Origin of the sequence: Viridibacillus soli (assembly GCF_016612995.1) — a bacterium.
Classification (GTDB): Bacteria; Bacillota; Bacilli; order Bacillales_A; family Planococcaceae; genus Viridibacillus; species Viridibacillus soli.
The window spans coordinates 1-57671 of sequence record NZ_JAEOAH010000024.1 but is presented as its reverse complement, the minus strand read 5'-3'; the positions used below and the strand labels follow the sequence as shown (position 1 = coordinate 57671).

General features: G+C 37.1%; 57 protein-coding genes, 1 pseudogene and 1 riboswitch (1 of these 59 running past the window's edge). Of the genes and pseudogenes, 16 read left to right on the top strand and 42 right to left on the bottom strand.

What is annotated here, in order from left to right; genetic code table 11:
- From JFL43_RS15170 to JFL43_RS15150, 5 genes are all read right to left on the bottom strand, one after another.
- Positions 1–597, bottom strand: the beginning of a protein-coding gene (locus tag JFL43_RS15170) for an NAD(P)/FAD-dependent oxidoreductase (protein WP_100796171.1). The gene continues 621 nt to the left of window position 1, outside the view; only the first 597 of its 1218 coding nucleotides appear in the window; it begins with the start codon at positions 595–597; its stop codon lies off the left edge, out of view.
- 583 nt (positions 598–1180) lie between these two features.
- A complete protein-coding gene (locus JFL43_RS15165; protein ID WP_200749708.1) occupies positions 1181–1720 on the bottom strand; it encodes a DUF2441 domain-containing protein in 540 nt (179 codons plus the stop codon).
- An 82-nt stretch (positions 1721–1802) separates the two neighbouring features.
- Positions 1803–2207, bottom strand: coding sequence for a DUF3102 domain-containing protein (locus tag JFL43_RS15160; RefSeq protein WP_200749689.1), 405 nt, complete (start codon positions 2205–2207; stop codon positions 1803–1805).
- A 191-nt stretch (positions 2208–2398) separates the two neighbouring features.
- Complete coding sequence (locus tag JFL43_RS15155; RefSeq protein WP_200749688.1) at positions 2399–2611, bottom strand: hypothetical protein; 213 nt, start codon at positions 2609–2611, stop codon at positions 2399–2401.
- Positions 2612–2759: 148 nt separating this feature from the next.
- On the bottom strand, positions 2760–3122 hold the full coding sequence (locus JFL43_RS15150; protein WP_200749687.1) for a HesB/IscA family protein: 363 nt from the start codon (positions 3120–3122) through the stop codon (positions 2760–2762).
- A 144-nt stretch (positions 3123–3266) separates the two neighbouring features.
- Between JFL43_RS15150 and JFL43_RS15145 the strand changes: the two genes are divergently transcribed.
- Complete coding sequence (locus JFL43_RS15145) at positions 3267–3968, top strand: DUF2225 domain-containing protein (protein ID WP_100796153.1); 702 nt, start codon at positions 3267–3269, stop codon at positions 3966–3968.
- Positions 3969–4032: 64 nt separating this feature from the next.
- Here the strand turns inward: JFL43_RS15145 and JFL43_RS15140 are convergent, their stop codons facing one another.
- Positions 4033–4254: a NifU family protein gene (locus tag JFL43_RS15140; RefSeq protein WP_100796152.1), complete on the bottom strand. Its 222-nt coding sequence runs from the start codon at positions 4252–4254 to the stop codon at positions 4033–4035.
- 337 nt (positions 4255–4591) lie between these two features.
- Here JFL43_RS15140 and JFL43_RS15135 point away from each other — a divergent pair, with 337 nt between their 5' ends.
- The 3 genes from JFL43_RS15135 (at position 4592) to JFL43_RS15125 (ending at position 6371) form a co-directional block, all read left to right on the top strand.
- Positions 4592–5314: a polysaccharide deacetylase family protein gene (locus tag JFL43_RS15135; RefSeq protein ID WP_200749686.1), complete on the top strand. Its 723-nt coding sequence runs from the start codon at positions 4592–4594 to the stop codon at positions 5312–5314.
- A 108-nt stretch (positions 5315–5422) separates the two neighbouring features.
- Positions 5423–5677, top strand: coding sequence for a GlsB/YeaQ/YmgE family stress response membrane protein (locus JFL43_RS15130; protein ID WP_200749685.1), 255 nt, complete (start codon positions 5423–5425; stop codon positions 5675–5677).
- Between the two features lie 355 nt (positions 5678–6032).
- Entirely contained in the window at positions 6033–6371 is a 339-nt protein-coding gene (locus JFL43_RS15125; RefSeq protein ID WP_200749684.1) for a YuzD family protein, read from the top strand.
- A 46-nt stretch (positions 6372–6417) separates the two neighbouring features.
- On the opposite strand, the gene JFL43_RS15120 is transcribed toward JFL43_RS15125, so the two are convergent.
- Positions 6418–7485 (bottom strand): NAD(P)/FAD-dependent oxidoreductase, encoded by a 1068-nt coding sequence (locus JFL43_RS15120; RefSeq protein WP_200749683.1) that lies wholly within the window; start codon positions 7483–7485, stop codon positions 6418–6420.
- Between the two features lie 156 nt (positions 7486–7641).
- Between JFL43_RS15120 and JFL43_RS15115 the strand changes: the two genes are divergently transcribed.
- Positions 7642–7878, top strand: a complete 237-nt coding sequence (locus tag JFL43_RS15115; protein ID WP_100796084.1) for a YuzB family protein — start codon at positions 7642–7644, stop codon at positions 7876–7878.
- A gap of 54 nt (positions 7879–7932) precedes the next feature.
- Here the strand turns inward: JFL43_RS15115 and JFL43_RS15110 are convergent, their stop codons facing one another.
- The gene (locus tag JFL43_RS15110; RefSeq protein WP_200749682.1) at positions 7933–8694 is read right to left on the bottom strand and encodes a TIGR01457 family HAD-type hydrolase; all 762 of its coding nucleotides are present in this window, start codon (positions 8692–8694) and stop codon (positions 7933–7935) included.
- A complete protein-coding gene (locus JFL43_RS15105; RefSeq protein ID WP_200749681.1) occupies positions 8691–9143 on the bottom strand; it encodes a DUF86 domain-containing protein in 453 nt (150 codons plus the stop codon). Before JFL43_RS15105 ends, JFL43_RS15110 begins: the two co-directional genes overlap by 4 nt.
- An 89-nt stretch (positions 9144–9232) precedes the next feature.
- On the opposite strand from JFL43_RS15105, the gene JFL43_RS15100 reads away from it, so the two are divergent.
- Positions 9233–9499: a DUF3055 domain-containing protein gene (locus tag JFL43_RS15100; protein ID WP_100796081.1), complete on the top strand. Its 267-nt coding sequence runs from the start codon at positions 9233–9235 to the stop codon at positions 9497–9499.
- A 1123-nt stretch (positions 9500–10622) separates the two neighbouring features.
- Here the strand turns inward: JFL43_RS15100 and JFL43_RS15095 are convergent.
- The 7 genes from JFL43_RS15095 to JFL43_RS15065 form a co-directional block, all read right to left on the bottom strand.
- Positions 10623–11021 carry a YutD family protein gene (locus JFL43_RS15095; protein WP_100796080.1) on the bottom strand — a complete coding sequence of 133 codons (399 nt, stop codon included), beginning with the start codon at positions 11019–11021 and terminating at the stop codon, positions 10623–10625.
- Positions 11022–11035: 14 nt separating this feature from the next.
- Positions 11036–11971: a lipoyl synthase gene (lipA, locus tag JFL43_RS15090; protein WP_100796079.1), complete on the bottom strand. Its 936-nt coding sequence runs from the start codon at positions 11969–11971 to the stop codon at positions 11036–11038.
- Positions 11972–12147: 176 nt separating this feature from the next.
- Positions 12148–12918 (bottom strand): sporulation protein YunB, encoded by a 771-nt coding sequence (gene yunB / locus JFL43_RS15085; RefSeq protein WP_200749680.1) that lies wholly within the window; start codon positions 12916–12918, stop codon positions 12148–12150.
- A gap of 42 nt (positions 12919–12960) precedes the next feature.
- Positions 12961–14064 (bottom strand): HD-GYP domain-containing protein, encoded by a 1104-nt coding sequence (locus tag JFL43_RS15080; protein ID WP_200749679.1) that lies wholly within the window; start codon positions 14062–14064, stop codon positions 12961–12963.
- 67 nt (positions 14065–14131) lie between these two features.
- A complete protein-coding gene (locus tag JFL43_RS15075; protein ID WP_200749678.1) occupies positions 14132–15511 on the bottom strand; it encodes a bifunctional metallophosphatase/5'-nucleotidase in 1380 nt (459 codons plus the stop codon).
- 18 nt (positions 15512–15529) lie between these two features.
- Positions 15530–16351: a sulfite exporter TauE/SafE family protein gene (locus tag JFL43_RS15070; RefSeq protein ID WP_100796075.1), complete on the bottom strand. Its 822-nt coding sequence runs from the start codon at positions 16349–16351 to the stop codon at positions 15530–15532.
- A gap of 2 nt (positions 16352–16353) precedes the next feature.
- Positions 16354–17208 (bottom strand): DUF72 domain-containing protein, encoded by an 855-nt coding sequence (locus tag JFL43_RS15065; protein WP_200749677.1) that lies wholly within the window; start codon positions 17206–17208, stop codon positions 16354–16356.
- Between the two features lie 403 nt (positions 17209–17611).
- On the opposite strand from JFL43_RS15065, the gene JFL43_RS15060 reads away from it, so the two are divergent.
- Positions 17612–18277 (top strand): Ltp family lipoprotein, encoded by a 666-nt coding sequence (locus tag JFL43_RS15060; protein ID WP_325166687.1) that lies wholly within the window; start codon positions 17612–17614, stop codon positions 18275–18277.
- 630 nt (positions 18278–18907) lie between these two features.
- On the opposite strand, the gene sufB is transcribed toward JFL43_RS15060, so the two are convergent.
- The 7 genes from sufB to gltB all read right to left on the bottom strand — a co-directional run bounded on the left by sufB (position 18908) and on the right by gltB (position 30511).
- Positions 18908–20305, bottom strand: coding sequence for a Fe-S cluster assembly protein SufB (gene sufB / locus JFL43_RS15055; RefSeq protein WP_100796072.1), 1398 nt, complete (start codon positions 20303–20305; stop codon positions 18908–18910).
- A gap of 28 nt (positions 20306–20333) precedes the next feature.
- On the bottom strand, positions 20334–20777 hold the full coding sequence (sufU, locus tag JFL43_RS15050; protein ID WP_100796071.1) for a Fe-S cluster assembly sulfur transfer protein SufU: 444 nt from the start codon (positions 20775–20777) through the stop codon (positions 20334–20336).
- Complete coding sequence (locus JFL43_RS15045) at positions 20764–21996, bottom strand: cysteine desulfurase (RefSeq protein WP_200749676.1); 1233 nt, start codon at positions 21994–21996, stop codon at positions 20764–20766. Before JFL43_RS15045 ends, sufU begins: the two co-directional genes overlap by 14 nt.
- Positions 21996–23303, bottom strand: coding sequence for a Fe-S cluster assembly protein SufD (gene sufD / locus JFL43_RS15040; protein ID WP_200749675.1), 1308 nt, complete (start codon positions 23301–23303; stop codon positions 21996–21998). The genes JFL43_RS15045 and sufD overlap by 1 nt, the downstream gene beginning before the upstream one ends.
- Positions 23304–23320: 17 nt before the next feature.
- Positions 23321–24103 carry a Fe-S cluster assembly ATPase SufC gene (gene sufC, locus JFL43_RS15035; protein WP_100796068.1) on the bottom strand — a complete coding sequence of 261 codons (783 nt, stop codon included), beginning with the start codon at positions 24101–24103 and terminating at the stop codon, positions 23321–23323.
- Between the two features lie 385 nt (positions 24104–24488).
- Complete coding sequence (locus JFL43_RS15030) at positions 24489–25970, bottom strand: glutamate synthase subunit beta (RefSeq protein ID WP_200749674.1); 1482 nt, start codon at positions 25968–25970, stop codon at positions 24489–24491.
- Positions 25971–25987: 17 nt separating this feature from the next.
- Positions 25988–30511 (bottom strand): glutamate synthase large subunit, encoded by a 4524-nt coding sequence (gltB, locus tag JFL43_RS15025; RefSeq protein ID WP_200749673.1) that lies wholly within the window; start codon positions 30509–30511, stop codon positions 25988–25990.
- 122 nt (positions 30512–30633) lie between these two features.
- Between gltB and JFL43_RS15020 the strand changes: the two genes are divergently transcribed.
- On the top strand, positions 30634–31536 hold the full coding sequence (locus JFL43_RS15020) for a LysR family transcriptional regulator (RefSeq protein ID WP_200749672.1): 903 nt from the start codon (positions 30634–30636) through the stop codon (positions 31534–31536).
- A gap of 60 nt (positions 31537–31596) precedes the next feature.
- Here JFL43_RS15020 and JFL43_RS15015 read toward each other — a convergent pair whose 3' ends face one another.
- The 11 genes from JFL43_RS15015 to JFL43_RS14965 form a co-directional block, all read right to left on the bottom strand.
- Positions 31597–32763 (bottom strand): dicarboxylate/amino acid:cation symporter, encoded by a 1167-nt coding sequence (locus JFL43_RS15015; protein WP_200749671.1) that lies wholly within the window; start codon positions 32761–32763, stop codon positions 31597–31599.
- Positions 32764–33047: 284 nt separating this feature from the next.
- Positions 33048–33860: a MetQ/NlpA family ABC transporter substrate-binding protein gene (locus JFL43_RS15010; protein ID WP_200749670.1), complete on the bottom strand. Its 813-nt coding sequence runs from the start codon at positions 33858–33860 to the stop codon at positions 33048–33050.
- 62 nt (positions 33861–33922) lie between these two features.
- Positions 33923–34591 carry a methionine ABC transporter permease gene (locus JFL43_RS15005; RefSeq protein ID WP_200749669.1) on the bottom strand — a complete coding sequence of 223 codons (669 nt, stop codon included), beginning with the start codon at positions 34589–34591 and terminating at the stop codon, positions 33923–33925.
- The gene (locus JFL43_RS15000) at positions 34581–35609 is read right to left on the bottom strand and encodes a methionine ABC transporter ATP-binding protein (RefSeq protein WP_100796061.1); all 1029 of its coding nucleotides are present in this window, start codon (positions 35607–35609) and stop codon (positions 34581–34583) included. Before JFL43_RS15000 ends, JFL43_RS15005 begins: the two co-directional genes overlap by 11 nt.
- A gap of 314 nt (positions 35610–35923) precedes the next feature.
- Positions 35924–36030, bottom strand: a riboswitch (SAM riboswitch).
- A gap of 56 nt (positions 36031–36086) precedes the next feature.
- Positions 36087–36395 carry a thioredoxin family protein gene (locus JFL43_RS14995; protein ID WP_200749668.1) on the bottom strand — a complete coding sequence of 103 codons (309 nt, stop codon included), beginning with the start codon at positions 36393–36395 and terminating at the stop codon, positions 36087–36089.
- Positions 36396–36406: 11 nt separating this feature from the next.
- Positions 36407–36751: a toprim domain-containing protein gene (locus JFL43_RS14990; protein WP_200749667.1), complete on the bottom strand. Its 345-nt coding sequence runs from the start codon at positions 36749–36751 to the stop codon at positions 36407–36409.
- Between the two features lie 81 nt (positions 36752–36832).
- Entirely contained in the window at positions 36833–37213 is a 381-nt protein-coding gene (gcvH, locus tag JFL43_RS14985; protein WP_100796058.1) for a glycine cleavage system protein GcvH, read from the bottom strand.
- Positions 37214–37291: 78 nt separating this feature from the next.
- Complete coding sequence (locus JFL43_RS14980) at positions 37292–37648, bottom strand: arsenate reductase family protein (protein ID WP_200749666.1); 357 nt, start codon at positions 37646–37648, stop codon at positions 37292–37294.
- A 109-nt stretch (positions 37649–37757) separates the two neighbouring features.
- Positions 37758–39542: an acyl-CoA dehydrogenase family protein gene (locus JFL43_RS14975; RefSeq protein WP_200749665.1), complete on the bottom strand. Its 1785-nt coding sequence runs from the start codon at positions 39540–39542 to the stop codon at positions 37758–37760.
- Positions 39543–39571: 29 nt separating this feature from the next.
- A complete protein-coding gene (locus tag JFL43_RS14970; RefSeq protein WP_200749664.1) occupies positions 39572–40744 on the bottom strand; it encodes an acetyl-CoA C-acetyltransferase in 1173 nt (390 codons plus the stop codon).
- A gap of 31 nt (positions 40745–40775) precedes the next feature.
- Positions 40776–43160: a 3-hydroxyacyl-CoA dehydrogenase/enoyl-CoA hydratase family protein gene (locus JFL43_RS14965; RefSeq protein ID WP_200749663.1), complete on the bottom strand. Its 2385-nt coding sequence runs from the start codon at positions 43158–43160 to the stop codon at positions 40776–40778.
- A gap of 257 nt (positions 43161–43417) precedes the next feature.
- On the opposite strand from JFL43_RS14965, the gene JFL43_RS14960 reads away from it, so the two are divergent.
- Both JFL43_RS14960 and JFL43_RS14955 read left to right on the top strand, forming a co-directional pair.
- Positions 43418–43744 (top strand): thioredoxin family protein, encoded by a 327-nt coding sequence (locus JFL43_RS14960; RefSeq protein WP_200749662.1) that lies wholly within the window; start codon positions 43418–43420, stop codon positions 43742–43744.
- Between the two features lie 156 nt (positions 43745–43900).
- Positions 43901–44425 (top strand): C39 family peptidase, encoded by a 525-nt coding sequence (locus tag JFL43_RS14955; protein WP_200749661.1) that lies wholly within the window; start codon positions 43901–43903, stop codon positions 44423–44425.
- Here JFL43_RS14955 and JFL43_RS14950 read toward each other — a convergent pair.
- From JFL43_RS14950 to JFL43_RS14935, 4 genes are all read right to left on the bottom strand, one after another.
- Positions 44405–45292: a 5'-3' exonuclease gene (locus JFL43_RS14950; RefSeq protein WP_100796051.1), complete on the bottom strand. Its 888-nt coding sequence runs from the start codon at positions 45290–45292 to the stop codon at positions 44405–44407. The two genes, JFL43_RS14955 and JFL43_RS14950, sit on opposite strands and share 21 nt — an antisense overlap.
- Before the next feature lie 289 nt (positions 45293–45581).
- Positions 45582–47069 carry a histidine ammonia-lyase gene (gene hutH, locus JFL43_RS14945; RefSeq protein ID WP_200749660.1) on the bottom strand — a complete coding sequence of 496 codons (1488 nt, stop codon included), beginning with the start codon at positions 47067–47069 and terminating at the stop codon, positions 45582–45584.
- Positions 47070–47371: 302 nt separating this feature from the next.
- Positions 47372–47821: an OsmC family protein gene (locus JFL43_RS14940; RefSeq protein ID WP_200749659.1), complete on the bottom strand. Its 450-nt coding sequence runs from the start codon at positions 47819–47821 to the stop codon at positions 47372–47374.
- A gap of 14 nt (positions 47822–47835) precedes the next feature.
- Complete coding sequence (locus JFL43_RS14935) at positions 47836–48297, bottom strand: hypothetical protein (protein ID WP_200749658.1); 462 nt, start codon at positions 48295–48297, stop codon at positions 47836–47838.
- Positions 48298–48418: 121 nt separating this feature from the next.
- Between JFL43_RS14935 and JFL43_RS14930 the strand changes: the two genes are divergently transcribed.
- The gene (locus tag JFL43_RS14930; protein ID WP_234447810.1) at positions 48419–49402 is read left to right on the top strand and encodes an alpha/beta hydrolase; all 984 of its coding nucleotides are present in this window, start codon (positions 48419–48421) and stop codon (positions 49400–49402) included.
- Between the two features lie 146 nt (positions 49403–49548).
- Here the strand turns inward: JFL43_RS14930 and JFL43_RS14925 are convergent, their stop codons facing one another.
- Positions 49549–50457, bottom strand: a complete 909-nt coding sequence (locus JFL43_RS14925) for an EamA family transporter (RefSeq protein ID WP_200749656.1) — start codon at positions 50455–50457, stop codon at positions 49549–49551.
- Positions 50458–50529: 72 nt separating this feature from the next.
- Entirely contained in the window at positions 50530–50670 is a 141-nt protein-coding gene (locus JFL43_RS14920; protein WP_200749655.1) for a hypothetical protein, read from the bottom strand.
- Between the two features lie 435 nt (positions 50671–51105).
- On the opposite strand from JFL43_RS14920, the gene JFL43_RS14915 reads away from it, so the two are divergent.
- Entirely contained in the window at positions 51106–51636 is a 531-nt protein-coding gene (locus tag JFL43_RS14915; protein WP_200749654.1) for a hypothetical protein, read from the top strand.
- Between the two features lie 148 nt (positions 51637–51784).
- On the opposite strand, the gene JFL43_RS14910 is transcribed toward JFL43_RS14915, so the two are convergent.
- Entirely contained in the window at positions 51785–52000 is a 216-nt protein-coding gene (locus JFL43_RS14910; RefSeq protein WP_100796044.1) for a hypothetical protein, read from the bottom strand.
- Positions 52001–52468: 468 nt separating this feature from the next.
- On the opposite strand from JFL43_RS14910, the pseudogene JFL43_RS14905 reads away from it, so the two are divergent.
- From JFL43_RS14905 to JFL43_RS14890, 4 genes and pseudogenes are all read left to right on the top strand, one after another.
- Positions 52469–53117, top strand: a pseudogene (locus JFL43_RS14905) (DsbA family oxidoreductase).
- A gap of 111 nt (positions 53118–53228) precedes the next feature.
- On the top strand, positions 53229–53831 hold the full coding sequence (locus tag JFL43_RS14900; protein WP_200749653.1) for a nitroreductase family protein: 603 nt from the start codon (positions 53229–53231) through the stop codon (positions 53829–53831).
- A gap of 810 nt (positions 53832–54641) precedes the next feature.
- Complete coding sequence (locus tag JFL43_RS14895) at positions 54642–55184, top strand: sigma-70 family RNA polymerase sigma factor (protein WP_200749652.1); 543 nt, start codon at positions 54642–54644, stop codon at positions 55182–55184.
- Positions 55165–56580 carry an anti-sigma factor gene (locus JFL43_RS14890; RefSeq protein ID WP_200749651.1) on the top strand — a complete coding sequence of 472 codons (1416 nt, stop codon included), beginning with the start codon at positions 55165–55167 and terminating at the stop codon, positions 56578–56580. Before JFL43_RS14895 ends, JFL43_RS14890 begins: the two co-directional genes overlap by 20 nt.
- Positions 56581–57065: 485 nt before the next feature.
- Here JFL43_RS14890 and JFL43_RS14885 read toward each other — a convergent pair.
- On the bottom strand, positions 57066–57671 hold a 606-nt coding region (locus JFL43_RS14885; RefSeq protein WP_200749650.1), incomplete at its 5' end, for a transposase.

Here is a 57671-nt window from a genome sequence, read left to right as displayed (position 1 = left end):
TACACAGATTATGCGAATTTTTTCTTGTGGCACATCATATTCTTTGCTAAGTTCTGGGATACGGTTAGCAAGCTCACCAAGGAACTCGATACCTGTGAATCCAGCTCCACCAACAATAATTGTTAATAATGAATCGTCTTTTTCAGCTGGAGCTTGTGTAGCCCATTCAGCGAATTGAGTATTTATATGATCACGGATTTTACGAGCTTCGTTCACGTTCGCAATTCCTAATGCGTATTTATCTAAACCTTCGATTCCGAAAGTTTCACCTTCAAAGCCAAGACCTACTACTAAATAATCATAAGACATTTCACCAGCGTCTGTGATTACTTTTTTGTTGTTAACGTCTAAAGATTCGACACTAGCTTGTACGAAGTTAACTTTGCTGTTTAAAACGTCCTTAATTTCGTAGCGTACTCTTTCTGGAGATAAAGTACCCGCTGAAGCTTCATGTAACCAAGTTGACTCATAGTGGTATGAGTTTTTGTTTACAATAGTGATATCTGCAACGTTAACGCCAATTTTCTTTTGCAAGTTTACAGCTGTTGTTAAGCCGCCATAACCCGCGCCCAATATTAATATTTTCGGTCTATTCACTAGAATCGAAACCACCTTTAATTATTTTATTCTGCTGACAAATAAAAAAGAAGTATATCGTATACTTCATCTGCTCCATCAGTTTGTCTATTTTTCGACAAAATACCTACATACTATATTAGACCTTTTGTTAATTGATTTCAATAGAATAATATTGATAGAACAAGCGAATTAGGTTACTATTTTAAGGTCATTTTTTTACTTTAAATCCCTTTTTAATATCGTTTGATTATTTTCATCAACTTTATGTTCTTTCGAGACAAGCATAAATAGTAATTGTTAGCAACTAATTTGATGCTTAAGCTTACTTTATTTATACCCTGAAACAATAAAAGTATCCGAGAAATAATAAAAACCCTCTCTCATTGCTTAAGTGCCAATTGTTGAGAAGGTTTGATAAAATTCTATTGTTTTATTTTTAAAAACATTAGCAAGACTCAGGCGTACCTTCAGTTTTTGCAGCAGGACGCAACCAAATAGGTTAGCGTCTTTTTTATTTCAAGCGATTGTCTCGTCTACGTATCGCCTCTTCCTCTTCCGCTCCCAATTCATGATATCGGAAGTGTTTTTGTTGTATGTTTTATTAGTTGTTCTGTAATATTTCTATAACTTCAATTTTTCCGTTAATAAGTAACTCAGGAAGTTCATTATTCTTATTACCATTCCAATACGCTTTTGCTTGTTCAATTTTTTGAGAGAATGGGATTGCATCCGCTTGTGGTAATAATTCTCCATCTCCCTCGAAATAATTTCCTTTAACTTTAAGTTTTACAATTTGTAGGATTTTACGATTATATGATTCAAAAACTGCTTTCCATTTCAATACTTCTTCGTAAGTCTTTGCAGCATAGAGGCAAGATAATCTTGAAGGATATTCAGGAAACTCCTGTAGACGAACCATTTCAACTATAGTTTCACGTATTGCCCTAATTGTTTGGTCTACGTATTTGACTGTAACCTCTGTATCTTCAGCATTTAATTGCAAACCATCACAATTAAAGTTTTTCTGCAATATTTGAATAAAATCTTCCCCCTGCGTGTTTACTTGATTTTTTTCGAAAAAGAAATTGTAGAGCGTATTTGGTTGGTTTTCATCAAAATGAATGACTTGACCTAATTTCATTTTTTTACGAGTCACTAGATGATAGACATAAAGTTCTTTACTCAATAGTATACCCACCTTTTAATTGTAATATTATGTTAATTTAAATTATACTACGTTTTAGGTTTAACAAGGGGATTAATGATTTATTAGTCATTTCATCGACCGTTTTAGTAGCTCCACCTTTTAACGTATGCGGTTGTTCTCGTTGTTCTGACGGTAGTGTAGCGATTTCATATAGTGCTTGCATACCTAGTTGAGTGTACGTACACTCGTCAGATAACTCGTCTACAATACGTATGAATTTATCCGCCTGTGCCCTATCTATTCCGATTTCTTCTTGACACCATTTCAACCATTTCCCAGGAACTAAGTCTTTTTCTTTAGCGTGCTTCAAGCGTTTACCAATCTCGAATATAGCTTCGCCGGCGACACGTTGATACGCGTTTATTTCTGCGGTAATTACGTTGATTTCCGTTGATAATGCGAATTCTTGCGTCTTGACCAAAACCTCCTTTTTTTTCGTGCGATTCTCGTGGCTAATTGGCGTCGTTTGCGCTAGATGGACGATAATATTTTTTATCTTTTAATCACTTAATTACTTGACTTTGCCTTACGAACTTTGACACAAAACTGATTGCTTGGTACAGGCTCGGCGATAATTTGTCTGCTTAGTTCTCAAATAGGCGATATATTAATCTACTTGAAAACGCATTTAAGAAGCCAGTCCGTAAAATAGCGCCAAGTATTCGAATAATCATCTTGTGTTCGCTGGCGGATACCTTCGCCCACTTTCGCGATAATAAAGTAACTCCAAGCATCTGTTAATCCAATCGTGTGTATTCGTTCGGCAGAAGTAGCACGCTCACTTACCTTACTTCTTCGCTTTTTAATCGACCTATTTTCTTCCAAAACAAAAAACGCCCCCTTACGTATCGTTAAATACGTGAGGAAGCGTCTATAATTAGCGCTGATATTCAAATAATCGCGGATAGTCTACTAACAACTATCAGAAGTAAATACGTAAGCATAACGGTACACTGTCCGGACACTCAACGGATTAGCAAGACTCAGGCGTACCTTCAGTTTTTGCTGTTCTAAATGAAGTACCACAGCCACATGATGCTATAGCATTTGGGTTTTCGATGGTAAATCCTCCACCCATTAGTGATTGTTTATAATCGATTTTCGTTCCTTTAAGGATTGGTGCGTCTTCACGGGAAACGAGCATTTGTAAACCGTATTCTTCTTGTATAAAATCAGCTTCTGTTTTTTCGTTTTCAAAACCCATACCGTAAGTCAGTCCACTACAGCCGCCACCTTTTACAGAAACTCGTAAAAAAGCGCCTTCTTCTTCGTTATGCTGCATCATTTCTTTTACATGGATAGCAGCAGCTTTAGTAATTTCAATTACTTGCGTCATCCGTGTCACCTTCTTTCGTATTACTATCATAACAATATTTTATGTTGGAGTAAAACAACTCATACTCGAAAAATAGACACTCTTTCGGTTCTCTTATCTGATATAATTGGTCCGTATACTTTAATAGGAAATGGGGACTATATAATGGAAATTTCACCTTATTACGAGAAGCAAATTGACTGCATTCATTGTAAAAAGAAATTCAATACAACAAAAGTGCGCTCAAAATTTATTAAAATCAGTAATAATGAAAGTGATTTTCACCCGATTTATGAAAATGATGTGAATCCTCTATTTTATAATGCCTTCGTTTGTGAACACTGTGGGTTTTCTTTCACTGAAGACTTTTCGAAATACTTTGCACCAGGGACATACGAAGCTATCGATGCGCAAATTAGTGCGCAATGGCACAAGCATTCATTTGGCAAAGAAAGAACACTTGATGATGCTTTGCAAGTATATAAATTAGCACTGGTTTGTGGACAAATTAAAAAGGAAAAGCATATTACATTAGCCGGACTTGCTCTTCGGACGGCTTGGTTATACCGCACTATTAAAAATACGGAGCAGGAAGACCGTTTTATACAAATTGCACGCGATCAATATATAGATGCATACTCTAATGGTGATTATAACGGTACTTCAATGTCCGAAGTTCGCGTACTCTATTTAATTGCAGAGTTGTCTAGAAGATTAGGAGACCGAGAAGAAGCCATTCGTCAATTCTCTCGCGTAATTGAGAAGCAACGTACTTCAAATGAAATAAAGATTATCGAAATGGCAAAAGAACAATGGCAAATAATGCGTCATGAAAAAGAAATGGAAGAGCATTCGGAAGTACATTAACTTTTCATTTCAACAAAAAAAGAGCCTACAAGGGCTCTTTTTTAATGCTTTTGTAAGTAGTTGCTTAGAATACTTGCTCTACCTCAACAACGCCTGGTACTTCTTCTAATAATGCGCGTTCGATCCCTGCTTTTAAAGTGATTGTAGAACTCGGGCAGCTACCGCATGCACCTAGTAAACGTAATTTTACGATACCATCTTCTATATCAACTAATTCACAGTCTCCTCCATCACGAAGAAGGAACGGGCGTAATTTATCTAAAACTTCTTGTACTTGTTCTTGCATTTTCTATCGACTCCTTTCCTTATAATCATTATAATATCAGACGAACGCAAAGGAAAGTACTTATACGCTCATTTGTTGGTATAACAGTATTTTAGGTAATTATGTCGAATGGACACTTTGTAACGGCGTATAAATAAATGTAAATATCTTGGAGAATTTTAAAATAAATACGCGAACAGACGCACTTTTTTTGACCGATCATCCGAGCGGTCTTTTTATTTACCCTCACAAAGGATATATTTCCCTGTATATTGTTAAAAAGTATAATTAATCGCATTCGGTCAATATTAAAACAATGGTGTCCTTTAAAAAATTATAAAGCTTGGTAGGTGATGTTTTGAAGCTTAACCATTTATTAATTTTAACTGTATGTGTTTTAACCATCTTAGTATTTTACGCTGGTTTTAGTAATGCTTCTGACAAAGGAAGGCGATACTATGAAGAATCAGGGCAAATGCTTTGGGATATTAACACGGATGAGAAAATTATTGCTTTAACATTTGATGATGGTCCACATCCAAGGTACACAGAGCAAATTTTGGATTTATTGACTAAACACAAAGTTAAAGCGACTTTTTTTGTTATTGGAGAAAATGCAGAGAAACAGCCTGAACTAGTCCTACGGGAATATAACGAAGGACATGAATTAGCAAATCATACGTATACACATACGTATAACCAATCAGTTAATGTTCTGGAAAAAGAATTAAAAAAGACAAACGACCTTATACACAAGATTACAGGCTTTTATCCAGTGTTATTTCGACCTGTAGGTGGGCAATATGATGACAATATGATAAATGTTGCTGTGAAAAACGGCTATAAAGTAGTCATATGGTCTTGGCACCAAGATACGGAAGATTGGAAAAGTCCAGGTGTTAATAAGATTGTAAAAAAGGTATTGAATAATACGAAACCCGGTGATGTTATCTTGTTCCACGACGGAGGTGGTAATCGGACTCAAACTATAAAAGCGCTTGACAAAATATTACCTGAACTTCAAAAACAAGGCTATAAATTTGTAACCATATCGGAGCTTATGGATAGTAAAAATGAATAGAATCACCATTTATTGGACGTGTTGATCATTGTGATATCTATATTATAAATGTTTTATTTTCAGCTTTATGGGAATCATAAGTTTCAAAACTTGAAGGGAGGTTTACTTATGTTTAGCTTTATCTGGTTTCTTATTATCGGTGGGATCTTAGGATGGTTAGCAGGATTTATTTTAGGTAAGGATGTCCCAGGTGGAGTTATTGGTAATATAATTGCAGGTATTATTGGAGCTTGGATAGGAGGAAAACTATTAGGCCGATGGGGTCCAACGCTTAGTGATTTCTATATTATTCCATCCTTGATTGGTTCCATCTTGTTGATTTTTATCGTAAGTTTCATTATGAAAAAAATGCATACTAGATGATGAAGACCTGGGCTTTTTGCTCAGGTTTTTTGTGTGAGAAATAATTTGTTTTTCTGTAGATACGCTTCAATCGAGCGGTCTTTTTTATTTCCTTCACAAGTGAAAGCTGAAGCAAAGTGCCGATCGCTCTTGTTCTTTCTCATCATTATAATATCAGACGAACGTCAAGATGGGTAACTACATGAGAAGGTTTTGACAACCTTCTCATTTTATTAGCCCGCTAAATTAACGTTTTTTTATTTTCACAAAGGAGCTATTAAAATTGACAGTGACAATTGCACTCTTTATCTTTATATTTAAATGTATATACATATGGTAAAAAATTTATTACTGAAAACGAGAGGATGAATTGTTAATGACAAAATGTACAATTGCAATCGAAATATACGGAGCTAGCATCATGTGTGCAAGCTGTGTCAATGCACCTTCTTCAAAAGATACTTATGAATGGCTACAAGCTGCGATTAATCGGAAATATCCAGAACAGCCGTATCATATCACTTATATTGATATCGAACATCCTACGCAAAATGAACGCCATCAGCAATGGGCAGACCGAATAAATGAAGATGAATTTTTCTATCCATTAGTTTTAATAAATAACGAAGTCATTGGAGAAGGCTATATTCAATTAAAGCCCGTTTTCAAAGAGCTTGAGAAATTAGGATTTGAACCAATTGAAAAAGAAGCATAAAAAAGCTGTCTCGCCTCGCATTATTTGCGAAAGAGACAGCTTCTTTTTATCCGTTGTGGCGCTTGTACATCCATAGTAAGCCTGATTTCATCAAACGAGCGATACGACCTGTTACAGTCTTATCTGCTAAATAGACGAACCCTTGTTTCTTACCTAATGCGCCCATAAAGCCTTTCAGCTTAATTTCCGGCATTTTCTCTGGTAGTACTTCGCCTTTCCAACGTAATTTTAGTACGCGTACAATATGTTCTGCTTGTTCCTCAGCTAACTGAGCACTTGGTCCAAATTGTGAAGCAGCACAGTCACCAACTATATAGACATTCTCATCATTTGGTAAGTCCATATATTGAGTAACAACTACACGACCTGAGCGATCTGCTTCTAATTCTAAGTCACGAACAACTTTTACTGGTTGAATACCAGCTGTCCAGACAACTGCATCAACTGAAATATGTTCATCATGATTAAATAATTCGTTTTTCTCTACTTTGGTAATATTAGAATTTGCAATTACTTCGACGTCATTTTTGTCGAACCATTTTTTTACGTAATTACTTAAGCGTTCTGGGAAGTCTTTTAAAATACGCTCGCCACGGTCAAATAATTTAATTTTTAAATCTGCGCGACTTTCACGTAATTCACTTGCTAACTCAATTCCACTTAAGCCCGCACCAACGATTCCTACGACAGAACCCGATGGAAGCCCACAAAGTGTGTTATAAGTTTCACGTGATTTAGCCATTGTTTGGATGCTGTACGTATATTCATCCGCACCAGGTACGCCGTGATACTTATCTTCACAGCCTAGACCAATAACTAAATCATCATACTCAACACTTTTGCCGCCTTCTAGTAGTACAGCTTTGTTTGTTTTATCAATTTTCTCAATTTCTCCATATACAACAGATAAGCGTTCATGTTCAGGGAAACCTACACGAATATGCTTTTCAGGTGTTGTACCTGCAGCTAAAGCGTAAAATTCAGTTTTCAAGCTATGGAATGGTGCACGGTCTACTAGAGTAATTTGTACATCTTCTGGTAAATTATTTGGCAATAAACGCAAAAGAATACGCATATTACCGTAGCCACCGCCTAATAAGACTAATTTTCTCATAGTAATCTCCTTCTTATTACAGTATTACATTTCGTTGCATTTCAAATCTTTCCAATACCGAGTATAAACGATTGTGAGAAGTTTCACAATATAGACTCGAAAATTGACGAATGAAAAAAAAAATAGTAGCATTTCGAGTAGTGAGGTGAGGCGCACATGAATCCACTTGTTGAGTTTTGTGTTAGTAATTTAGCAAATGGCTCCCAAGATACATTTGAAGTGCTAGAAATGGATCCGAATATAGATGTTTTAGAATATGGCTGCTTGAGCTATTGTACGAAATGCTCTGATACATTATATGCACTTGTAAATGGCGAAATGGTCGAAGCTGAAACACCGGAAGAATTAACAAAAAAAATCTATAAATTTATTGAAGACAACCCTTTATTCTAAAGAAAAAAGTCGCAAACTATGTTTATAACTACATAATTTGCGACTTTTATTATATTATAACCAATCAAGTAAGCTATTAACCGTAAATGTTGGTTTTTGCGCCTTTTTTAGCACTAAATCAGTAGGGGTCACCCCTGTGTTAACATGCAACGTATCAATACCAAAATTGATACCTGCTAATATATCTGTATCATAATTATCACCGATCATGAGCATATCTTCTTTTTCAAGCCCATGCAATTGTTGTAAAATGGCTAACATATGAGGCTGTGGCTTCCCGATATATGTAGGTGCTACGCCTGTCACTGTATGAATTAACTCCGCAATCGAACCATTTCCCGGTGCAAAGCCCTTTTCATTCGGGAATTTTAAATCACCATTTGTTGCGATAAATTGCGCCCCATTTTGCACAACGTAGCAAGCATTTTCTATTTTAGAATAATTTATTTCTAAATCAATACCTTGCACTAGCACATCTGGTTGCTCCTTCGTTATCCTAATATTTTCAGCGAGCAAAGCCGCTTTTAAGCCCTCTTCACCTATCATTTGCACCGTTGCATTTGGATAGTGTTTACTAACATATTTAGCTGCTGCAATTGCTGAGGTTAAAATATGCGCTTCAGATGTCACGATGCCCATTTTCTGTAGCTTCTGCTGTGCTTGTCGTTGTGTCATTCTTGCGTTATTCGTTACAAAGAAGGGCTCTACACCGTTTTTTTGCAATTCATGTATAAATGTCACAGCTGAAGGTATCGGCTCACTCCCCTTGTACACAGTGCCATCTAAATCGAAACAATAGGCTTTATATGCCTTCATTCATTTTCCTCAGGTATAAATGCTGATACTGGTCCAAGTTCATTCACTAAATAATAATCTACTTTTGGAGCAAATGCTTTAAGAGCTTCTAAGTTATTGTTTAATACCGTAACGATTTCTTCATCATTCACTTCTAAAATATCACGAACAAGAGCACGTCGTAAGCTGATTAATTCTTTTAATGGCTGATCCATTTCAAGAGTAATTACTTTTTCGTCAACTAAAATATCGATGATATCTTCGTAGCTACCAGGATCACGCATAATAAAACCATCAATCATCGAGTTACCAACGTCAATAATCGATTCGATTAATGTATTCGCAATACGTTCCACAGCCAGTTTGCGGATATCATCTGACAACCAGTCATTCTGGCTTTCAAATGTTGCAATTAATGAATTCATATATTCAAGATTTTTTATAATTTTTTTACGGTCAACGAAATACACAGTACTTCCTCCATTCAAATTGTAAAAGTTGATAGTCTACTCCTTTATATAGTACCATATCTTTAGAATCGGAAGGAGTTGCGCGCACAATGGAAAGATTTTTCTTATACGACGATGTCGAGGATACAAAAACACGTTTTGTCAGCTTCACAGGCGAATCGCAACGCTATGATTTAGCTATTTTACAGAGCGCTCGCTTTTTCGGAAAAGTGCTCGTTTTAGATATGCAGCACGGCCGTTTCGCTATTGTCGGCTCAGATGACCTAGAAGAGCCAGGATACTTAGAGCAAATATATAACCGCCCAGAAGACGAAGCACAAGAACTAAGAGAGTACTTGCAAGAATTGATCTTTTAAATGCTGAAGCGGACCGTTTAATCCCGACAAGCACTGTAGCTCTCGAAACAAAAGCATCACTCCAGCTTTTGTCCGAGAGAGCGGAAGTGACCTCGAGGGATTGGCCGCTGAAGCTGGATCTGCTTAATGCTGAAGGCGCTCGTTCAATGGCGACAAGCGTTGGAGGTCTCGAATCAAAAGCATACTTTCAGCTTTTGTCCGAGAGAACGGAAACGACCTCGAGCCGTTAGCGCCTGAAGCTGGATACGCTTAATGCTGAAGGCGCTCGTTTAGCTGTGAAGCACGTTGGAGGACGGAAGCCAAAGTCGCCCTTTGACTTTGAGCGCCCGGCCGAAACGTCGCGAACAGCTAGCGCCTGGAGCTGGATACACTTAATGCTGAAGCGGGCCGTTTAATCCCGACAAGCACTGTAAAAAGGAACACAGTCTAAGAACGCCACATCCGGTGGCAACGACTGCGTGACCCGCATCGTGCGGGCTCGAAACAAAAGCATCTCTTCAGCTTTTGTCCGAGAATAGAGGAAGGCAACCTAAGTTCGCGACGTCCTGTCGCAACGGTTGCATGACCCACATCGTGTGGGCCCAAGTGACCTCGAGGGATTGGCCGCTGAAGCTGGAGATGCTTCATGCTGAAGGCGCTCGTGCAACGGCGACAAGCGTTGGAGTTCTCGAATCAAAAGCATACTTTCAGCTTTTGACCGAGAGAACGGAAACGACCTCGAGCCGTTAGCGCTTGAAGCTGGATATCCAACTTCGATAACTGAGAGCATAACTTTTATAACTCAAGCACTAGCTTTGATGACTCAGAGCTCAGCTTCTATGACTCAGACCAACTGTAATGACTCAAATCCTATCTTTAATGACTGAGTGCTCATCTATTATGACTCAATCTTCTACTTCTACGACTTAGCCTACTCTAATTTCAGAGAAGGCTTTTTATTGAAATATAAGAACGTCGTCTAGCGATTTTTAAGCATAGTCACCTGTCTAATTCGCAAAAATTGTCCTACACAATATTGTAAATTCCACTTGAACGAACATAGATCACTAAAATGGAGCTTTTATTCCACACCCTGATTAACTAAACCCTAGCTACGAACCTGACAAAAAAACATCAATCCCGACTATTGAAGCTCGGAATCGATGTTTTTTTGTGGTTCTTCAAATGTTTCGGTGACGATGATTTCTGTATCAATTTCAGCCTCTAGTACGACCAATTCTGACACTTCCTCTTTTACAGGGATCGGTGCCTTACCGGTCTTTTTCAATACGAAATATGCACATCCAAAATTACAAAACTCGTATAGATAATCTTGTAACGTACTAATTTTAGTATCGAAAGAAGCCTTTTGATTTTTGTCATCAAAAAAGCCCTTTAAACGTAGTTGACCGTATCCCCAGTCGCCTACTATATAGTCATATTTGGTTAAAATATCGCTGAAGCGTCCAAGAAATTCTTCTTCTTGGAAGCCTTCGCGATAATCTGTCAATACATCATAGGCCATGCGTTCAGCAATGATCATGTTACCACCATCCGTTAGTTATTCGTGACAGCGCCTTGTTCCTCGCCTAGCAGCTGTTTTTGTTTCGCTGCAGCATTTACTTGTTCATCGGCATGATAACTACTACGCACAAGTGGACCTGCTTCACAATGTGAGAAGCCTTTGCTCATCGCAATTTTGCGCAGTTTACCAAATTCTAATGGTGAATAATATTTCTTCACCGGTAAATGTTTTTTCGACGGCTGTAAATATTGACCAATTGTCATAATATCTACATTGTTTGCGCGTAAATCGTCCATTACTTCGATTATTTCTTCTTCTGTCTCACCAAGGCCAAGCATCAATGACGATTTAGTAGGAATATCAGGTTGCATTTCTTTTGCACGACGCAAAAATTCCAAAGAGCGATCGTATTTTGCTCGAGCGCGAACTCTTGGTGTTAGACGGCGTACTGTTTCGATATTATGGTTTAAAATATCGGGTTTTGTATCCATTAAAATACGTAAGTTTTCTTCCAATCCACCCATATCTGAAGGTAAAACTTCGATTGATGTGAATGGACTTTTACGACGGATAGCGCGGACAGTTTCCGCAAAAACTTCTGCTCCTCCGTCTTTTAAGTCATCTCGGGCTACTGCCGTTACAACGACATGCTTCAAGTTCATGATTTCAACTGAATCTGCTACGCGTTCTGGCTCTGCTGTATCCAATTCCGTTGGAAGACCTGTTTTAACCGCACAGAAACGACATGCACGTGTACAAACTGCTCCTAAAATCATAAATGTAGCGGTACGTCTTTCTCCCCAGCACTCATGAATATTCGGACATCTAGCTTCCTCACAAACTGTATGTAAATTCTTTTCACGCATTAATTTTTTGAGGCCTTTGTAGTCATCATTTGTATTCAGTTTTATTTTTAGCCACTCCGGTTTTCTTAAATGTTCCCCTTTTGTAGGTTTACATGATGTCATCGAAGATACAGCTCCCATCATTAAGCTTATTTATATATTGTTTTTCTTTTGTCAATGTAACATAATAAGTAGCTTCAAACAACCTTCGAATACTGATGTTGTCAAAATATTTCGCAATACCTATCTTTATAATCCACTATTAACTAAAAAAAATTAAAAAGGGATATAGTATCCCTTTAATCCAACTTAACCGGCACCTCGATTGATGGTTGTGTCCCACCATCCTTCGTATAAATATTAGGTACTTTTCCGTTAATCAAACCAATAGCAACTGGGATACGCTGCTCTACAGTTGTTGATTTAGTAGCGAGTGGCACAATGATTTGGACATTTACTGTTATATGGATACGCACTTCAACATACGCATTATTAATACCAAATTCTTGAATATATGATTCAACATCTGTATGTACACTACCGATGACATGAAAACGAATTGGAATTTTCGGTCCTAAATTACCTAGCAATGGAATATTTGTTGCCTGCCCAATTGGAACAAAAAAGACAACCCCTCCATCTTGTTGCATTGCATCGGCATCATATTCAATATTTTCTAATTGAGGCAGATGACTTAAATTACCTTCTTCTGATTCTTCAAGATGTGTTTGTACAAGTTTATGCGTTTCTGCCATAACACGGTTGATAATTTCCGTATTAAATTTTGTTGTTACGCCCCCTGAGTTATTAGACGGTACGTCTTCCATTATATCATTGACGTCTAGCACATTGGCGGTTCTTGAATTAATTGCTTGACTAATAACATGAGATGCAATTTTATTTGTTTGTACTTCTGCATATCGCAAGTATGTTGGCATCAATTTTACATTCACCGTATAAAATAGGAGCGCAATCATGCATACCACGCTAACGATAAAAATCGGTAATGCTCGAGAGCGTTTTCGCCCTTTTTGCACTAATAATCTACGTCTTCGTTTCGGTAAACGCAAAAAAATTCCCCCTAACCATATGCTATGATTAAGGGGTATTCTTTATTCACTATGTATAAGATATTCCACTTCAACCTGCTGTATTTTAACTGCTGGTTCGTCTTCCAAACAGCTTTCATACGTCGCTGACAATAGCTCACCGTTCTCCTCGAAAATTCGAATCCAAGGTCTTTCAGGAGCCATACGATTTTGTTTTGAAACGATTGCACGTCGACCATCAGATAATAGAACAACCGTCCCATTTGGATAGACCGCTATACATTTTTGGAATGCTTTCACAACTTTTTCATCGTATAACGTGCCTATCCCCTGGTTAATAATTTCCATTCCTTGAGAAGGTAGCATTTTCTTACGATACACACGATTTGATGTCACTGCATCAAACACATCGGCAACAGCAATGATTTTAGCATATGGATGAATTTCAAAATCGATCAATCCACGTGGATAGCCACTACCATCAAGCCTTTCGTGGTGTTGGAATGCACAATGTGCTGAAAGTAAAGAAATAGTATGAAGATTTCTTAATAAATCAAAGCCGTATTTTGCATGAAATTTCATCGTATTATATTCTTCATTTGTTAAGCGGCTAGGTTTACTTAGAATCTCTTGTGGAATAAGCATCTTACCAACGTCATGCAACATTGCACCAATTCCAATTTGACGTACTTCATCAGATGTATACTTTAGTTCTCTCGCAATAGCAATGGAGTAAATCGCTACTTGCAATGAATGCTGATAAATATATTCATCATAAATGAATGCATCACTCAATACTGTAATAATTTCTTCGCTATTTACAATACTTTCAAGTAATTGATCAATAATGGAAACGAAATGTTTGGACTGTTGGTCTAAACAATAAGTTGAATCTACGTTTTTCCGATCCTTTAGCATGGTGAAGGAACCTGTAATTTTCTCTACAGCTTGTCTTCTTGCATGCAACGGTACAGCTTCAACTATTTCAATACCTTGTGAAATCTTATCGTTAATATATACATATTGAACATTTAATTGTGAAAGTCGGTTGATTATTTGACTTGACGCTACAACCCCTTCATGCAATAAAGGTCTTCCAGCCTCATTCCAAATTGTCCTGCCAATCACCATTCCTGGTTGCAATACTTTAGTTGAAATCAGCCTCATACTATTTCCCCATTCATAAGCATAATCTATTCGCTATATTCTAAATTAATACAGATTTATAATTAGGTTACTTTGAATTTTCCCCTTTGAAAAATTCAAGTCCATACTGAATTAGAATATCACGTAAAAATTGAGGTAACAAGTATGTTTTTGGTGTATTTTTGAAATTGGGAAAGAAATAACCAAAAGTGTACATATCTAAAGTCACGAGTTTGTAACTCTTCTTTAAGTCTGCAACCTTACCTTCTATTACTAACTGCCCCCTATCATCCATCTCAAATCGGTAGTTTAGCATCTTCCCAAACACAACGCCTCTAAAACCTAACCCTTTAAGTTCACGTCTTGGCCAGTCTCCATTTTGTGCATCGAAATAAACTTCTCTCAACTGTTCACCTGTTAGCTCTATTACACACGCATTGATTGGATGGGGAAGCATACTATGAATATCATTTGCTGTCACTCGCCCTTTCGGAAGTCCAGTTAAAAAGATACCCGCATTAAACAGAGCGCAATCTGCTTTTGCAAACTGTAGCAATGCTTTTGCAAAAAGTCTTGATATATTAGAATGATGATACCACTCTTTATTGTAATATCTGTCCGAATAGAATACAGGTATATCCAATAGTTCATGTCCTTGTCGTTCAAGTGAGGCTACTAGCTCAACTTCTCCTTCTACAGGTGCAAGTTCTATAGATCTGTGAAGCATCGTTTTTTTCGTCACAACTTTTAATGCATCCGTATCAAATTGTATTTCGGTATGACCAACAAAGAAACCAAATTTCCCACCACCAGTTAACAGTACATCATTAACTATTTTACCTTCATGCAAAATATGATGCGTATGTGAACCAAATATCACGTCAATTTCAGGACAGAGCTCTGCTAATAACGTGTCCTCTGACAAACCGAGATGAGACATACAAACAAGTACATCTACTTTGTCACGCAACTCAACTACCTGTTTTTGCAAAGTTTTTATCGGCTCCATTACTTCCCAATCAAGCTGTTTATAAAATAGCGTAAAAGGAGCAGTGGCTGCAATAACCCCTACCTTTGTTCCAGCTTTTGTTGTATATATATGATAGAGTTCAGCCCACGTAGGCATACTACCATCATTATTACGCAAATTTGCTAATATGACGTCAAAGTTCGCCTCATTGTATAATGTATTCAAATCCTCGTTTGATAAAGTGATGCCTTCGTTATTACCGATTGTTACGGCATCGTACTTGGCATCATTTAATAGTTTCACATTCCCTTTGCCAAGCGTGGCTTCAGAATAAACATTCGAGCGATCCATATAATCCCCTATATCAAAAACAAAGCAACTATCACCCGCTTCTATATGCCATTCTTTTCTGGTCACAAGAAATTTGTGTATACGAGGCCAATGCTCAAAATGGCTATGGACATCATTTGTATGATAAAAATGGATTGTTTCAAACACAATATCACCTCTTTACATTCAGAATAGTCCATCAATAATCGAACGAATTCCTAGTAGTAATAATATAATTCGTAAAACAAGTACTAGTGTATCTGAGTTAATACGCTTATTTAGGGCTGCTCCAATTTTCGCCCCAATATAAGCCCCTGGAATTACCGGAATCGTATATATCCAAGGTACATTTCCTAAATAAATATGACTTGCTGAATTGACGATGGATGATAAAAACACCATGAACATCGATGTTGCAACAGCTACATGTGGAGGGAATAAAAACAACAAAATCATAGCAGGTACAATCATTGATCCTCCACCAATACCGAATAAGCCTGATGAAAAACCAATACCAAATGTTAATATAAGAGCAAACCAAATCGGATAGCCATATACAAATGATTTTCCATCTTGATCCGTGAAAGTTCGCTTCGTCCCATGTTCTACAAACCATTTTACAGGCTTCAATTTATCCCGCACGATCAAAATTGTCGCTAAAATAATTAGCAAAATACCAAAATATAAATTAAATGATGGTAGATCTAAACCTCTATTCACCCATGCGCCTAAAATGGTCCCAGGTATACTCCCAGCAAAGAAAATCGCTCCACTTTTATAGTCGACTGTTTTCGTTTTCATATAAGACAATGTAGATGCTAGCCCTGTGAAAATCATCATGACTACCGACAACCCAACTACCTTCTGTGGTGTCAAATCTGGTATAAATCCGAGTGACAATCCAACAAATAAAGTAGCAGGTACTAATATTACGCCACCACCTAGACCTACTAAGGCACCAACTGCACCTGAAAACAAGCCAATTATAGCGATTAAAATATACTCCATCACTATTCCCCTTCAAAGAAATCTAATTGTTTTGGGGATAATCCCTCATATTGTACACCGAGCATTTTCTGCAACTGTTTTGCATTTTTCGCTGCATCATGCGCAGAGTTATTATTAAACAGCACAAAAACATCCTTCGCCTGCTGTTGTAACGCTACAATATGTTGATGTAATCCCTTTAATTCTTCTTCATTATAATTATACAAAAAACGAGTTTTGCGCCACTCTTCATTATTGCCGGGATTACGCCAGCCATGGACATTGCGACCATGAATACGAACAAGTACACAATCGCTTGTCGCTCTCGGCACGAGTGGCACCGAACCTTCACCAGCTTGCGGCTCGTCACAAACAGTATGGATCAAATTCTCTTGCCGTAAGAAATTTAACGTACTATCCATAAACTTCTCGCTATACCAAGTACGATTTCGAAACTCAATTGCTACAGGAAAATCCTTTAATTGTTGCTTCACATAGCGAATATACGTAACATTTTTCGTTTGGCAATCAAACCATGGAGGGAATTGCACTAAAATCATCGCCAGTTTACCCGCCTGTTGAAAAGATGCCATTGCCTTTTTAAATGTCTCAAACATTTCCTCACGTGTCTCAAAAGGGTTATCCTGCCTCAAATGACCCGTCATTCCTTGATATGCTTTTACAACAAATTGAAAATGCTCAGGCACTTCATCAATCCACTTCTGAACATTGGTTTCAGATGGAATAGAGTAAAATGAAGTATCCACTTCAACAACCGGAAAATGCCCACTATAATCAAATAACTTATCCCGCGCTGTAGACAATGGACTATAAAGAGCCGGATGATCTCCCCATCCAGTTAAACCAATATGTATCATCAAGCATCCCCCACTATCCAAGCATATAGTTCATGATATCATAACCTTCTACTGTCTTAGAACAGATTGAACCAAACCTTTACATTCATTAAACAAAATAAAAAATAGACCTTGAAATTGCTTATTATTGCAAAGTATTTCATGACCTATTCTTATATATATTTTCCCTCTTTCCCCAAATCCGAAATGAGCAATACATTTACTAATCTTAATTTCTCCTCTGCTTTTTTCAGTAAGTTCATCAATAAAAAAGCTTCAGCACCAATTCGAGCCACAATTATAAAACAAGCTTTGACGATATATTGGAGTGGGACTAACAGATAACTAATTATGGTTGTCTGTTTTTCACTATGTACATTCTCCTACCAATTACCTAAAATAGAAACAAAAGGAGTTGTTACATATGGATAATTTATTTATGATTTTATTGTTAGTTAGCATGTTGGCTTTACCTGTTTTTGTTATTATGTCTGTTATTTCGTTCGTAAAGAAGGATGGATTGAAAGGTAAAAAAATGCTGAAATTTAGCGGTATTTCTTTTGCTGCTATAATTGTTACGGCTATAGGTGTTGGAGCTACTGCTGAACCTACAGAAACATCAAACAAGGATAAAGAAAAAGTGGAAACTGTAGCCAAAGTTGAAGAGAAGGTAGAAGAAACCCCCGAAGAAAAGGCTGCACGTGAAGCTAAAGCGGCTGAGGAAAAAGCATTAGCAGAACAGAAAGCAAAAGAGAAAGCGAAGGCGAAAGCTAAAGAGGAAAGTGTCCCTAGAGAATATAAGTCGGCGTTAAAAAAAGCAGAATCCTACGCTAAAACTATGCATATGTCAAAGGAAGGTATTTACGACCAATTAACATCGGAATATGGAGAGAATTTCCCTGTAGAAGCAGCTCAATATGCTATAGATAACATTGTATTTGATTGGAAAGATAATGCATTGAAAAAAGCACAAACATACGCAGAAACTATGAGCATGTCAGATTCGGCTATTTATGACCAATTGATTTCAAAACACGGGGAAAAATTTACCACAGAAGAAGCGCAATACGCCATTGATAATTTAGAATAAGTAATACCCTCCACACTAAATATTGTGGAAGGCACACCAAAGGTCACTCACTGAGTGGCTTTTTATATTTACAATTAAAAATGACCAAGTACTCATCTTTTATGAGCGCTTGGTTATTTGTTTATATGATTAATAATTAATTTTTCTACCTGTGTTTTTAACGCTTGATTAACATAGCGAAATACATCATCATTGCCTGGTCTTGTGACAGTCGGGTCACTGAAATACTCACTTACCTTTTTCATATCTAACAATGAAGAAACCGGTCTTTTATTTGATTTATCACTCTGACATCTCTATAATTAATTACTTTTAATGATATATATATATCTATTTCACTAACATATATTTTACATTTTCATTTTATTTTTTGTAACAATTCAATATTTTCAACTGATGAAACAGCAGAATTCTTATCTAAATATTTTCCCCAAAAACTTGGACACAAAACAATTAAAACAACGTCAGACACGTACTTGTATATCACTGAAAAAATAGAAGAAGACGAACTCAAAAAGTTCGCCTCCTACGTTAAGAACAAAATTTGAATCGGCACGAAATCGGCACAATCGATTTTCTTTACCGATTCAACACCTCGCAAATCCTTATACATCAAGAGTTATCGGACTTTTATCCGATACTACCTTCCATCTCAAACTTGATAAGACGGTTCATTTCTACTGCATATTCCATTGGAAGTTCTTTTGTAAATGGCTCGATGAAGCCCATTACGATCATTTCTGTTGCTTCTTGCTCAGAAACACCGCGGCTCATCAAGTAGAATAATTGCTCTTCAGATACTTTTGAAACTTTTGCTTCATGCTCTAAAGAGATTTGGTCATTCATCACTTCATTGTATGGAATTGTATCAGAAGTAGATTCGTTATCCATGATTAATGTATCGCATTCGATATTCGCACGTGCATTAATCGCTTTTTTACCAAATTTCACTTGTCCACGGTAAGTTACATTACCACCATGTTTAGAAATTGATTTTGAAACGATTGTAGAAGATGTGTTTGGTGCTAAGTGAATCATTTTCGCACCAGTATCTTGGTTTTGACCACGACCTGCAATGGCAATTGATAGAGTCATACCACGAGCACCTTCACCTTTAAGGATACATGCTGGGTATTTCATTGTTACTTTAGAACCGATGTTACCATCAATCCATTCCATTGTAGCGTTAGCATCGCATACTGCACGTTTTGTAACTAGGTTATACACGTTGTTAGCCCAGTTTTGGATTGTTGTATAACGGCAATATGCATCTTTTTTGATGATGATTTCAACAACAGCACTGTGTAGAGAGCTTGTTGTATAAACTGGTGCTGTACAACCTTCTACGTAGTGTACGCTTGCACCTTCATCAACGATAATAAGTGTACGCTCGAATTGACCCATGTTTTCAGAGTTAATACGGAAGTACGCTTGTAGAGGTGTTTCTAATTTCACACCTTTTGGTACGTAGATGAACGAACCACCAGACCATACTGCAGAGTTAAGTGCAGAGAATTTGTTGTCTTGTGATGGAATTGTTTTACCGAAGTACTCTCTGAAAAGATCTTCGTTTTCACGAAGTGCTGAGTCTGTGTCTTTAAAGACAACACCCATATCTTCAAGTTCTTGCTTCATGTTATGGTAAACAACTTCAGATTCGTATTGTGCAGAAACACCCGCAAGGTATTTTTGTTCTGCTTCAGGAATACCTAGTTTATCAAAAGTTTCTTTGATTTCAGCTGGTACTTCATCCCAAGATTTTTGAGTTGCTTCAGATGGTTTTACATAATACGTAATTTCATCGAAGTTTAACTCAGATAGATCGCCACCCCATTGAGGCATTGGTTTTTCATAGAAAATCTCAAGTGATTTTAGACGAAAATCTAACATCCATTGAGGCTCATTTTTTATTTTAGAAATTTCTTTAACGATATCAGCAGTTAAACCACGTTTTGAACGGAAAATAGATACGTCCTTGTCATGGAATCCATACTTGTAATCGCCAATTTCAGGCATTTTTTTAGCCATCGTTTCTCCTCCGTTCAGAGTTCATTAATTATTTATTTTCAGATTCGTCTTGTACGCCTTTTTCCATCGCTTTCCAGGCTAAAGTTGCACACTTAATACGAGCTGGGAATTTTGAAACACCTGAAAGTGCTTCTACATCACCTAAATCGATTGAATCGTCATAGTCTTTTCCAAGCATCATATCAGAGAAAATATGTGCAAGTTTTTGAGCTTCATCTGCTGTTTTTCCTTTGATGATTTGCGTCATCATGGATGCAGAGGACATTGAAATGGAGCATCCTTCTCCATCAAATTTAGCATCTTCAACGATGCCATCATTTACTTGTAAAGTTAAACGGATACGGTCGCCGCAAGTAGGGTTGTTCATATCGATAGTGACATTACTACCTTCAAGAGCTCCTTTGTTTCTTGGCTTTTTGTAGTGATCCATAATAACTGAGCGGTAAAGTTGATCTAAATTATTCAAAGACATCAGCAAAATACTCCTTCGCAGTGCGCAACCCTGCAACAAGACGGTCAATATCTTCCTCGTTATTATAAACATAGAAGCTGGCACGTGCCGTTGCTGTACATTGTAGCCATTTCATCAATGGCTGTGCGCAATGATGCCCAGCACGTACAGCGATACCATTCATATCAAGAACAGTTGCTACATCATGTGGGTGAACATCATCTAAATTAAATGTTACAAGACCTGAGCGTTTAGCAGGATCATGTGGTCCATACATTGTTAGACCTTCAATTGTATGCATTTGGTCCATAGTATAACGCGATAAAGTATGTTCATGTTTTTCGATAGTGTCTAAACCGATTTCTTGAAGGAAATCAATTGCAGCGCCTAAACCAATAGCTCCTGCAATGATAGGTGTACCACCTTCAAATTTCCAAGGTAGTTCCTTCCACGTAGATTCATAAAGTCCTACAAAATCGATCATTTCTCCACCAAATTCAACTGGATCCATATTTTCGAGATGCGCTTTTTTGCCATATAATACACCAATGCCTGTAGGTCCACACATTTTATGTCCAGAAAATGCTAAGAAATCACAGTCTAAATCTTGCACATCTGTTTTAAAATGCGGTACGCCTTGTGCACCATCAACGACTAATACAGCACCATGCTCGTGAGCAATTGCAGCAATTTCTTTAATAGGGTTGATCGTACCTAAAACGTTTGAAGCGAATGTTAATGAAACAATTTTCGTTTTGTCCGTAATTGTTTCACGTACTTTATCTAAAGATAAAGTACCGTCTGACTCTAAATCGATATATTTTAAAGTAGCGCCCTTTTCCTTCGCAAGTTGTTGCCAAGGAATTAGATTAGAATGGTGTTCCATATAAGTAATGACGATTTCATCGCCTTCACCTACATTTGCACGACCGTAGCTTTGAGCTACGATATTGAGCGCTGTAGTAGTCCCTCTTGTGAAGATTATTTCTTCAGTTGACTTAGCATGGATAAATTTACGAACCTTTTCACGAGAGCCTTCATATGAATCAGTTGCTCTGTTCCCGAGTGTGTGAACACCACGGTGAACGTTTGAATTTTCGAATTCGTAATAATTTTTGATTGCTTCAATTACTTGAATTGGCTTTTGAGAAGTTGCGGCACTATCAAGATAAACGAGCGGATGCCCATTAATTTCTTGATTTAGTATTGGAAAATAGCTCCGAATGTCATCTTTGATCATTAGCGAACTTTCCTTTCGATTACCTCCGTCAGTTGCTTTTTAACACCTTCAATAGGTAATTTATTTACAACTGGCGCAAGGAATCCGTGAATTACTAAACGTTCAGCTTCTTCTTTTGAAATACCGCGACTCATTAAGTAATACAATTGAATTGGGTCAACGCGTCCAACAGAAGCTGCATGTCCAGCAGTTACATCATCTTCTTCAATTAATAGTATTGGGTTAGCATCACCACGAGCATTTTCACTAAACATTAGCACGCGTGATTCTTGTACAGCATCTGCTTTTGTAGCACCATGCTCGATTTTACCGATGCCGTTGAAAATAGCACGAGAAGAATCTTTCATAACGCCATGTGTAAGGATATAGCCGTTTGAAGCTTTACCCCAATGTCTAATTTCAGTTGTGAAGTTTTGGCTTTGGTCACCGCGGCCAACAACAACTGATTTACTATCAGCATTTGAACCGTCACCGATTAAATGTGTAATGTTCTCAGAGATTGTGTCGCCGTCATTCATCAGACCAGCAGCCCATTCAATAGTAGCGTCACGATGTAAAATACCGCGGCGGTTAACATAAGTAGTTAAGCCTTTTGCAAGTACATCTACAGCACCGAAAATTACTTTTGCGTTATCGTTAACGATTACTTCAGCAATGATGTTTACCTGTCCAGCTGCTTCTTCGATTGTAGAAAGATAGTTTTCTACATACGTAACTGAACTATTCGCTTCAGCAACAACTAATACATGGTTGAATAATGAAGCATCTGCATTGTCATGTAAGAACACAACTTGTAGTGGTTCTTCAATAACTACGTTTTTCGGTACGTATACGAAGACACCACCGTTAACTAATGCAGCATGTAATGCAGCTAGTTTATGATCATCAGCTTTTACGCCTTCAGTCATATAATATTTTTTCACTAAGTCGCTATGTTCGCGAGCAGCAGTAATAATATCAGTCATAATAACACCTTGTGCTTTTAGCTCTTCAGAAAGTTCAAGATAAGCTGGTGTATTGTTATGTTGGATATAGATATTATGTTGTTTTTCTGCATCTACGATTGATTTCACTTCTTTTGGAAGCTCCTCAAGTGATGCGTATGTTGTACTTTCTACAACATGTGATGGAAATTCTGTGAAATTCCATTTTGAAATATTTGTTTTATCTGGTTTTGGCAATGGTAGCGTTTCTACGTTCGCTAGTGCACTTTCACGAAGCTCTGTTAACCAGCTTGGTTCATTGTTCGCTTCAGAGAAGGAGCGTACGTCTTGAGCGGTTACCGCCAATTTTGTTTCAACCGTCATTCTGCTCGTCCTCCTTCTTATGCTTCTTGTTCAGCAGTTTCTTCGTCTTCAATGCCTAATTCTTGTTTAATCCAGTCATAACCTTCAGCTTCAAGTTTATGAGCTAATTCAGCGCCACCAGATTTCACGACTTTACCTTGCATCATAACGTGTACTTGGTCTGGAGTGATGTAGTTAAGTAGTCGTTGGTAGTGAGTGATCATTAAGCATCCAAAGCCTTCTCCACGCATTTCGTTGATTCCTTTAGAAACAACTTTTAATGCATCGATATCAAGACCAGAGTCAATTTCATCTAAGATAGCAAATTTCGGTTTAATCATCATTAATTGAAGAATTTCGTTACGTTTTTTCTCACCGCCAGAGAAACCTTCATTTAAGTAGCGTTGAGCCATATCTAGATCCATTTCAAGGAATTCCATTTTCTTGTCTAATTCACGGATGAATTTCATCAATGAAATTTCATCGCCTTCTTCACGGCGTGCGTTAATAGCAGAACGTAAGAAGTCAGCATTCGTTACACCTGAAATTTCTGATGGGTACTGCATACCAAGGAAAAGACCAGCTTGAGCGCGTTCGTCTACTTCCATTTCAAGTACATCTTCGCCATCTAACATGATAGAACCTGAAGTTACTTCATATTTTGGATGACCCATAATAGCAGATGCTAATGTAGATTTACCCGTACCATTTGGACCCATGATTGCATGGATTTCGTTTGTATTGAGTGTTAAATTTACACCCTTTAAAATCTCTTTTCCGTCAATTTCGACATGAAGATCTGTGATTACTAATGTTGACATTTCATTACCTCCATTTAAAGTTCAATGAATGGTTACCCATTTCTAATTTAATATCATTCTAATCTTAACTTAAAAAGAAGTGGCTTGCAAATCTTTTGAAACTAATTCTCATTCTCGCTGTAAACAGCTGATATTCAATAGGTTTTTATCTAGTAACCAAGCAATTTTTTGCTATTTATTAAAAATAAATTCATTTTCAATTCAGATACCCTAATTGAGAATCGATTTCACTCCTATCGTAGTGATAACCTTATTTTTCTGTGAATTTATGTATTTCCGACACATTCTATCAACAAATATTATCGTGTCCTGTTTAATTGATTGCTATACATTGATCTTTTTAGCAATAAAAAAAGCCTGTAAACAGGCTTTTTTCGACATTCTATTATTGTGCAATGGCATGTTCTGCTAAATAAGCATGAACACTTTCTGCAACGCCGCGACCTTCTTTAATCGCCCAAACGATTAAACTTTGACCTTTACGTGCATCACCAGCAGCAAATACACCTTCTATATTTGTCGCATAGTTATTAGCTGATGCTGCTATTTTATTATTCGTTACTTTAATACCGAATTGTTCCGGCAGTGCATGTTCTACACCTTCAAAGCCAATTGCGACAAAAACGAATTGTGCAGGCCATATTTTTTCCGTGCCCGCTACTTCTTCAAAATACGTATATCCTTCCTCATTAATAATTTTATTCATTTGGATTGTATGCAATTCTTTCACACGCCCCCCATCATCCGCCACAATTTTCTTTGTCTGGATGCAATACTCTCGTGGATCTTTGCCATACTTTACATCAGCTTCAGCATAAGCATAATCCAATTTATAAATATGAGGATCTGTCGGCCATAAATTATTATCCGCCCGGTTCATCGGTAACTGTGGGTGCTTGCCGAATTGAGCGACGCTATTGCAATTTTGGCGTATTGCTGAAGCGACACAGTCAGCACCTGTATCCCCACCACCAATTACAATTACATCTTTACCCTCTGTATTTAGAAATTGACCATCTACAAAATTTGAATCGAGTAAACTTTTCGTTGTAGAAGTTAAATAGTCCATTGCCAAATGAACCCCTTCTGACTCGCTTCCGTCCATATGGAGTGCACGTTGCTTTGTTGCACCTGTACAAAGAATAACAGCATCATTTTCGGCTTTTAACTGCTCTGCAGTAATATCCTTACCAATCTCAGTGTTTAAGACAAACTCTATTCCTTCCTCCATTAACAGTTGAATCCTACGCTCTACAACTTCCTTTTCAAGTTTCATATTTGGAATACCATACATTAGTAAGCCGCCTGCACGGTCTGCACGTTCATAAATTGTGATAGAGTGTCCTGATTGGTTTAATTGATCCGCTGCAGCAAGTCCTGCAGGGCCAGATCCAATAACAGCTATCCTTTTTCCCGTACGGAACGTTGGAACACGCGGTTGAATCCAGCCATTTTCAAATCCTTTATCTATAATAGTTCGTTCGATACTTTTAATAGCGACTGCAGGGTCTGTAATTGCTAATGTACAAGATCCCTCACAAGGAGCTGGACAAACGCGCCCTGTAAATTCCGGGAAGTTATTTGTGAGTAATAAACGTTCTAGTGCTTCTTGCCATTTGCCGCGATACACTAAATCATTCCACTCTGGGATTACATTATTAATCGGACAACCCGCAGCTGTTCCACGAATTTCAATACCCATATGACAAAATGGCGTACCGCAATCCATACATCTAGCCCCTTGGATTTGAAGAGCTTCATCGGTTAATCTAGAAGCATATTCTTTCCAATTCTTAATGCGCTCTAGTGGTAGTTGTTCCTTCGTTTTTTCTCGATTATATTCCATAAATCCAGTTGGTTTTCCCATCTAGAACTCCTCCTCCATTATTTATTGGAAAGCACTACTGTCTTTTTTTTAGAAGTAGCCAAAAATGCTTTCATTGCCGCATCATCTGCAGATAAACCTTGCGCTTTAAAATCACTAATACGATTGAGCATTTTCTTATAATCTGCTGGTACAACTTTCACGAATTTCGCTACAGATTGTGTCCAATCATTTATAATCGCTTTCGCATAAGAGCTATTTGTATGATGAATATGTTCTTCTAGTAATACATGGACATACGCTGCTTCCTCTTCATTATCTAAATCCTCAAAACCGATTATTTCCATATTACATTTTTCTTTGAAAGACTTTTCATCTTCCACAAGAACGTATGCAATACCACCTGACATCCCTGCCCCAAAGTTTTTACCAACATACCCCAAAATAACGACATGGCCGCCAGTCATATATTCACAACCATGGTCACCGATTCCTTCAACAACGACATCCGCACCACTATTCCGTACTGCAAAGCGTTCTCCAGCTCGGCCATTGATAAATGCTTTACCACTCGTCGCACCGTATAAGCAAACGTTACCAGCAATAACATTTTTCTCGGCAGCGCCCTTAATAGGTGCTTTGACAACGACTTTACCGCCAGATAATCCTTTACCGAAGTAATCGTTCGCATCACCATTTACATACATCGACATCCCATTGGGAATAAATGCACCAAAACTTTGACCAGCTGAACCTGTGAAATATAGAGAAATTGTATCGTCAATCAAACCTTTTTCACCATAACGCTTCGAAATTTCACTACCGATGATTGTACCGACAACACGGTCTGTATTTTTAATCGGATAATGTAGTTCAATAGGTTTTTCATCTGTAATCGCTTTTTCAACTGCTCCAAGAATTTTACGTAAATCAAGTGATTCATCGATATTATGATCTTGCATTACCTGATGTGTGCGAGGTCCTTTTGGTTGGTACAATAAAGCTGAAAGATCTAATTGACCTGCCTTCCAATGAGACAAAGCACGGTCGCTAATTTGTAATACATCTGTGCGACCAATCATCTCTTCCATCGTACGGAAACCTAACATTGACATATGCTCACGTACTTCTTCAGCAACAAATTGCATGAAATTGACTACATGATCGGCAGTCCCCATAAACTTAGCACGAAGTTCTGGATTTTGAGTGGCAATACCGACTGGGCACGTATCCAAATGACACGCTCTCATCATTACACAACCAAGAACGATTAACGGCGCGGTTGCAAAACCAAATTCTTCAGCACCAAGTAAAGCAGCCATTACAACATCTTTCCCTGTCATTAATTTACCGTCTGTTTCTAAAACGACACGATTACGAAGACCGTTTAACATTAAAGTTTGATGCGCTTCCGCAAGACCAAGCTCCCATGGTAATCCTGTATGCTTAATACTCGTTTTTGGCGAAGCACCTGTACCACCGTCATAACCACTAACGACAATAACGTCAGCAGCACCTTTCGCAACACCCGCCGCGATTGTACCGACCCCCGCTTTTGATACAAGCTTCACACTAATACGTGCATGACGATTGGCATTTTTTAAATCATGAATCAGTTCAGCCATATCTTCAATTGAATATATATCATGATGAGGTGGTGGTGAGATTAAACCTACACCTGTAGTCGAACCACGGACATCTGCTACCCATGGATATACTTTATTACCAGGTAATTGACCACCCTCACCCGGCTTAGCCCCTTGTGCCATTTTAATTTGCAGTTCATCTGCATTCACTAAATAATGGCTCTTTACACCGAAACGCCCTGAAGCAATTTGCTTTATTGCACTGCGGCGGTTATCCCCATTAGCATCGACTTCATAACGACTCGGATGTTCTCCGCCTTCACCACTATTACTTTTACCACCTAATCTATTCATTGCAATTGCCAACGTTTCATGCGCTTCCTGACTTAAAGAACCAAATGACATGGCACCAGTTTTAAAGCGTTTGACGATTGATGCAACTGATTCTACCTCTTCTAGCGGAATACGACGATCTGCTTTCTTGAATGAGAATAAATTACGTAAGAAACCAATGCGCTCTTCATTCGCCATTTCAGCATATTGTCTATAAAGTCCAATATCTCCTTTACGCGCTGCCCATTGTAATGTATGAATTGTCTTCGGATTGAAGGCATGATGCTCACCCGTACTTCTCCACTGAAAATCACTACCCGATTGCAATACTTGCTCAGTAGATTGCACGGCTTCGACATGCTTACGAAGGGCCTCTTTCCCGATTGTTTCTAAATCGATACCACTTAATTGCGAAGCTGTACCTGTGAAATATTTTGCAATAACATCTTTACTAATACCTACGGCTTCAAAAATTTGAGCCCCGCGGTAACTTTGAACAGTGGAAATCCCCATTTTAGACATTACTTTGACAACGCCATCTGCAATCGCTTTTGTGTATTTAGCAACAGCCTCATCGTATGTTTGTGTAAGGTGTCCATCTTTAATGGCTTGATGAATTGAAGCAAATGCTAAATATGGGTTAATCGCATCTACGCCGTAGCCAATTAATGCAGCGAAATGATGTACTTCTCGTACTTCTGCCGATTCTACAACAATACTTACCTTCGTACGTTGGCCTGTTCCTACTAAATACTGATGCAAACTACTTGCCGCAAGTAACACGGGTAACGTCGGCGTTTCGGCATGTAAGATACGATCTGATAAGACGAGTAATTGCACGCCATTTGAAATAGCTTCATCCGATTCTTTTGTCAGTCTACTCAAGTTGTTTTCTAAATCTTCAGAAAAATCCAAGTGCAATAGCACACTTTTGAAATAGTCATCGTTATTGGCGATTAATTGCTGCAGCTGACTATTTGTAAGTACAGGAGTGTCCAAAAATATACGGTGACTATTTTTAGCCGTCGGTTGTAGCAAGTCACCTTCCGCACCTAACATCGTCATCGTCGACGTAACAATATGCTCTCGGATCGAATCAATTGGTGGATTCGTTACTTGCGCAAACAGCTGTTTAAAATAATTAAATAATGATTGTGGGCGATCCGATAATACCGCTAACGGTGTATCATTCCCCATTGAACCAATGGGATCTTTCCCCTCAGTTACCATTGGTACAATATATTTGTGAATATCTTCGTAAGTATAGCCATTAACCTTTTGACGGAATAACAAATCCATCATATCCTCTGGCTGATCTTCTTTCGTCTTCACAGTCACAAGGTTTTCTTCTAACCATCGTGCGTATGGCTGACCCCCAGCCATATCTGACTTTAGTTCTTCATCTGAAATAATCCTTCCTTGTTCTAAATCAACAAGCAACATTTTCCCCGGGCTTAAACGTTCTTTATAAGCGACATTTTCTTCCTCTATATCTACTACACCAACTTCTGATGAGAAAATGATGTAGTCATCCTTTGTGACATAATAGCGCGCTGGTCGTAAACCATTACGGTCCAAAATCGCACCAATTTGCTTACCATCTGTAAAGCAAATCGCTGTTGGCCCATCCCAAGGCTCCATTAAACAGCTATGGTACGCATAAAACGCTTTTTTCTCTTCTGAAATATGCGGATTTTCAGTCCATGGTTCTGGTATCATCATCATCGCTGTATGAGCCGGCGTGCGCCCTGCTAAAACGAAAAACTCAAAGGCGTTATCAAGCATCGATGAATCACTACCACTTTGGTCAACAATCGGTAAAAGTTTTTCCAAATCATCCCCAAATGCTTCTGATACAAATTGTTGCTCACGTGCTTTCATCCAGTTAATATTGCCACGTAATGTATTTATTTCCCCGTTATGAATAATATAACGATTTGGATGCGCGCGTTCCCAACTTGGGAATGTGTTCGTGCTATAACGTGAGTGAACTAGTGAAAATGCTGATGTAAAGCGCTCATCTTGCAAATCCATGTAAAACGTATCTACTTCTTGTGGTGTTAGCAAACCTTTGAAAACCATCGTTTGACTTGAAAAGCTTGCGCAATAAAACTTCTTGTCATTTTTTGTTGCCCAGTGCTCTGTTTGCTTTCGTACGAGATACAATTTTCGCTCAAAGGCAAGGGAATCACTGACATTAGCCCCTTTAATAAACACTTGGCGAACAACCGGTGCTGTTTCCTTAGCAGTGTCACTTAAAGGAGCTATGTTGATCGGAACTGTTCTCCAGCCTACTAATTCTTGACCCTCTTCAGCAATCAATTCATTCAACTTATTCTCAATATTTTGTCGTTCATGATCATCTTGAGTGAAAAATAACATCCCGACACCGTAGCGTCCTTTTTCCGGTAACGTCCAATCTGTACAAACGGCTCTGAAAAATGCATCCGGAATTTGCACCATTAAACCGGCACCATCACCCGTTTTGCCGTCGCTGCCTCGACCTGCGCGGTGATCAAGACGACAAAGCATTTCTAGACCCTTCATCACGATGTCATGCGTGGCTTTTCCTTTTAAATGAGCATATAAACCAATACCACAGGCATCATGCTCGAATTGTGGGGAGTATAGTCCCTGTGCTGTTGGAAGTTGATGAAATGCCATGTAAATCCCCCCTCTTCACTTAAAAGTGACTTAAATTTATTTTAGTTTCCCAAATTAATATAAACAATATATAATTTATATATTATTAATCTTAAAATTAGATGAATAGGAGATGACATACGATGGAACTACGCCAATTACGCTATTTTGTCGAGGTTGCGGAGCTCGAACATATTTCAGAGGCTGCTGAAAATTTACATATTGCTCAATCTGCGGTAAGTCGTCAAATTGCCAATTTAGAAGAAGAACTCGGTACAAAACTGTTTGAGCGAGTAGGTCGAAACGTCAAACTAACACCTATTGGTAAAATATTTCTCGAGCATAGCATTGCAGCCTTACAAGCAATCGATTTTGCAAAAAAACAAGTCGATGAATATTTGGATCCCGAAAAAGGAACGATTAAAATCGGCTTCCCTACAAGCTTAGCCAGCTTCTTATTACCAACTGTCATTTCGGCATTTAAAAAGGAACATCCCAATGTATCCTTCCATTTACGCCAAGGCTCATATCGCTATTTGATAAATGCAGTAAAAAATAGAGAGTTAAACTTAGCCTTCCTTGGTCCAGTTCCACAACAGGACGATTCCATCAATACGACCATTTTATTTACTGAAAACATTGCAGCATTATTGCCAGCCACTCACTCATTAGCAAAAAAGGAATCCATTCATTTATCTGATTTACGTAATGAAGATTTCGTCCTTTTCCCTGAAGGCTATATTTTAAATAAAGTTGCTGTTGAAGCTTGTAAGTCTGTTGGGTTCACACCTAAAATCACTACTGAGGGGGAGGATATGGATGCTTTAAAAGGTTTGGTTGCTGCTGGAATTGGCGTAAGCTTGTTACCAGAAAGCACCTTTTATGATTCCACACCTAGACACACTGTAAAGTTACCTATAGCTGCTCCAACATTCACAAGAACAGTCGGTATCATCTCACCTACCAATCGTGAGTTGGCACCTTCTGAACAAGTTTTCTTAACTTTCGTCAACAACTTCTTCTCATTACTGACTCAATTTAAATAAAAATAAGCCTTCCGATTTGCTCGGAAGGCTTATTTCATGTAACAAATATTAGTTTTTCTATTATGCCTTTTCTTTTTGACTAAAACGGTCTACGATCATAGAAAGTGCACCGTCACCAGTTACGTTTGTTGCTGTACCAAAGCTATCTTGTGCAAGGTATAGAGCAATCATTAACGCGACCATTGTTTCATCAAAGCCCAGCATCGATTGAAGAACACCTGTAGCTGCCATTACTGCGCCTCCCGGTACACCAGGTGCTGCAACCATCACAATACCTAACATGAAGATGAAAGGTATCATTTCAGTTAAAGTATAAGCTTGATTATTTAACATCATTACAGCAATTGAACATGTTGTTAATGTGATTGTACTACCTGATAAGTGAATTGTAGCAAATAGCGGAACTGTGAAGCCTGTTACACGTTCTGAAGCACCTGTTTTACGTGCTTGCTTTAATGTTACCGGAATCGTCGCAGCTGACGATTGTGTCCCAAGAGCTGTGAAGTATGCCGGTGCCATTGTTTTTAAAAGATAGAATGGATTTTTCTTATTAATAGCGCCTGCCACTACATATTGTAAAACTAAAATACATAAATGCATAACAATTATAAGTACGAATACTAATGCAAATACTGAAAGAATTTTTGCAACTTGACCAGCGTAAGTCATATTCAAGAAAATACCAAAAATATGGAATGGTAATAGCGGGATAATAATTTTCGAAATTACTTTATCAATGATTACATTAAACTCATCAAAGAATTTCTTCATAACTTCACTATTAATAGCTGCCATCCCAATACCAAGGATGAATGCTAATAATAAAGCCGTCATAACATCCATAAGTGGTGGCATATCAATTTTTACGAATGTTTGTGCCAAAGATTCTTCAGGGTTAGCAAATTTCTCACTACCTGAAGTAGAAATTAAATTAGGTAAAACATTTGACGCTACGAAGAATGCAAAGAATCCAGCGATTAAAGTAGAGAAGTATGCAAAGAAAGTTGCTAATCCCAATAGCTTCCCTGACCCTTTACCTAATTGCGCAATACCTGGTGCAATAAATGCCACGATTAATAATGGTACAACGAAGTTTAAAAAGTTTCCGAATATACCGTTAAATGTTGCGAATATGCGAACGCCATCTTTCGGCATGATAGTCCCCAATAAAGCCGCCAATATAATTGCTACGACAATTTGAGGGAGCAAACCAAACTTGATTTTCATACTTTGTCCTCCTCATAAATACAGTTGTCTTTTTTAGTATAAGGACACTCTATCACACTCATTTAGTAAAGTGAATAGTATATTAATAATCCGAAAGATTGGGTATTTTCTGACTAATTATAATAACATTGTACTATTATATATAAATACTGTTTCTTTATTTAATAATTTAGACTCCCAAAATCTTCTGTTCTTAACTTTTCAATCCTTACATACTACTTATATATTACCATAACAAAAAAACTGCACAAGCTGAATAAACAACTTGGGCAGTTTCAGTATTCTTATTCAGAAACAGGAACGACAGAGCCTTTCCATTCTTTTAAAATGTAATCTTGAATTTCTTCTGAGCGAAGAACTTCAACTAATTTTTTGATAGCTTTGTCGTTTTCATCTTCTTTACGAACAGCGATCACATTCACATATACAGATTCTTTATCTTCTAATGCAATTGAATCTTCCAGCGGGTTAATATCTGCATCAATAGCGAAATTTGAGTTGATCAATACAGCGTCACCTTCGTTATTTTTGTACATTTGTACAAGCATTTCAGGTGCAGTGTTTGCATCAAATTTCAAGTTTTTTGGGTTCTTTGTAATATCTTTAATTTCAGCTGCAGTTTTATCTATACCTTCTTTTAACGTGATAAGGCCTTTCGCTTCAAGTAAAGATAACATACGTCCATGGTCAGAAATCGAGTTACTTAGAAGAACTGTTGCTCCTTTGGGAAGATCTTCGAGTTTTTTATATTTTTTAGAATAGATACCGATTGGTTCGATGTGTACTCCACCAACATTAACGAAATCATAGTTTTTATTCTTTATTTCAAGTTCTAAATAAGGTATATGTTGGAAATAATTAGCATCTAAATCTCCATTTTCAAGATCTTGGTTCGGCAAAACATAGTCTTGATATGTTTGAATATCTAGTTCAATACCTTCTTTTTCAAGTAGTGGTGCTGCTTTTTCTAAAATTTTCGAATGCGGTACGTTAGCTGCACCGATTACTAATTTTTCATCTGATTTACCATCACTGCCACAAGCTGCTAGGCTTAGTGCTAGTACTCCCGTTAGGATTCCTGCTACAAGTTTCTTCATGTTCTTAACTCCCCTTTTATACTGATTAGTTATATATGATCGGTTATACCGTTAAACCCAAATTATCTTTTATCTATTTTCGTTGTAATGAAGTCGCCGATAAATTGAATTACAAATACGACAACTAATATGAGGATTGTTGCAACAAACGTTACATCACTTTGACTTCTTTGGAAGCCGTCCAAGAACGCTAAGGTCCCTAGACCACCTGCTCCAATAACACCTGCCATTGCTGTGTAACCAACAAGTGCAATAGCAGTTACAGTAATACCAGAAACTAAAGCTGGTAATGATTCTGGTATTAGTACCTTACCGATAATTGTAGATGTCTTTGCACCCATAGAACGTGCCGCTTCGATGACACCTTTATCAATTTCTTTCAAAGCGATTAATACCATACGTGCATAAAATGGTGCTGCTCCAATGATTAATGCCGGTAAAGCAGCATTTGGACCACGGATTGAACCTAGTAGTAATTTCGTAAATGGAATTAATAAAATAACTAATATAATGAAAGGAATCGAACGGAAAATGTTCACGATCGAGCCTGTTAACCAACTGACTAATTTGTTTGCCCATAATTGCTGAGGGCTTGTCAAAAATAATAAAATACCTAAAGCTAATCCAATAACAAATGTGAAAACAGTCGCAACACCTGTCATATATAACGTTTCTTGCGTTGCTTCCCACATTTTCTCCCAGTCTACATTCGGAAATAGATCATTCAGCATTTTCGATCACCTCCGTTTTTACTCCATGTTCATTCATGTATGCAACTGCTTTTTGTACATTATCCTTATTGCCATCTAGTTGTACAATGAGCGTGCCATATGGGCCACTCTTCGTTTGTGAAATATTACCGTGTACAATATTCACATCAAGATTAAGCTCACGACTTAAATGTGAGATAACAGGCTGCCCCGTTGAAGAGCCTACAAATAGAAGTTTTACAAGCGTTCCTGATGGATAATTCTTAATAATTTGTCCAATCGATTCTTTACGTTCGTTTGTATCTGTAATTTGAGATACGAAGCGTTTTGTAACGTTCGCTTGTGGTGATTGGAATACTTGTAGAACATCACCGTTTTCTACGACTTGTCCAGCTTCCATTACAGCCACACGATGACAAATTTTGCGGATTACATGCATCTCATGCGTAATAAGAACAACGGTTAATCCTAATTTCTCATTAATATCTACAAGTAAATCTAAAATTGAATCTGTCGTTTCAGGATCAAGTGCTGAAGTTGCTTCATCACAAAGCAAAACTTCTGGGCTATTTGCTAATGCTCTAGCGATACCAACACGTTGTTTTTGACCACCTGAAAGTTGAGAAGGGTATGCTTTTTCTCTACCTTTTAAGCCAACTAGCTCAACTAGTTCTAATACCTTCTTCTGACGCTCCGATTTAGAAACACCTGCAATTTCTAATGGAAACGAGATATTCTCCTCAACTGTACGAGACCAAAGTAAATTGAAATGTTGGAAGATCATACTGATTTTTTGGCGTGCATTACGTAATGCACTTCCTTTAATCGATGAAATTTCCTGACTATTTACAATTACTTTACCAGATGTTGGTTGTTCCAAACCGTTTAATAAGCGAATGAGCGTACTTTTACCTGCTCCACTGTAGCCAATAATGCCGAATATTTCTCCGTTCTCAACAGATAAATTCACATCTTTGACAGCTATTAACTCACCGTTAGCGGTTCTATATTTCTTCGATACATTTTCTAACTGAATCACTGTCATAACCACCTTCAATATCAAATTCACCTCGGCGATTTTGCGCCCTGATTTTTATCGAGTTACTCGATAAATTCCCTAAAAAATCTGTGGCATCCGCCAGAGGCTTTAACTTTATTCAGCCAGGGTTTGCCCACCACTGACTTATATACATCTGTTACATTTATCTCACCACTTATAAAAGTGAAAGACTTCTGCTAAATCAAGTTAAAACTTGAAAGTATGCTTTTTCTGCTAGCATCTTTATGAAACTAAAAAAACCCTTCTGTAGATAAACAGAAGGGTTCAACGCAATTACTATACGTAAAACCGTTCTCTCATCTTCCAAAGTAAATACTTTGTGTGACTTGGCACCATGTCATATAAATATGACGGTTGCCGGGTTTCATCGGGCACTTCCCTCCACCGCTCTTAATAAGAGTAACGACTATATTTAATTAGTTATGACTGATACTTTATCATGCTATGGCTCTAACGTCAATTGTTTTTTCGTAACTTCTCAAATAAATAAGGTACTGATTGAAATGCATAGATTTTATCGCGGATTTTGCCATTCTCTGAAATAATCAAACATGGAACACTTTCCACTTCAAAATCAAACGCTACATCTTGTATATAATTTAAGTTCGCTTTACCAATCGGAATATCACTTACTACATGCTCTACAACGTCCATCATTTTCGATGCAACTGCACAAGTCCCGCATAATGGCGTATATAAATAAAATGCTGTAAGCGAAGACACTTTCATCGTCGTCTCCCATTGTTCACGTGACCATTCTTCCATTTATGTCATTCCTATACTATAAGATATTCTTTATGGACTTTAATATCTGCTGCTAATAAGATTCTTGCTAAATGTCTTCTAGGAGTAGCTTCTACTTGTTTATATGAAGGAGAGGTGTGTAGATGATACGCGTCTGGAAACTCTCTCTTAAAAAGAGCACGGAGCTTATCGCCCGATGCATCCGCATCAAAGAATGCATACATTTCAAAGTCTTCATATGGTGCCAAGATCTCCTCTAATCGACTAGCACTTACCGTTCCATTCGTACAAATTATCGGTATATCCTCTGCTAAAATTGGCGCGATTTTCAACTTATCTTGACGCCCTTCTACGATGATCAGTTTGTTGAAAGTCATAGACAACCTCCTAACAAATACTTATTGTCGCTTACTAAGTTAAAAAAAACGCCGAACAAATGCGCGGCGTTTTAGAGAAACTTATTCTTCGATAATTTCTTCGTATTGTTCTGCAGTCAATAATGCATCTACTTGAGCAGTATCAGCTGGTTCAACAACAACCATCCACGCTTTTTCGTATGGAGATTCGTTAACGAACTCTGGGCTCTCTTCTAGCTCTTCATTAATCTCAATTACTTTACCAGAAATTGGTGCATAAAGTTCTGACACAGTTTTTACAGATTCAACACTGCCGAATGGCTCGTCTGCTACTAATTCGTCTCCAACTTGTGGAAGTTCAACGAATACGATATCGCCTAGTTCTGATTGTGCAAAATGTGTAATACCGATACGTACATTTCCGTCTTCAGTTTTTACCCATTCATGTTCTTCAGAATAGCGTAAGTCTTTTGGTGTGTTCATGAATACCCCTCCAAATATGTAATTACATTCACTTTAAGTTTGACATATTTTGAACGTAAAAACAAGCATATGTCATTGTTATTTCCAGACATCTTCAAAGTCTTTTTCTTTAAATCCTAATGTCACTTTTTTACCATCTGTAACGATTGGACGTTTGATCAGCATACCATCAGAAGCTAATAATTCTAATTGCTCATCCTCCGACATATCTGCAAGACGATCTTTTAGTTGAAGTTCTCTATACTTCATACCTGAAGTGTTGAAAAATTTCTTCAATGGTAAACCACTAGCTTGCCAAATTTGTTTTAACTCTTCTTTAGATAGTGTTTCCTCTACAATATGTTTCGTTGTATAACTTACCCCATTTTCGTCTAACCATGCTTTCGCTTTGCGACAAGTTGTACATTTTGGATATTGAATCAATAAAATCGACATATATATGCTCCTTTTTCTCGAAACTATTTAATTCTATTGTAGTAGGAGTATTATCTACAAGCAAGAAATCCGAACGCAAAAGATGCGTTCGGATTCTCATTAGCTTATTTTAGACAATATATTTTTCAGCATCGATTAGTTTAACGGAAGCTTCACGTTTTTTCGCAATCACATTGTAAGGATTGTTGCGCGTTAATTTGCGAAGTGCAGATAACATCATACGTGCATTATCGCCATCTACAGCAGTAATGATTGTTTCTTTCGCTTCTTTTTCGATTTCTTCAAATGCTTCTTGGCAGAAGATTTGAGTGTATAGTAATTTTTGGCTCGCCTTGTCTAAACCATCACGAGAAATTGCTTTTTCTGTACGTAATACAGTTGATTCCATTGCGAATAATTGATTTGCGATATTCGCAATATTCACTAATAATTCTTGCTCAGCATCTAATTTCGGACCGTATTTTTGTGCAGCAAGACCTGCTGCTAATAGAGCAATTTTCTTCGCATTTTTTACAAGGAATTTTTCTTGTGCTAAAGGTTCATCACCGATTTCTTCAGGCATTAGCATTAATAGCTCTTGTTGCAGGCTCTGAGCTTGTTGCAATAAAGGTAACTCACCTTTCATTGCTCTTTTCATAAATGTGCCTGGTATGATGAAGCGGTTGATTTCATTTGTACCTTCGAAAATACGGTTAATGCGTGAGTCACGGTAAATGCGTTCTACTTCATACTCTTGCATAAATCCATAACCACCATGCAATTGCACTGCCTCATCAGCAATGTAGTCTAGCGTTTCAGAACCGAATATTTTATTAATAGAGCATTCAATTGCATATTCTGCAATCGATGCAGCAATAGCTTTACCATCTTTTTGTTCTTCTTCACTTAATTGGCCCATACGATCTTCGAAATATCCTACTGTACGGTAGATCAAACTTTCAGTTGCATATAGCTTTGAAGCCATCGTTGATAATTTTTCTTTCGTTAAGTTGAAAGATGAAATCGGCGTTTTGAATTGTTGACGTTGGTTTGTGTAAGTAATCGCTAATTCTAATGCACGTTTTGATCCACCAATTGAGCCGACTCCTAATTTGTAACGACCGATGTTCAAAATGTTGAATGCAATGATGTGACCGCGTCCTACTTCGCCAAGTAAGTTTTCAACCGGTACTTGTGCATCCTCTAAAATCAGTGTGCGAGTTGAAGATGATTTAATCCCCATCTTCTTCTCTTCTGCACCGACAGATACACCTGAATAATTGCGTTCTACAATAAATGCTGAGAATTTATCGCCGTCGATTTTCGCATATACTACGAATACATCAGCAAAGCCTGCGTTTGTGATCCATTGTTTTTCACCGTTTAATACATAGTGTGTGCCTTCTGCATTTAATTTTGCAACCGTTTTGGCACCTAGTGCATCTGATCCTGAACCTGGCTCTGTTAATGCATAAGCCGCAATTAATTCACCGGATGCAAGCTTTGGTAAGTACTGCTGTTTTTGCTCTTCATTACCGAATAATACGATTGGCAATGAACCAATTCCAACGTGGGCACCGTGTGTAATCGAGAAGCCCCCAGCTACTGACATTTTCTCAGCAATTAATGCCGATGATACTTTATCTAATCCTAGTCCTTCATATTCTACAGGTACATCGGCAGCTAAAAGGCCCAGCTCCCCTGCCTTTTTCAATAAACGTACTGAATGCTCAAACTCATGATTTTCTAATTTCTCAACAACTGGTAATACTTCATTTTGAACATATTCCTCGGTTGTTTTTGCAATCATTTTATGTTCTTCTGTGAAGTCTTCTGGAGTAAATACGCGGCTTAGCTCCACGTCTTCAGTTAAAAAGCTACCACCTTTAATGATATTCATTGTTTTTTCTGTCATACTAATCCATCCCCTTTTATGTTAATAATTTAAAGAATTTCAAATACGCCAGCAGCTCCCATACCGCCACCGATACACATCGTTACGACACCATATTTTTTGCCTTGGCGTTTTAACTCATGAATTAATTTCAACGTTAAGATTGAACCTGTTGCACCTAGTGGGTGACCTAATGCAATCGCTCCACCATTGACATTTACTTTTTCAAGATTGATACCTAATTCACGGACAACTTGAATTGATTGTGAAGCAAATGCTTCGTTAATTTCCCAAAGATCGATATCTTCAATAGATAGTCCTGCAATTTTCAGCGCTTTTGGTACAGCAACAGTTGGGCCAATACCCATAATTTCCGGTGGCACTCCGCCTACTGCAAAGGATAAAAATTTCGCCATTGGTTTCAATCCTTGTGCTTCAGCCTCTTCACGATCCATAACAAGTACCGCTGCTGCCCCGTCGGAAGTTTGTGATGCATTCCCTGCTGTTACACTACCGGTTACTGAAAACGCTGGGCGTAATTTCGCAAGTGTTTCTGTCGATGTACCAACACGTACACCTTCATCCATATCAAAAGTGAATTTCTTTTCTTGCAACTTATTCCCTGAGTCTACATATTGTTGCACAACTTCTACCGGCACGATTTCATCGACGAATTTACCTTCTTGAATTGCTTTTGCAGCTAGTTCATGTGAACGAACAGCAAAGGCATCTTGATCTTCGCGGCTTACTTCGTATTTCTTCGCCACTTCTTCAGCTGTGTGTCCCATCCCCATATAATATTGCGGGGCAGTTTCTGCTAAAGTTGCATTTGGTCTAATCACATTGCCCATCATTGGCACTAAACTCATTGATTCAATTCCGCCAGCAATAATGGCCTTTGAATGACCAAGCATAATTCGTTCTGCTGCATAGGCAATTGATTGTAAACCTGATGAACAGAAGCGATTTACTGTAACGGCTGGTGTTGTATCTGGTAATCCGGCAAGTGCACCGATATTACGAGCAATATTCATGCCTTGCTCTGCTTCCGGCATAGCACACCCAAGAATTAAATCATCTATTGCTCCCTCATAACCCGCTCTTCGCAATGTTTCTTTCACTACTAATGCTCCAAGATCATCGGGTCTTACAGCTGCTAAAGATCCTTTTTTTGCTTTTCCAATTGGTGTTCTTGCACCTGCTACAATAACGGCTTCACGCATAATAGATTCCCCCTTAATCACCTCGCTAAAATCAGTTGCGAAGTGGTTTTCCTTTCACTAACATATGTTGCATTCTAGCTTGTGATTTTGGCTCTGCTACAAGGCTTAAGAACGCTTCACGCTCTAAGTCTAGTAAGTATTGTTCATCTACTAATGTACCGTATGGAACTTTTCCACCTGCTAGTACATAAGCAAGCTTTTTCGCGATTTTCAAATCATGTTCGCTAATGAAGCCTGATTGGAACATCCCTTGTGCACCTAGTAATAATGTTGCATAGCCTGGCTCACCTACAACCGGCACCTTGGCTCTAATTGGTGCTGTATAGCCACCTTCATAAAGTGCTAATGCTGCTTGTTTTGCATCATAAAGTTGGTGGTCTGGGTTGACACTAATGCCATCTGCAAAGTTCAAGAAATTATTTTCTCTCGCTTCTTCACCTGATGTTGAAACTTTCGCCATTGCGATTGATTCGAATACTTTATTGGCGATATTTTGATAATCGACTTGCACCCCTTGTGGTAAGCCTTTTAAATACTTCATGTACAATTCTTTATTACCGCCACCGCCAGGAATGAGGCCTACGCCTACTTCCACAAGTCCCATATACGTTTCCATTGTCGCTTGAATATGTGCTGCTGGTAGGCATACTTCCGAACCGCCACCAAGTGTCATTGCAAATGGGGCTGCTACAACTGGTTTTGAACTGTATTTAATTTTAGTCATCGCATTTTGGAAACCACGAATCGTGAAATCTAATTCGAAAATATTGTCATCTTGAGCTTCCATTAGAATCATCCCTAAATTAGCACCAACACAGAAATTTTTGCCTTGGTTACCAATGACAAGCCCTTTATAATTTGCTTCTACTTCATCAATGGCGTAGTTGATCATTTGTATAACATCTAACCCAATGGCATTTGCTTGCGAATGGAATTCGAGTAATGCAATGCCATCGCCCATATCTATTAGGCTAGCACCTGAATTGGATTTAATAACACCATGCTTTTTCTTATAGCGCTTCAAGTCGATTGCTTTTTCGTTGACTGGTACTAACTTGTAATTTTCCCCGTCAAAGTAAGCTAAACCATCCTCTAGTTCTTTATAGAAAGATTCATAGCCTTTTGCTAGTAATTTTTCTACGAATGCAGGTATTTCTTTACCTTCTGCTGTCATCTTCTCAACAGATTTTTGGACACCGATTGCATCCCAAATTTCAAATGGCCCTTGTCTCCAGCCGAAGCCCCATTTCATCGCATTGTCAATCGCAACGATATCATCAGCAATCTCACCGTGAAGCTGTGCTGAGTAAAGTAAAGTCGGTGCTAACACATTCCACAATAATTCGCCTGTACGATCATCGGCATATGTTAACAATTTCACTTTAGCGGCTAAACCTTTTTGTTGCTTTGCCATTTCAATAGAAGGAGTGCGAAGCTTTTTCATTGCCTCGTATTCAAATGTCTCTGTATTTAACTCTAAAATTTCTTTTCCTTTTTTAAGGAAGAATCCTTGACCTGACTTCGCTCCAAGTAAGCCATTATCGACCATTTTTTGAACGTAAGCCGGTACTTCAAATACCTTTTGCTCTTCGCCAGTTGTTTGATCGTACACGTTTTTCGCTACGTGGATAAAAGTATCTAAACCGACGACATCTAATGTACGAAGTGTTGCTGATTTAGGACGGCCGATTAAAGGACCTGTCACTGAATCGACTTCACCAACCGAATATCCGCGCTCTTTCATTTCACGGAGTGTAACGAGTAAACCGTAAGTGCCGATACGGTTACCGATGAAATTAGGTGTATCTTTTGCTAAGACAACGCCCTTCCCTAGTTTATCTTCACCAAACTCCTTCATAAAAGTGACGACATCCGGGCAAGTGTTTTTTGCCGGAATCACTTCAAGAAGTTTCAGATAGCGTGGCGGGTTGAAGAAGTGTGTGCCTAGGAAATGCTTTTGGAAATCATCTGAGCGTCCCTCTGCCATTGCATCAATGCTAATGCCCGATGTATTTGAACTAATAATTGTCCCTGGTTTACGCACTGCTTCAATTTTTTCATATAAGTTCTTTTTAATATCTAAATTTTCTACGACAACTTCGATAATCCAGTCTACTTCTTTTAGCTTCTCAAGATCATCTTCGAAATTCCCTACTGATAATAATGCTAAGTTTTTCTTAGCAGTTAGCGGAGCCGGCTTTTGTTTTAAAAGTTTTTGTACTGCCCCTGCTGCAAATCGGTTACGAACTACAGGATTTTCTAAAATAAGCCCCTTTATTTCCTCATCTTTCGTCAATTCTCTTGGTACAATATCAAGTAAAATTGTTGGAATACCGATATTTGCTAAATGGGCTGCGATCCCCGAACCCATTACCCCTGAACCTAATACGGCTGCTTTTTTAATGTTATAAGCCATGAGCAAATCCTCCCTTTTCCCCTTTTTGAATGAATGCTCATTCATTTTATGAGTAAAAAAAATAAAACTTTCTTATCTGCCTCTTAGTTTAGACCATTTTCTATTTTTTCGCAATAATCAAATTCACAAAAAATGCAAAAAATAGTATTATTTTTTTATTGATGCTTTGAAAAACACAGTAATCGCCTTTTCTAAAACAAGTTACTTTCAGGGCTCACAAAAAACGTGTACACTATTTCAATAGGAGGGATTTACTAATGAAACCAATTACAACTATCGAACAATTCAACGAACTAACTGCAGCTTCAAAACCTGTTATCGTAAAATTCTACGCTGGATGGTGCCCTGATTGCACACGCATGGACATGTTTATCGATCCAATTATTGAAGAATACAACCAATACGACTGGTATGAACTAAACCGTGACGAGCTTCCTGAGCTTGCTGAAAAATACGATGTTATGGGTATTCCAAGCTTATTGATCTTCAACGAGGGAGAAAAACTAGCTCACCTACACAGTGCAAATGCGAAATCACCAGCTCAAGTAACTGAATTCTTAAACGACCAAATGAAACATGTATAATACATTAAAGCAGATAGATAAGTTATGTCTATCTGCTTTTTTTATGTTAAAATACCCCAAATAAGCATGGAATAATGGATTTCAAGCATAGACTCGCTGAATGAAGTCACCTTTTCTTATTGTAGAAAAACAAATCCCCTTTCGGAGGCTGATATAATGCGCATCCAATTGCCAGTAGATGGGCAATCACAATATACCGATAATGTACGGAAAAAATGGCAGAATTCAGCATGTGGGCCAACAACTGCTGCCATCATTCTCGATTATTTATTACCCCATGAATCACCAAAAAGCATCAATCAGCTTTATAAACAGCTTAGAACAACACGAATTGGCCTTTTTAAATACCGCTTCATTCGTAATTTGCGGAAAATAGTTGGGCCTACCTGGTCTGTTGAGGGCTGTAGCTTAGATGATGCTTTATTGGAATTGCGTGAGGGAAGACCTGTTGCAATAAAGTTTGATCGATATTTTTCATTTCATTTTTTCTTAAAACCTACTTTTGCCTATCACTGGGTTCCTCTTATTGGCTATGAAGAGACCGAAAATGATGTCGTCCTTATTATCCACGATAATGGCGGGCGTAACCGTGATAGCCAAATACGTGAAGTTTCATTTCAGGCTAATCGCAAGGTGTTAAGCTTTGTGAAAATGTCACCGTCATCCGTTCGGGAACAATGATTTTGCATGGCGTGAAATAAGTGAATAGCCATCCATCGTTAATTGATCAAGTTTATCTTGAGTAAACAAGGGTAAAGATAAATCATCAATTGTTGCATTTATCGGTACTTCTGTATGAATTTTCGCTAGTTGATGAGAAAGCTTTAACATATCTTCATACTCAGTAATCTTCGTACGTTGCGCCGGTTTAAGCTCATCAATAGCTGCTAATACACCATCAACTGAACCATATGTTTGAATTAAATTTAACGCGGTTTTGGGGCCGATACCCTTCACTCCAGGATAACCATCACTAGAATCACCCATAAATGCTTTAACATCTGCAAATAGAGCTGGTGCAATAGCATACTCTTCTTCGAAGCGATTGACATCATAGATATTATATTCTGTATAACCTTTTTTCGTTAATGCAATAGTTGTGGAAGGATTTAATAATTGCAGCAAATCCTTATCGCCACTAACGACTGTAATTTTAGCATCATTTTTCCACTTCTCTACGATAGAACCGATTGTATCGTCTGCTTCCATCCCAACTTCCCCAAAGTTTTTCCATCCAATCATTTCTGAAACGTCCTTCGCCATATCAAATTGCGGCTTCAATTCATCTGGTGGACTCGGACGATTCGCTTTATAGCCATCAAATAAGTCATTACGGAATGTGTGTACGCCCATATCCCAACAGATGGCCAAATGTGTCGGTTGCATCATCGATTGTGCTGTTAAAACATGGCGTGCAAAACCTTGAACACCATTTGTCGGCGTACCATCAGCCTTTCTAAAAAACTGATTCATTGGGGCTGTCGCAAAAAACGAACGGAATAACAGAGCCATTCCATCTACTACTAAAATATGTGGTTGCTGATTCATTACTTGTATCCTCTCAATCTGTTAACTGTAATTTCTATTAAGCACTCATTATAACAAATATTAAGACCATTTATCAGTGAACTTCCTACAAGGCCAAATTATTTCTATTTGCTAAGTTATGGTGAAAACGGTACGGCCTATAGTACGCTATGCTCCACTATTTTAAAAGACTTGATACAAGGTGATGAAAGTAAAAATGCCCAGATCGTAATTATGGTGTCATTCAATATAAAAAAAATGCGTCTATTCATAGTAGCTATAAGCCACTGAATAAACGCATTATGTATACTTAATTTCTTGTTGGTGATAACAACTGAGCCATTTTTTCTACATCTTTGCTAAAAATACGGTCCTCATGTATAGCTGGTACAACCGTTCGCACTTCTTGCCATTTCTCATGCAATGCTTCTGACATTTTCTCTACACCGCGATATTCAACAGCTTGTGCTGCACAGATTGCTTCAATTGCTAGTACTCTTCTAGCATTTTCAATAATTTGGTAGGCATGTCTAGAACCTATTGTTCCCATGCTCACATGATCTTCCTGATTGGCTGAAGATGGAATCGAATCGACTGAAGCTGGATGTGCTAACGTTTTATTTTCTGAAACGAGACTTGCCGCTGCATATTGTAAAATCATCGCACCGGATTGCAAACCTGGTTGTGGACTTAAAAATGCCGGTAATCCTTCATTTAACTGAGGATTTACAAGACGTTCTATACGGCGCTCTGAAACGTTTGCTAATTCAGCCATACCGATTTTCAAGAAATCCATTGCAAAGGCGATTGGTTGACCGTGGAAATTCCCTCCCGAAATAATCGTATCTCCATCATCGAAAATAAGCGGGTTATCTGTAGCAGCATTCATTTCAATTTCAAGTTTATCTTTCACATAACCTAGTACTTGCCAGCTTGCTCCGTGAATTTGTGGAATACAACGAAGAGAATAAGCATCTTGCACTCGCTTTTCCCCTTGCTTTGTCGCTAATTGACTACCTGCTAACCAATTACGCATACGCTCTGCTACATCCATCTGCTCTTTGTAGCCACGTGCCTCATGGACTGCTGGGTGGAAAGCATCCACAATACCAAACATAGATTCCATCGTCATTGCTGCAATCCATTCACTATCATAAGCTAATTTTTCAGCTGCTAAATAGTTCACGACTCCCTGAGCTGTCATCGCTTGTGTGCCATTAATTAGTGCAAGCCCCTCTTTTGCCTCTAATGTAATCGGTTTCAAATTATGCGATGCCCATACTTCCTCGGCCGGCACCTGTTCATTATTGCTCCAGACATAACCTTCACCAATCAGTACTAATGCTAAATGTGAAAGGGGCGCTAAATCACCCGATGCACCAAGCGATCCTTGTTGCGGAATTACTGGATGAATGCGGTTATTTGCCATATAAGCTAGACGCTCAAGTACTTCTAAACGAATACCCGAAAAGCCTTTCAATAAAGCATTCAAACGGAGGACGACCATTGCTCTAGAAACAACTTCAGCAAATGGCTCACCTATACCACAAGCATGTGAGCGAATTAAATGATACTGCAGCTGACGTGTATCCTCCTCTGCAATATTCACATCACTAAATTTTCCAAATCCCGTATTTATCCCATAGACGGTTTGACCTTCTCTTACAATTCTCTCGACAGCTTGACGACTTTTCTTAACGAGCATTTTCGCATTTTCGTCCAAATCAACTGTGGCATTATCATATAAAATGGCCTGTAATTCTTTCAATGTTAGATTCTTTCCGTTCAATGTAATCATTTAACAGTCACTTCCTTCTTTATGATTTATGTAAGTTTCGGAAAAACACTCCATACTATGTAACCTACCATGAACTACCTCAAACTAGTTTTCTGATAACGAAATGCTCCTCGGATACTACCTTCATTCTACATAAAATTCAGCTTAAATTAAGTACTTTTAGAAAAAAAGTAAAAATTTCTCACGTGCTAACAGAGTAGTATTTCAGCATGATAAAGTAACTTTTTCCTCTTAAACAAACTTCCAATTCAAATAAAAAAGCTGCTGACGAATCGATATTGTCGATTCATCAGCAACTCAGTTTATGCTTCTATTTTAAGTTGTACTTGCAATTCAAGTGCTACATTGCCCTGAATTGCTTTGCTAATCATACATGTTTTCTCTGCTTTTTCTGCGAGCTTTTGTGCTAAATTCGCTACGCGTTTTGTTGTTCCATTTGCCAAGAGGATTTCCGGCTTATGAATGATTTTCTTATATGTGAAGACACCATTTGTCACATCAACAATTCCCTCTGATTGCATCGTTAAGCTCTCTACCTTTATACTAGAACACTGGAGCATCGCAGCTAACGTAATAATATAACAAGTCGCTGCCGCTCCTAACAGCATCTCATCTGGATTTGTGCCGATACCAGGCCCATCCATTTCGGATGGAATCGATACTTTGGTTTGTAATTGACCCGATACAATTGTTCCAACATCATTACGACCACCTGGCCAATTTGCAGCCAAATAAAAAATATGTTCTGCCATGACAAAACCCCATTCTAATCTGCAAATGAATAATATTTTTCAGTATATGGATCAAATGCATAACGTGAAATTACTTTTTTCTTCTCAAGTGTAATAATATACACTTCTAATCCAGAGTAATCGACAATCGTACCGCTAAACTTGCGGTCTTTCACGACTTTTCCACCCTCTGTTCTTGAAATAATTTGCCCGGCATCGTCCACGTTAAAACTCGGTACATGCTTTTGGAAATAGAAAGGAGCAACTACTAACAGTGCATATGCTGTTATTATGAGTGCATATTTTTTTCGTATATTACTTTTCTCTACTAATAAAAAGTAAGCAACGAATAATAATACGTTACCAACAATAATATATACCAGCATATCTCCTAGACCGTTAATGAAAATGTAATTTTTTCCTATAAAATAATAATACAGCATTTCTAATACTGAAATTACAAGGATCCCTTGTAAAAGTCGTTTTCTCTTAACCATTTATGTTTCACCTCAGAAAATTTATAAATCTAAATCCTTAAATAAGCATTCGATGCCCACGACAAATTATGACATAATAAAATCAAGATTGATAGAAGGAAAGCAGGTAACTATATTGAAAATGCTACGGATTGGCGTTACCATTTTAGCAGCTATTATAACATTGCTCTCGCTCTATATTCTCTTTTCCCCTAAACCAACTGCTATATTTGTGAAAAGAATGTTCGAAGGCGGCGTTGCTATAAAGCCGGCCAATTATGATGACATAGAGAAAAAGACAAAGAGCTGGAATGATCTCGATTATGCCTCTAACTATGGTGACGGTTTCCTCGACATCATAGTTCCCAAAGACAACTCAGAAAAAGTACCCGTCGTTTTATGGATTCACGGCGGCGCATTCGTTGGTGGTGACAAAAAGGATATTACGGAGTATGCCGTACAAATTGCTAGCCACGGTTACGCCGTTGTCAATATGAATTACGAGCTCGCTCCGGGCGGCAACTATCCAAAACCTCTTCAACAAATCGATGAAGTCTATCAGTTCATTGAACAAAATGCTGAAAAATATAAGCTAAATCTAGACCAGCTCTATATTGCGGGTGACTCTGCTGGCGCACAAATAGCAAGTCAGTATATCAACATTCAAGTTAATGCTAATTACGCTGAAAAAACAGAGCTTAAAGCTGTTGTTCCTGCCGATACCATTAAAGGTGCCCTATTATTCTGTGGACCATACGATATTCAAGCATTTGGTGAGTCTAGCGATAGTAAATTAATGAACTTTATTTTCAAACGTGTGGGCTGGGCTTATATCGGTGAACGCAACTGGCTCGACCATCCAACAACAAAGCTCGCTTCAACAATTGACCACGTGTCAGCAGATTACGTACCCACCTTCATCACAGATGGCAATGAAGGCTCCTTTGAAGAGCAAGGCAAAGCATTAACCGAAAAATTAACAACTCTATACGTCCCTGTAACTAGTATCTTCTATGAAAAAGACGAAGCTGTTTTAGGACATGAATATCAATTTATGATGAACACAAAGCAAGCTGAGCATACATTTGAAGAACTTATCCAATTTTTAGATGCACGTACTGAATAGAAAATGCCTAGCTTTCTCTTAATGAGTGAGCTAGGCATTTTGTTTATTTAATTTGGATAGGCTTTGAAGTATACTTTTACTGGATTGGTGACTTTTTGTGATTCAATTTCTTTTTACCAATGAGTATAATCGTTATCTTATATTGCTTACAGTTCGTCGGCAAGACCTAGTATTACAATACCAATCATAATAATTGCAATGACTAAGTACTGTTTTTTTGATAGTTTTTCTTTTAAGAAAATACGAGATAGTATGATTGAGAAAATACAGTATGACGAAATAATTGGTGCGGAGATAAACGCATATGATGAAATTGCGTATACATAGAAGAACTGACCAATTGTTTCTAATACTGCAGCGTATGTGCGATCACGTTCTTTAAAGACATTGAATTTTACTTTTTTATAGAAGCGAAGATAAATATAGCATACAACTGCTACGATAAAGAATGTATATTCATATGCTAAAAGAGCGGCGTCTTCACCCATGATTTTCATCTCATCTAAGTAAATACCATCAGCAAAAGTCCCTACGCCATCTATTAATGCGTATAATATTGGGAATAACAAGGCGATAAATCCAAATTGGTATTTGCGGTCGATTTTAACATTTTGAGCACGTAATAATGCATCATCCTGTTGTTTTTCGATAACTGCAATCCAGAAAACACCTACTATAATGGCAATAATCCCTCCAAAGTGAACCCAAGTAACCTCTTGCGGAAAGAACATATATAATAACAGAGTTGTCACCGCACCTGATGCATTTTGCACTGGTGCTGCAATTGATAACTCTAAATAACGTAAACCAATATAACCGAAAATCATTGAAATAATATACAATGCTGACACGGGTAGATACGTTAACATATCTTGCGGATGGAATTCTAAACCCTTCACAAACATATAGATCGTTGCGTGAATCCCCATGACAAGACCAACCATAATAGTAATTTTCGTATGGCTATTTTTATCATTTGAGTCAGAGCCTTTTTTGTAAAATAAATTCGCTGCTCCCCATGCTAGCCACGTTAATATTGCAAATAAAAACCACATAATCTAAATAAACTCCTTTTTAATGGTAACCTAGTAATTTCAAATAATTATAAGAGGTAAAAACCATTAAAATTATGGAGAATAGTGCATTTCGAAAGCCTCCGCTACTTCTTGCTCCGTAGTGGCAATTATATCATTCTGTTTAATTACTCCATCGACAAATAGATTGCCTAAACTGAACAGAAAACCGTTGGATAAATAAGCTTGTTTCATGTAGAGATACCTCCGTTCTGTCTAATTGTATGGATTTTTTCGCTTGTTGACAATCAATATTTTAAAGATAACGCTTCCAATCACTTATGGACTTTAAGTCACATTCAAATGATTTAATTATTATTGAAATAAATGATTTTGATTCATTCAACATTGAACTTTAATAATAGGCTTTTGGCATAACAAAAATATCGAATAGGGCAACTTTTTCTTTAGTATCCGCCTTGTTAAAAAAGGATCATTTGAAAGATGTTCTTGTTTTAAGCAAACAAGATGTATATCTTTCCCCACATACAATCTATGTAAATAAAAAATAGCTCGAGGCTTCAGGCGCTAAAAAAAGAAGGCTGTTTTCTCAAAGATTGTTGCTATTGCAATAAAGGACAGTCAAAATAAATAAGGGATAACACATACTTACTTTGGAAGGTGAACGGATTGATAACCAAAGCTGAAATAATAGAACAACCATATTCGGGACAATTCAAAGAAAGGATTTATGACATTTCAAATCCGTGGAATTCTCAAGATTGGACTTGGATCAAATTCGAAGATGAGAATTATAATGAATGGTGCGGTCAATTTAGAGGGGCACAACAAGCAGTTGCATTATCTAGTAAGCATAATAAGGTTCTAGTTGCTACTTTTGATTATCTATTTCAAATTGATTGTGTAAGTGGCGAAATGACTGAATATGAGTCAATAAACACATATCAAGATTTAACAGTAACACCCTTTGGTGATTTCATAATTACTGATTATTACAATATTGAAATAATAGGTAAAACTATTAATGATAGGCAACTCTTATACATTCCAATAGCAATTGATATGATTAAATTTAATGGTTGGTCAGAAAATACATTATCTATAAGTTGTGAGGAACTTGGAATCGTGGACAGTAAAATAGAGTTAGAACTTGATGTAACGACATTTGAAATAAATATTCTTTCTAGGATTTACAAATAATAAAAGCCAGAGTTAATCTACAAGTACCTATTTTGTAATTAACTCTGGTTTTCTGTTGTGTTGAACCCTATTCTTTATAGAAGCAACAATCTTTACGAAAACATTACTCCATATAAAGCAATGTCTGCCCTCTACTTTACCAATCCGATTAAATAATTTTCTGTACTTCCTCATAATCTGGTATCCCTTTTTCTAAATTAAACTCTGCCCATTTCTTAGCTTCACTTTCTACTGCTCGATTCTGCCATTCAAAACATCCGCATTCACGGCAATGACTATCCATATACGTATTATTACTCCGTTTTTTTTGATACACTGTTTCCTCTTTGCAATTGTAGCAATATAATATTTTCTCTAGTTCCATAGGTAGCCACCTAACCTTCCTCTTTAGTCGGTTTAAATCGTGTCTACAGCTTTCTCTATATGTACTCAATTTAATCGCTCTAATGGAGACTTTTTATTTCCCCTACAATAAGAGGTGTGATCACTAAAGAACTATTTAGACACAAAAATAAATATTTGACTTTCGTTTAAGTTGTAACTATAATAGTTACAACAGGGAGGTTAAATTTTAATATTAGTAGGCGATTTGCAATTGCTGTTCATATTTTATCTGTCTTGAACAAAATCATTGTCTGTTTATACTCCAGAATATCGTAGGAAGTGATGGAATACTTTGTTACATCACTACAAGATCAAATACATTATTCTCAGTAAAGGTGTAAGAATACAAATGTATTCTATATTATAGGTTAAGCATATTTTTTTAATAAACATGTAACTTAATTGGTTACATGTTTGTGCTAATAATAAAAAAGTGAGGTAATTTAAGATGACTGTAAAGATTAAAGTATATTCGGATTTTATTTGTCCATTCTGTTTTTTAGGAAAAGGTCCTTTAGATGAAATTGCAAAGGAACAAGATGTAGAAGTAGAATGGATGCCATTTGAATTACGCCCAAGCCCTTCTTCCAAAATTGATCCATGGAATGAACCTGATAAATTAGGCTCATGGGATTCCTTTATCCTGCCTACTGCAAAAAAACTAGGAGTTGACATGCGTTTACCACGTGTTTCTCCTCACCCATATACCAACTTAGCATTCGAGGGATATCAATTTGCAAAAGAACATGGCAAAGGAAATGAATTTCACCATAGAGTATTTACTGCGTTTTTCCAAGAGGAACAAAACATAGAGGACATTGAAGTATTAACACAATTATCTGATGAAGTAGGACTCTCTAAAGATGACTTTAGAAAAGCCTTAGTATCTCGAAAATATCGTGAAGCGCATCAAGAGGCGTTAAAACATGCTTATGAAGAAGCTCAAATTATGGCTGTTCCAACAGTTATTATTGGTGATGAAGTGATTCAAGGATTAGCCAGCAAAGAAAGATTAGCACAAGTCATTGATAAAGAATTAAAAAAAGAAAACAAATGACTTTGATGGCATGCAATACGATATAAATGGGTATTGCTAATACTAGATTTAAACAAAGTATTTCCTTACTTTAAAATAACAGATTGCTCTGTCAGAAAAATCTATATTTTTTTGTATTATTTTAAAATTAAACTTATTTGGAGGAATTAAAATGTCATTAACTACAACAAACTTAAAAGAAGCCATTATTAACCGTCGTTCTATTCGTAAGGTGAAAAAAAATGAAAACATTACAAAAGAAAGAATCAGTGAACTATTAAAAACAGCTTTACATGCACCGTCATCATTTAATATGCAAAGTGGACGTATCGTCGTAGTAATGGAAAATGAACATGAAAAATTTTGGGATATCGTAAAAGAAACACTACGCTCTCGTGTACCAGCAGAGAATTTTGATGCAACTGTAGAAAGATTACAAGGGTTCCGCGATGGAGTAGGAACAGTACTATTCTTCGAAAACCAAGAAACAATAAAAACAATGCAAGAAAATGCGCCATCCTATAAAGATCAATTCCCATTTTGGTCCCACCAAGGCAGTGCAATGTTGCAATACGCAACATGGATGTCTTTAACGGCTGAAGGAATTGGCGCATCACTGCAGCACTACAACCCAATTATAGATGAAGAAGTAAAACAAACTTGGGGTATACCAGGAGAATGGAGCTTAATAGCACAAATGCCATTTGGTGAGCCAAACGAACAACCTGGTGAAAGAACATTCTTACCTTTTGAAGATGTTGTGAAGTTTTATTAAGAGAAACTCAATCAAATAGTGGAATTCTCCTTAATTCCGCTATTTAATTGAGTAATGCTTTTTCAATAACCTAACTCTTTCTCTGATTACAGACTAATAAAAAGGAATCCATTTTGAAATAGTTTTTTTCAAAATGGATTTTTAATTTTTAAAGAAAGAACAGTTTTTTTAATAGGTTTGTTCAATTTTTTTAATAAACAATTGGACTTTACTATAAAATATCAAATTTTATATAAAAATCACATTAACTTAAAAAGTTTCTACGAATCATAATGGGATATTGTACTAAAGTAATCCCCCTCTGTACTCCTAATTTTCCCCAAAACAAAAAACCGCTGATTTCTCATTTCTTCTTTATGGAGATGGCGGGAGTCGAACCCGCTTCCATAAACTCCAACACTCAAGCTTCTATCCGTGTACCATGCAAAGAAATGGATTCATGCATATGTTTTCAAACCTAGTGGTGTCGGGGGGGGGTGTGGTACTTCCAAATTTATAAGTATACCCACTATTGATTCATCTATCTGGCATCCTCGCTTCAATAATTGAAGTTCTTTTTGACTCAATTCTGCCCTTCTCAAAGAACACTTTCCTAAACTATTATTTGTAAGATTTGAGATTGATTTTTGTCATTCAAGTGTTAGTTAAGATCCAATGATCAAAGAATATTATCTTTTAAAGTAAAATGAATGATGTTGAAATGCTAAATAAGGCGCGAAAAAGATTGATAAAAAATGTCACAAAATAGATGTGAGATTCGTTATATAGTTTAGAACGAATAATGGAGAAGACTATTAAGGATGTGAGAAGTTGAAAGCAACCGCAAATGATTATGAAATTATGGAGGAACTTTACAATTTATACGAGCAAAAAATGTATCAAGTAGCTTATTCTATTTTACATAATGTTCAACAAGCAGAAGATGTTGTTCAAGAAACTTTTATTTTATTATTGGAAAATATCCATAAAATCAACGATATAGAAGATCATAAAACTAAGAGCTTTGTATTAAAAAGCACGAAAAATAAAGCCATTGATTATTATCGTTCAAATAAACGATCCATAGAGATGTTTAATAAATTTAAAGAAGTTCCACAAGAAGATACATGTGATAACGTGACGCAAAAAATTCAACGATTAATTACGAAGGAACAACAATATCAACTATTAGAAACATTATCAATGATTCACAAAGAAATAATAAAGTATCTTTTATTTTATGAATTAACGACAAAAGAAACTGCCGAAATATTAGGGATAAGTGAAGGAACAGTCCGGAAAAGATATGAAAGAGCAAAAAAAGTAATCATTAAAAATACAGGAGGAAAAACATATGAGACATTGGAAGAGTAAGCAAAAGCAATGGAAAAAAATAAGTGAAAAAATTGCTATGGAAGAATTTGAAAATGTCGAAGAACACCATGAATTTTCTAAGGAATATAATCTAAAAAAGCAAATTTTCCTTAATGAACTTAAAATGCAAGGCAATATGAAACGTAAACAACATAAAAAGCGTATGCGCCTTATAATGGCGGCAGCAGTATTATTTATTGTTGTTCCGACAACAACATATGCAGGAGTAAGTATTTACTCTACAATCATTAATAAAGAAAATTATGAGACAAATTATTTGATTAAAAAAGAGGATAAAACTAAGAATGCATACGAATACGTAAAAATGGAAATTGGTTATTTACCTGATAATATGGTGGAAGTAAAGCATTCGGATGGTATGAAATACTCCTATAAAAATAATTTAAATGAAGGAGGACTTTCATTTTCTCTATGGAAGCTTGAAGATGAAGCAAATTTTTCAGTTTTAAATTCGCTAGAAGCTGAAAAAATAGAAATCGGAAATCATAAAGGCGCATTAATTAAAAAAGAAGGAGAATATAACAGACAAGTATTTTTATTATTTGAAGAAGAAGGTTATGTTTTAGAAACATTTGTAGGTGATGATGTTAACAATCAAGTTATGGAAAAAGTATTGGCATCGATTTTCTTAGTAAAATCTGAAAAAGATCAGGCAACACCAAGTTCTGTTTATAATGCTAAAAATTTTATGAATGAAGGCGAAGAAGCAGCAGCTTTAAAATCCGAAAAGTTGTCCAAAGACAGTAAACGAATTTTCTCAATTGGTTCAACAGTTCCAGTAGAAATTAGTAATAGAGGAGAAAAACATAAATTAGATTTTGTTGTAAATAACGCGAAAGTAATGGATTCTATTTCGCAATTTGATTCTAAAGATTTTAATGATTTTCATTCAGATTTGTTGGAAGAGAGCCAAAATAATTCTGGAAAATTACCTTTTTATGAAAGAGAAACTTATAAATCCGGTGACGGAAAAAATACTATAGATGAATTAATTGATACATCTATGATTCAGAAAAAATTCTTATATTTGACCGTAACTATAGAAAATAAAGAAGACAAAAAAATATCTGATTTTTATTTTTCACCAAACTTTATTTCTCTCAAAGACAATGGTGAGAATTGGAGATTCGAATTAGAGACCTATACTTCTGATGAAACTAGTAGTGAAGTCGCTTATCTAGATGGAAATGGAGAAGGCAAGTCATATTACAAGCTACCTGATTTGGAACCAAATGAAAAACGTGTTGTACATATTGGTTATTTTGTAGATGAGGATCAATTGGGCACTGCCTTTTTAGATATCTTTAATAATGGAACTAGCATGGAAAATCTGGAGGGTAACGACAGATGGTGGATTGATTTGAGACAACAATAAATAAAAAATAAACCCTAGATTCCTTTTAAATAAAGGATACTAGGGTTCTTTTTATTAAATTTTCACTTTCAAAAATATTAGACGTTGGCAACAAGGAGGACTAACCATGATGAACGATATTATCCTTACTATTTTAGAGCAAGTCTAGTATTCGATTCTTAAACTGGTAAAAGAATTAAAAACAGTATAGTGATTAAAAAAAGACAAAAGCTCGAAAAAATTATTATGAACTATTAAGAATAGATATTCAGGATTCTGAGAAAATTTTGAAATGTTATTCGAACCATATTAAAGATGTGTTCTTGTCATGGTATAAAACACAAGAGTTTGCTCAAATCTCCTCTACATTCCTCATTTACCCTAAAATAAAAAAACCGCTGATTTTTTAAATGTACCCTATAGAATAGACACTTTAAAAAAGTCTATTCTATGGGGTACTTTTGTTTATAATAAGAAAAAAGGTTCAACGTCAAATGTTGGGGTGACTAAAAAATCACGCTACCGATGTGAACCCCGATTTCTTTAAATTTATTTGATAATAAGATCTTTGCACGAAATCTTTCAAAACTCTTAAAGCCGAAAGCGTTTCGTTTAAGTACTTTTGTCCGATTATTAATGCCTTCTAAAAACCCGTTGGAATAGGGATAAATGAAGCTGTTTAAAATTTCAGGCTGCCAATTTTGAAGCGTCTTAATGGCCTTTTTAAACTCTGGAATATTAGCTTCCTCTACTTCTTTATAAAATGCATAGAGTGTTTCTTTGGTCTTGCTTATGAAAGCAGGGCCATTTTCTTTGGCTTGATCAAACCAAGCGCAGAAGCTTTCTTTTAATTCATGAGCTCTTTTGAGCTCGGGGGACATACTCTTATATCGTTCTAAATACCAAGTCTTTGCCTCGTTAAGTGCGCTTTCTCTTTTATAAAATACATAGCGCATTCGTTTACATTTTTTACGATCATAAGCATGCCATTCCTTTTGAATGCGACGGCGAACGGCATCCATCCCCCAGTAAATATAACGGCAGTAATGGAAACGGTCTGCAATAATGAAAGGTCGATTTAATGCTTGTTTAACGGCTGACTTGAAGGATGG

What these genes read in the sequence shown, in the direction of transcription:
- JFL43_RS14990 (WP_200749667.1), bottom strand. Translation starts at nt 36,751, where the DNA reads ATGACTTTCAACAAACTGATCATCGTAGAAGGGCGTCAAGATAAGTTG.
- JFL43_RS15120 (WP_200749683.1), bottom strand. Translation starts at nt 7,485, where the DNA reads ATGAGAAAATTAGTCTTATTAGGCGGTGGCTACGGTAATATGCGTATT.
- sufU (WP_100796071.1), bottom strand. Translation starts at nt 20,777, where the DNA reads ATGTCTTTGAATAATTTAGATCAACTTTACCGCTCAGTTATTATGGAT.
- sufD (WP_200749675.1), bottom strand. Translation starts at nt 23,303, where the DNA reads ATGACGGTTGAAACAAAATTGGCGGTAACCGCTCAAGACGTACGCTCC.
- JFL43_RS15100 (WP_100796081.1), top strand. Translation starts at nt 9,233, where the DNA reads ATGGAAAGATTTTTCTTATACGACGATGTCGAGGATACAAAAACACGT.
- JFL43_RS15070 (WP_100796075.1), bottom strand. Translation starts at nt 16,351, where the DNA reads ATGGAGTATATTTTAATCGCTATAATTGGCTTGTTTTCAGGTGCAGTT.
- JFL43_RS15065 (WP_200749677.1), bottom strand. Translation starts at nt 17,208, where the DNA reads ATGATACATATTGGTTTAACTGGATGGGGAGATCATCCGGCTCTTTAT.
- JFL43_RS14890 (WP_200749651.1), top strand. Translation starts at nt 55,165, where the DNA reads ATGAGACATTGGAAGAGTAAGCAAAAGCAATGGAAAAAAATAAGTGAA.
- JFL43_RS14960 (WP_200749662.1), top strand. Translation starts at nt 43,418, where the DNA reads ATGAAACCAATTACAACTATCGAACAATTCAACGAACTAACTGCAGCT.
- gltB (WP_200749673.1), bottom strand. Translation starts at nt 30,511, where the DNA reads ATGGCATTTCATCAACTTCCAACAGCACAGGGACTATACTCCCCACAA.
- gcvH (WP_100796058.1), bottom strand. Translation starts at nt 37,213, where the DNA reads ATGAACACACCAAAAGACTTACGCTATTCTGAAGAACATGAATGGGTA.
- JFL43_RS14950 (WP_100796051.1), bottom strand. Translation starts at nt 45,292, where the DNA reads ATGAATCAGCAACCACATATTTTAGTAGTAGATGGAATGGCTCTGTTA.
- JFL43_RS15115 (WP_100796084.1), top strand. Translation starts at nt 7,642, where the DNA reads ATGAATCCACTTGTTGAGTTTTGTGTTAGTAATTTAGCAAATGGCTCC.
- JFL43_RS15010 (WP_200749670.1), bottom strand. Translation starts at nt 33,860, where the DNA reads ATGAAGAAACTTGTAGCAGGAATCCTAACGGGAGTACTAGCACTAAGC.
- JFL43_RS14965 (WP_200749663.1), bottom strand. Translation starts at nt 43,160, where the DNA reads ATGGCTTATAACATTAAAAAAGCAGCCGTATTAGGTTCAGGGGTAATG.
- JFL43_RS14930 (WP_234447810.1), top strand. Translation starts at nt 48,419, where the DNA reads ATGCTACGGATTGGCGTTACCATTTTAGCAGCTATTATAACATTGCTC.
- JFL43_RS14925 (WP_200749656.1), bottom strand. Translation starts at nt 50,457, where the DNA reads ATGTGGTTTTTATTTGCAATATTAACGTGGCTAGCATGGGGAGCAGCG.
- JFL43_RS14900 (WP_200749653.1), top strand. Translation starts at nt 53,229, where the DNA reads ATGTCATTAACTACAACAAACTTAAAAGAAGCCATTATTAACCGTCGT.
- JFL43_RS15130 (WP_200749685.1), top strand. Translation starts at nt 5,423, where the DNA reads ATGTTTAGCTTTATCTGGTTTCTTATTATCGGTGGGATCTTAGGATGG.
- JFL43_RS15125 (WP_200749684.1), top strand. Translation starts at nt 6,033, where the DNA reads ATGACAAAATGTACAATTGCAATCGAAATATACGGAGCTAGCATCATG.
- JFL43_RS15005 (WP_200749669.1), bottom strand. Translation starts at nt 34,591, where the DNA reads ATGCTGAATGATCTATTTCCGAATGTAGACTGGGAGAAAATGTGGGAA.
- JFL43_RS15095 (WP_100796080.1), bottom strand. Translation starts at nt 11,021, where the DNA reads ATGATCATTGCTGAACGCATGGCCTATGATGTATTGACAGATTATCGC.
- JFL43_RS14910 (WP_100796044.1), bottom strand. Translation starts at nt 52,000, where the DNA reads ATGGAACTAGAGAAAATATTATATTGCTACAATTGCAAAGAGGAAACA.
- JFL43_RS15045 (WP_200749676.1), bottom strand. Translation starts at nt 21,996, where the DNA reads ATGATCAAAGATGACATTCGGAGCTATTTTCCAATACTAAATCAAGAA.
- JFL43_RS15080 (WP_200749679.1), bottom strand. Translation starts at nt 14,064, where the DNA reads ATGAGGCTGATTTCAACTAAAGTATTGCAACCAGGAATGGTGATTGGC.
- JFL43_RS14995 (WP_200749668.1), bottom strand. Translation starts at nt 36,395, where the DNA reads ATGGAAGAATGGTCACGTGAACAATGGGAGACGACGATGAAAGTGTCT.
- JFL43_RS14935 (WP_200749658.1), bottom strand. Translation starts at nt 48,297, where the DNA reads ATGGTTAAGAGAAAACGACTTTTACAAGGGATCCTTGTAATTTCAGTA.
- JFL43_RS15110 (WP_200749682.1), bottom strand. Translation starts at nt 8,694, where the DNA reads ATGAAGGCATATAAAGCCTATTGTTTCGATTTAGATGGCACTGTGTAC.
- JFL43_RS15020 (WP_200749672.1), top strand. Translation starts at nt 30,634, where the DNA reads ATGGAACTACGCCAATTACGCTATTTTGTCGAGGTTGCGGAGCTCGAA.
- JFL43_RS14980 (WP_200749666.1), bottom strand. Translation starts at nt 37,648, where the DNA reads ATGTCGATTTTATTGATTCAATATCCAAAATGTACAACTTGTCGCAAA.
- JFL43_RS15140 (WP_100796152.1), bottom strand. Translation starts at nt 4,254, where the DNA reads ATGCAAGAACAAGTACAAGAAGTTTTAGATAAATTACGCCCGTTCCTT.
- sufC (WP_100796068.1), bottom strand. Translation starts at nt 24,103, where the DNA reads ATGTCAACATTAGTAATCACAGATCTTCATGTCGAAATTGACGGAAAA.
- JFL43_RS14940 (WP_200749659.1), bottom strand. Translation starts at nt 47,821, where the DNA reads ATGGCAGAACATATTTTTTATTTGGCTGCAAATTGGCCAGGTGGTCGT.
- JFL43_RS15060 (WP_325166687.1), top strand. Translation starts at nt 17,612, where the DNA reads ATGGATAATTTATTTATGATTTTATTGTTAGTTAGCATGTTGGCTTTA.
- JFL43_RS15145 (WP_100796153.1), top strand. Translation starts at nt 3,267, where the DNA reads ATGGAAATTTCACCTTATTACGAGAAGCAAATTGACTGCATTCATTGT.
- JFL43_RS14970 (WP_200749664.1), bottom strand. Translation starts at nt 40,744, where the DNA reads ATGCGTGAAGCCGTTATTGTAGCAGGTGCAAGAACACCAATTGGAAAA.
- JFL43_RS15030 (WP_200749674.1), bottom strand. Translation starts at nt 25,970, where the DNA reads ATGGGAAAACCAACTGGATTTATGGAATATAATCGAGAAAAAACGAAG.
- JFL43_RS15150 (WP_200749687.1), bottom strand. Translation starts at nt 3,122, where the DNA reads ATGACGCAAGTAATTGAAATTACTAAAGCTGCTGCTATCCATGTAAAA.
- lipA (WP_100796079.1), bottom strand. Translation starts at nt 11,971, where the DNA reads ATGACATCATGTAAACCTACAAAAGGGGAACATTTAAGAAAACCGGAG.
- hutH (WP_200749660.1), bottom strand. Translation starts at nt 47,069, where the DNA reads ATGATTACATTGAACGGAAAGAATCTAACATTGAAAGAATTACAGGCC.
- JFL43_RS14920 (WP_200749655.1), bottom strand. Translation starts at nt 50,670, where the DNA reads ATGAAACAAGCTTATTTATCCAACGGTTTTCTGTTCAGTTTAGGCAAT.
- JFL43_RS15015 (WP_200749671.1), bottom strand. Translation starts at nt 32,763, where the DNA reads ATGAAAATCAAGTTTGGTTTGCTCCCTCAAATTGTCGTAGCAATTATA.
- JFL43_RS14975 (WP_200749665.1), bottom strand. Translation starts at nt 39,542, where the DNA reads ATGACAGAAAAAACAATGAATATCATTAAAGGTGGTAGCTTTTTAACT.
- JFL43_RS15165 (WP_200749708.1), bottom strand. Translation starts at nt 1,720, where the DNA reads ATGAAATTAGGTCAAGTCATTCATTTTGATGAAAACCAACCAAATACG.
- sufB (WP_100796072.1), bottom strand. Translation starts at nt 20,305, where the DNA reads ATGGCTAAAAAAATGCCTGAAATTGGCGATTACAAGTATGGATTCCAT.
- JFL43_RS14955 (WP_200749661.1), top strand. Translation starts at nt 43,901, where the DNA reads ATGCGCATCCAATTGCCAGTAGATGGGCAATCACAATATACCGATAAT.